General features: G+C 60.6%; 46 protein-coding genes and 2 pseudogenes (1 of these 48 running past the window's edge). 22 read left to right on the forward strand and 26 right to left on the reverse strand.

Annotated elements, in window-relative coordinates; all coding sequences use genetic code 11:
- Nucleotides 1-4,695 carry the 3' portion of an NAD-glutamate dehydrogenase gene (locus AB4P90_RS13355; protein ID WP_102666842.1) on the forward strand. The gene continues 174 nt to the left of window position 1, outside the view, so the window shows 4,695 of its 4,869 coding nt (coding positions 175-4,869); its start codon lies beyond the left edge, outside the window; its stop codon occupies nt 4,693-4,695.
- A 122-nt stretch (nt 4,696-4,817) separates the two neighbouring features.
- Here the strand turns inward: AB4P90_RS13355 and AB4P90_RS13360 are convergent, their stop codons facing one another.
- The 3 genes from AB4P90_RS13360 to AB4P90_RS13370 form a co-directional block, all read right to left on the reverse strand.
- Complete coding sequence (locus AB4P90_RS13360) at nt 4,818-5,504, reverse strand: GntR family transcriptional regulator (RefSeq protein WP_014718316.1); 687 nt, start codon at nt 5,502-5,504, stop codon at nt 4,818-4,820.
- Between the two features lie 16 nt (nt 5,505-5,520).
- The gene (locus AB4P90_RS13365) at nt 5,521-6,222 is read right to left on the reverse strand and encodes a FadR/GntR family transcriptional regulator (RefSeq protein WP_014718317.1); all 702 of its coding nucleotides are present in this window, start codon (nt 6,220-6,222) and stop codon (nt 5,521-5,523) included.
- A gap of 158 nt (nt 6,223-6,380) precedes the next feature.
- The gene (locus AB4P90_RS13370; protein ID WP_169855370.1) at nt 6,381-7,706 is read right to left on the reverse strand and encodes a C4-dicarboxylate transporter DctA; all 1,326 of its coding nucleotides are present in this window, start codon (nt 7,704-7,706) and stop codon (nt 6,381-6,383) included.
- Between the two features lie 215 nt (nt 7,707-7,921).
- Here AB4P90_RS13370 and AB4P90_RS13375 point away from each other — a divergent pair, with 215 nt between their 5' ends.
- Complete coding sequence (locus tag AB4P90_RS13375) at nt 7,922-8,551, forward strand: DNA-3-methyladenine glycosylase I (protein ID WP_395605973.1); 630 nt, start codon at nt 7,922-7,924, stop codon at nt 8,549-8,551.
- 127 nt (nt 8,552-8,678) lie between these two features.
- On the opposite strand, the gene AB4P90_RS13380 is transcribed toward AB4P90_RS13375, so the two are convergent.
- Together AB4P90_RS13380 and AB4P90_RS13385 are read right to left on the reverse strand one after the other, a co-directional pair.
- Nucleotides 8,679-9,080: a cupin domain-containing protein gene (locus tag AB4P90_RS13380; protein ID WP_395605974.1), complete on the reverse strand. Its 402-nt coding sequence runs from the start codon at nt 9,078-9,080 to the stop codon at nt 8,679-8,681.
- Between the two features lie 84 nt (nt 9,081-9,164).
- Nucleotides 9,165-10,598, reverse strand: a complete 1,434-nt coding sequence (locus tag AB4P90_RS13385; RefSeq protein WP_014718321.1) for a PLP-dependent aminotransferase family protein — start codon at nt 10,596-10,598, stop codon at nt 9,165-9,167.
- A 161-nt stretch (nt 10,599-10,759) separates the two neighbouring features.
- Between AB4P90_RS13385 and AB4P90_RS13390 the strand changes: the two genes are divergently transcribed.
- Together AB4P90_RS13390 and AB4P90_RS13395 are read left to right on the forward strand one after the other, a co-directional pair.
- Nucleotides 10,760-14,128 (forward strand): calcium-binding protein, encoded by a 3,369-nt coding sequence (locus tag AB4P90_RS13390; protein WP_395605975.1) that lies wholly within the window; start codon nt 10,760-10,762, stop codon nt 14,126-14,128.
- A 24-nt stretch (nt 14,129-14,152) separates the two neighbouring features.
- The gene (locus tag AB4P90_RS13395) at nt 14,153-15,883 is read left to right on the forward strand and encodes a hypothetical protein (protein ID WP_395605976.1); all 1,731 of its coding nucleotides are present in this window, start codon (nt 14,153-14,155) and stop codon (nt 15,881-15,883) included.
- Nucleotides 15,884-15,934: 51 nt separating this feature from the next.
- On the opposite strand, the gene AB4P90_RS13400 is transcribed toward AB4P90_RS13395, so the two are convergent.
- From AB4P90_RS13400 to AB4P90_RS13420, 5 genes and pseudogenes are all read right to left on the reverse strand, one after another.
- On the reverse strand, nt 15,935-16,702 hold the full coding sequence (locus AB4P90_RS13400; RefSeq protein ID WP_014718324.1) for an SDR family oxidoreductase: 768 nt from the start codon (nt 16,700-16,702) through the stop codon (nt 15,935-15,937).
- Nucleotides 16,703-16,723: 21 nt separating this feature from the next.
- On the reverse strand, nt 16,724-17,791 hold the full coding sequence (locus tag AB4P90_RS13405) for a phosphotransferase family protein (RefSeq protein ID WP_395605977.1): 1,068 nt from the start codon (nt 17,789-17,791) through the stop codon (nt 16,724-16,726).
- Between the two features lie 129 nt (nt 17,792-17,920).
- Nucleotides 17,921-18,874: a 2-hydroxyacid dehydrogenase gene (locus AB4P90_RS13410; protein ID WP_014718326.1), complete on the reverse strand. Its 954-nt coding sequence runs from the start codon at nt 18,872-18,874 to the stop codon at nt 17,921-17,923.
- 148 nt (nt 18,875-19,022) lie between these two features.
- Nucleotides 19,023-19,436, reverse strand: coding sequence for a hypothetical protein (locus AB4P90_RS13415; protein ID WP_019820183.1), 414 nt, complete (start codon nt 19,434-19,436; stop codon nt 19,023-19,025).
- A 90-nt stretch (nt 19,437-19,526) separates the two neighbouring features.
- Nucleotides 19,527-19,939 (reverse strand): annotated as a pseudogene (locus tag AB4P90_RS13420) (DUF4822 domain-containing protein).
- 415 nt (nt 19,940-20,354) lie between these two features.
- On the opposite strand from AB4P90_RS13420, the gene AB4P90_RS13425 reads away from it, so the two are divergent.
- Nucleotides 20,355-21,632, forward strand: a complete 1,278-nt coding sequence (locus tag AB4P90_RS13425) for a serine/threonine transporter (RefSeq protein WP_014718329.1) — start codon at nt 20,355-20,357, stop codon at nt 21,630-21,632.
- A gap of 52 nt (nt 21,633-21,684) precedes the next feature.
- On the opposite strand, the gene AB4P90_RS13430 is transcribed toward AB4P90_RS13425, so the two are convergent.
- The 5 genes from AB4P90_RS13430 to acnB form a co-directional block, all read right to left on the reverse strand.
- Nucleotides 21,685-22,263 (reverse strand): acyl-homoserine-lactone synthase, encoded by a 579-nt coding sequence (locus tag AB4P90_RS13430; protein ID WP_014718330.1) that lies wholly within the window; start codon nt 22,261-22,263, stop codon nt 21,685-21,687.
- Nucleotides 22,264-22,291: 28 nt separating this feature from the next.
- Nucleotides 22,292-23,017 (reverse strand): autoinducer binding domain-containing protein, encoded by a 726-nt coding sequence (locus AB4P90_RS13435; protein ID WP_032902143.1) that lies wholly within the window; start codon nt 23,015-23,017, stop codon nt 22,292-22,294.
- A gap of 117 nt (nt 23,018-23,134) precedes the next feature.
- On the reverse strand, nt 23,135-24,406 hold the full coding sequence (locus tag AB4P90_RS13440) for a glycosyltransferase (protein ID WP_014718332.1): 1,272 nt from the start codon (nt 24,404-24,406) through the stop codon (nt 23,135-23,137).
- Between the two features lie 25 nt (nt 24,407-24,431).
- On the reverse strand, nt 24,432-25,325 hold the full coding sequence (locus tag AB4P90_RS13445; protein ID WP_073453281.1) for an alpha/beta fold hydrolase: 894 nt from the start codon (nt 25,323-25,325) through the stop codon (nt 24,432-24,434).
- 364 nt (nt 25,326-25,689) lie between these two features.
- On the reverse strand, nt 25,690-28,299 hold the full coding sequence (acnB, locus tag AB4P90_RS13450) for a bifunctional aconitate hydratase 2/2-methylisocitrate dehydratase (protein ID WP_003190828.1): 2,610 nt from the start codon (nt 28,297-28,299) through the stop codon (nt 25,690-25,692).
- A 395-nt stretch (nt 28,300-28,694) separates the two neighbouring features.
- On the opposite strand from acnB, the gene AB4P90_RS13455 reads away from it, so the two are divergent.
- On the forward strand, nt 28,695-29,162 hold the full coding sequence (locus AB4P90_RS13455) for a DUF1289 domain-containing protein (protein WP_003190830.1): 468 nt from the start codon (nt 28,695-28,697) through the stop codon (nt 29,160-29,162).
- A 134-nt stretch (nt 29,163-29,296) separates the two neighbouring features.
- On the opposite strand, the gene AB4P90_RS13460 is transcribed toward AB4P90_RS13455, so the two are convergent.
- On the reverse strand, nt 29,297-30,160 hold the full coding sequence (locus AB4P90_RS13460; protein ID WP_395605978.1) for a universal stress protein: 864 nt from the start codon (nt 30,158-30,160) through the stop codon (nt 29,297-29,299).
- Between the two features lie 149 nt (nt 30,161-30,309).
- On the opposite strand from AB4P90_RS13460, the gene AB4P90_RS13465 reads away from it, so the two are divergent.
- A complete protein-coding gene (locus AB4P90_RS13465) occupies nt 30,310-30,912 on the forward strand; it encodes a tRNA-(ms[2]io[6]A)-hydroxylase (RefSeq protein WP_014718337.1) in 603 nt (200 codons plus the stop codon).
- Here AB4P90_RS13465 and AB4P90_RS13470 read toward each other — a convergent pair.
- Nucleotides 30,868-32,067, reverse strand: coding sequence for an MFS transporter (locus AB4P90_RS13470; protein WP_395605979.1), 1,200 nt, complete (start codon nt 32,065-32,067; stop codon nt 30,868-30,870). The two genes, AB4P90_RS13465 and AB4P90_RS13470, sit on opposite strands and share 45 nt — an antisense overlap.
- 157 nt (nt 32,068-32,224) lie before the next feature.
- Between AB4P90_RS13470 and AB4P90_RS13475 the strand changes: the two genes are divergently transcribed.
- Nucleotides 32,225-32,932 (forward strand): response regulator, encoded by a 708-nt coding sequence (locus tag AB4P90_RS13475; RefSeq protein WP_014718339.1) that lies wholly within the window; start codon nt 32,225-32,227, stop codon nt 32,930-32,932.
- Nucleotides 32,933-34,210 carry an ATP-binding protein gene (locus tag AB4P90_RS13480; RefSeq protein WP_014718340.1) on the forward strand — a complete coding sequence of 426 codons (1,278 nt, stop codon included), beginning with the start codon at nt 32,933-32,935 and terminating at the stop codon, nt 34,208-34,210. It begins immediately after the preceding gene.
- Nucleotides 34,211-34,347: 137 nt separating this feature from the next.
- Here AB4P90_RS13480 and AB4P90_RS13485 read toward each other — a convergent pair whose 3' ends face one another.
- The 3 genes from AB4P90_RS13485 to AB4P90_RS13495 all read right to left on the reverse strand — a co-directional run bounded on the left by AB4P90_RS13485 (nt 34,348) and on the right by AB4P90_RS13495 (nt 37,995).
- Nucleotides 34,348-35,139: a MipA/OmpV family protein gene (locus AB4P90_RS13485; protein ID WP_032902151.1), complete on the reverse strand. Its 792-nt coding sequence runs from the start codon at nt 35,137-35,139 to the stop codon at nt 34,348-34,350.
- A gap of 16 nt (nt 35,140-35,155) precedes the next feature.
- Nucleotides 35,156-36,979, reverse strand: a complete 1,824-nt coding sequence (locus AB4P90_RS13490; RefSeq protein WP_395605980.1) for a serine hydrolase domain-containing protein — start codon at nt 36,977-36,979, stop codon at nt 35,156-35,158.
- Nucleotides 36,980-37,095: 116 nt separating this feature from the next.
- A complete protein-coding gene (locus tag AB4P90_RS13495) occupies nt 37,096-37,995 on the reverse strand; it encodes a LysR family transcriptional regulator (protein WP_014718343.1) in 900 nt (299 codons plus the stop codon).
- Nucleotides 37,996-38,239: 244 nt separating this feature from the next.
- On the opposite strand from AB4P90_RS13495, the gene AB4P90_RS13500 reads away from it, so the two are divergent.
- From AB4P90_RS13500 to dctM, 8 genes are all read left to right on the forward strand, one after another.
- The gene (locus AB4P90_RS13500; RefSeq protein WP_395605981.1) at nt 38,240-39,058 is read left to right on the forward strand and encodes a MaoC family dehydratase N-terminal domain-containing protein; all 819 of its coding nucleotides are present in this window, start codon (nt 38,240-38,242) and stop codon (nt 39,056-39,058) included.
- Nucleotides 39,059-39,086: 28 nt separating this feature from the next.
- Complete coding sequence (locus AB4P90_RS13505; RefSeq protein WP_038450022.1) at nt 39,087-40,250, forward strand: acyl-CoA dehydrogenase family protein; 1,164 nt, start codon at nt 39,087-39,089, stop codon at nt 40,248-40,250.
- A 10-nt stretch (nt 40,251-40,260) separates the two neighbouring features.
- Nucleotides 40,261-41,610, forward strand: coding sequence for an MmgE/PrpD family protein (locus AB4P90_RS13510; protein WP_103452314.1), 1,350 nt, complete (start codon nt 40,261-40,263; stop codon nt 41,608-41,610).
- Nucleotides 41,611-41,620: 10 nt separating this feature from the next.
- Nucleotides 41,621-42,814, forward strand: coding sequence for a CaiB/BaiF CoA-transferase family protein (locus AB4P90_RS13515; protein WP_073453285.1), 1,194 nt, complete (start codon nt 41,621-41,623; stop codon nt 42,812-42,814).
- A gap of 14 nt (nt 42,815-42,828) precedes the next feature.
- Nucleotides 42,829-43,644 (forward strand): CoA ester lyase, encoded by an 816-nt coding sequence (locus tag AB4P90_RS13520; protein ID WP_014718348.1) that lies wholly within the window; start codon nt 42,829-42,831, stop codon nt 43,642-43,644.
- Nucleotides 43,645-43,862: 218 nt separating this feature from the next.
- Complete coding sequence (dctP, locus tag AB4P90_RS13525; protein ID WP_014718349.1) at nt 43,863-44,846, forward strand: C4-dicarboxylate TRAP substrate-binding protein DctP; 984 nt, start codon at nt 43,863-43,865, stop codon at nt 44,844-44,846.
- A gap of 201 nt (nt 44,847-45,047) precedes the next feature.
- Nucleotides 45,048-45,680, forward strand: a complete 633-nt coding sequence (locus AB4P90_RS13530) for a TRAP transporter small permease (RefSeq protein ID WP_122301295.1) — start codon at nt 45,048-45,050, stop codon at nt 45,678-45,680.
- Nucleotides 45,680-46,960 carry a C4-dicarboxylate TRAP transporter large permease protein DctM gene (gene dctM, locus AB4P90_RS13535; RefSeq protein WP_395605982.1) on the forward strand — a complete coding sequence of 427 codons (1,281 nt, stop codon included), beginning with the start codon at nt 45,680-45,682 and terminating at the stop codon, nt 46,958-46,960. Before AB4P90_RS13530 ends, dctM begins: the two co-directional genes overlap by 1 nt.
- Nucleotides 46,961-47,007: 47 nt before the next feature.
- Here dctM and AB4P90_RS13540 read toward each other — a convergent pair whose 3' ends face one another.
- The gene (locus AB4P90_RS13540; RefSeq protein ID WP_395605983.1) at nt 47,008-48,642 is read right to left on the reverse strand and encodes a methyl-accepting chemotaxis protein; all 1,635 of its coding nucleotides are present in this window, start codon (nt 48,640-48,642) and stop codon (nt 47,008-47,010) included.
- 226 nt (nt 48,643-48,868) lie between these two features.
- Here AB4P90_RS13540 and AB4P90_RS13545 point away from each other — a divergent pair, with 226 nt between their 5' ends.
- The gene (locus AB4P90_RS13545) at nt 48,869-49,699 is read left to right on the forward strand and encodes an undecaprenyl-diphosphate phosphatase (RefSeq protein ID WP_014718352.1); all 831 of its coding nucleotides are present in this window, start codon (nt 48,869-48,871) and stop codon (nt 49,697-49,699) included.
- On the forward strand, nt 49,696-50,079 hold the full coding sequence (locus AB4P90_RS13550; RefSeq protein ID WP_014718353.1) for a DUF1294 domain-containing protein: 384 nt from the start codon (nt 49,696-49,698) through the stop codon (nt 50,077-50,079). Before AB4P90_RS13545 ends, AB4P90_RS13550 begins: the two co-directional genes overlap by 4 nt.
- Here the strand turns inward: AB4P90_RS13550 and AB4P90_RS13555 are convergent.
- Together AB4P90_RS13555 and AB4P90_RS13560 are read right to left on the reverse strand one after the other, a co-directional pair.
- Complete coding sequence (locus AB4P90_RS13555; RefSeq protein WP_054895937.1) at nt 50,068-50,424, reverse strand: MmcQ/YjbR family DNA-binding protein; 357 nt, start codon at nt 50,422-50,424, stop codon at nt 50,068-50,070. The genes AB4P90_RS13550 and AB4P90_RS13555 overlap by 12 nt on opposite strands.
- Nucleotides 50,421-51,329, reverse strand: coding sequence for a LysR substrate-binding domain-containing protein (locus tag AB4P90_RS13560; RefSeq protein WP_014718355.1), 909 nt, complete (start codon nt 51,327-51,329; stop codon nt 50,421-50,423). Before AB4P90_RS13560 ends, AB4P90_RS13555 begins: the two co-directional genes overlap by 4 nt.
- 125 nt (nt 51,330-51,454) lie before the next feature.
- Here AB4P90_RS13560 and AB4P90_RS13565 point away from each other — a divergent pair, with 125 nt between their 5' ends.
- Both AB4P90_RS13565 and AB4P90_RS13570 read left to right on the forward strand, forming a co-directional pair.
- Nucleotides 51,455-52,066, forward strand: coding sequence for an FMN-dependent NADH-azoreductase (locus tag AB4P90_RS13565; protein WP_003191051.1), 612 nt, complete (start codon nt 51,455-51,457; stop codon nt 52,064-52,066).
- Nucleotides 52,067-52,257: 191 nt separating this feature from the next.
- Nucleotides 52,258-53,295: a dienelactone hydrolase gene (locus AB4P90_RS13570; RefSeq protein WP_032874017.1), complete on the forward strand. Its 1,038-nt coding sequence runs from the start codon at nt 52,258-52,260 to the stop codon at nt 53,293-53,295.
- Here AB4P90_RS13570 and AB4P90_RS13575 read toward each other — a convergent pair.
- The 3 genes and pseudogenes from AB4P90_RS13575 to AB4P90_RS13585 all read right to left on the reverse strand — a co-directional run.
- A complete protein-coding gene (locus AB4P90_RS13575; RefSeq protein WP_019820141.1) occupies nt 53,289-54,461 on the reverse strand; it encodes an MFS transporter in 1,173 nt (390 codons plus the stop codon). The genes AB4P90_RS13570 and AB4P90_RS13575 overlap by 7 nt on opposite strands.
- Nucleotides 54,462-54,881: 420 nt before the next feature.
- The gene (locus AB4P90_RS13580) at nt 54,882-56,468 is read right to left on the reverse strand and encodes an ABC-F family ATPase (protein WP_003191057.1); all 1,587 of its coding nucleotides are present in this window, start codon (nt 56,466-56,468) and stop codon (nt 54,882-54,884) included.
- 20 nt (nt 56,469-56,488) lie between these two features.
- A pseudogene (locus AB4P90_RS13585) lies at nt 56,489-56,719 on the reverse strand (site-specific integrase); the annotation flags it as partial.
- 244 nt (nt 56,720-56,963) lie between these two features.
- Here AB4P90_RS13585 and AB4P90_RS13590 point away from each other — a divergent pair.
- Nucleotides 56,964-57,617 (forward strand): HAD family hydrolase, encoded by a 654-nt coding sequence (locus AB4P90_RS13590; protein ID WP_395605984.1) that lies wholly within the window; start codon nt 56,964-56,966, stop codon nt 57,615-57,617.
- Nucleotides 57,618-57,671: the final 54 nt, after the last annotated feature.

The following is a 57,671-nucleotide window of genomic DNA, read 5'->3' on the forward strand; positions in this document are numbered from 1 at the left end:
TGCACCCTGTCTGCCTGGCGCCTGCTTGAGCGCTTTGATCACACCCAACCGCAAGTGCGGGTCTACAACCCCGATTATGAGCGTCATGGCTGGCAATCGACCCACACTGCGGTCGAAGTGCTGCACCATGACCTGCCGTTTCTGGTCGATTCGGTACGCACCGAACTGAACCGCCGTGGCTACAGCATCCATACCTTGCAAACCACCGTGCTCAGCGTGCGTCGTGGCAACAAGGGCGAGCTGCTGGAAATCCTGCCCAAGGGCACCCAGGGCGACGGCATCCTGCAAGAATCGCTGATGTACCTGGAGATCGACCGCTGCGCCAATGCCGCCGAACTGAACGTGCTGAGCAAAGAGCTTGAGCAGGTACTGGGCGAAGTGCGCGTAGCCGTGGCCGATTTCGAACCGATGAAAGCCAAGGTCCAGGACCTGCTCGCCGGTATCGACGCCAGCGCGTTCGCCATCGACGGCGAAGAAAAAGCCGAGATCAAGAACTTCCTCGAATGGCTGGTGGGCAACCACTTCACCTTCCTGGGCTACGAAGAGTTCGTGGTACGTGACGAGGCGGACGGCGGTCATATCGAATATGACGCCAGCTCCTTCCTCGGTCTGACCAAGCTGCTGCGCGCCGGCCTCACCGCCGAAGACCTGCGCATCGAAGACTACGCCGTGGCCTACCTGCGCGAGCCGACCGTACTGTCGTTCGCCAAGGCCGCCCACCCAAGCCGCGTGCACCGTCCGGCTTACCCGGACTACGTGTCGATCCGTGAGATCAGCGCCGACGGCAAGGTCATCAAGGAACACCGTTTCATGGGCCTGTACACCTCCTCGGTGTACGGCGAAAGCGTGCGGGTGATCCCTTACATCCGCCGCAAGGTCGCGGAAATCGAACGTCGTTCGGGCTTCCAGGCCAAGGCGCACCTGGGTAAAGAACTTGCCCAGGTGGTGGAAGTATTGCCCCGTGACGACCTGTTCCAGACTCCAGTCGACGAGCTGTTCAGCACCGTGATGTCCATCGTGCAGATCCAGGAACGCAACAAGATCCGCGTGTTCCTGCGCAAAGACCCCTACGGTCGTTTCTGCTACTGCCTGGCGTACGTGCCACGCGACATCTACTCCACCGAAGTGCGCCAGAAGATCCAGCAAGTGCTGATGGACCGTCTGAAAGCCTCGGACTGCGAGTTCTGGACCTTCTTCTCCGAGTCCGTCCTTGCCCGTGTGCAACTGATTCTGCGAGTTGACCCGAAGAACCGCCTGGACATCGACCCGCTGCAACTGGAAAAAGAAGTGGTGCAGGCCTGCCGCAGCTGGCAGGACGACTACGCCAGTCTGGTCGTGGAAAGCTTCGGCGAAGCCCAGGGCACCAACGTGCTGGCGGATTTCCCTAAGGGCTTCCCGGCCGGCTACCGCGAGCGTTTCGCTGCGCATTCGGCTGTGGTCGACATGCAGCACCTCAACAGCCTGACCGAAGCCAACCCGCTGGTGATGAGCTTCTATCAGCCGCTGGGCCAGGTCTCCGGTCAGCGTGAGCTGCATTGCAAGCTCTACCACGCTGACACCCCGCTGGCGCTGTCCGACGTACTGCCGATCCTGGAAAACCTCGGCCTGCGCGTGCTGGGCGAGTTTCCGTATCGCCTGCGCCATGCCAATGGCCGTGAGTTCTGGATTCATGATTTTGCGTTCATCGCCGCCGAAGGCGTGAACCTGGATATCCAGCAGCTCAACGACACCCTGCAGGATGCGTTCGTGCACATCGTGCATGGCGATGCCGAGAACGATGCGTTCAACCGCCTGGTCCTCACCGCCGGCCTGCCATGGCGCGACGTGGCGCTGCTGCGTGCCTATGCCCGTTACCTGAAGCAGATTCGCCTGGGCTTCGACCTGGGTTACATCGCCAGCACCCTGAACAACCACACCGACATCGCCCGCGAGTTGACCCGGCTGTTCAAGACCCGCTTCTACCTGGCGCGCAAGCTCACTGCCGACGACCTGGAAGACAAGCAGCAACGCCTGGAACAAGCGATTCTCACGGCTCTGGACGACGTTCAGGTGCTCAACGAAGACCGCATCCTGCGTCGCTACCTGGACCTGATCAAGGCCACCCTGCGCACCAACTTCTACCAGACCGATGCCAACGGCCAGAACAAGTCGTACTTCAGCTTCAAGTTCGACCCGCGTGCCATCCCCGAGCTGCCCAAGCCAGTGCCGAAGTTTGAAATCTTCGTGTACTCGCCACGGGTCGAGGGCGTGCACCTGCGCTTCGGCAACGTCGCTCGTGGCGGCCTGCGCTGGTCTGACCGTGAAGAAGACTTCCGCACCGAAGTGCTTGGCCTGGTAAAAGCCCAGCAAGTGAAGAACTCGGTAATCGTGCCGGTGGGCGCCAAGGGCGGCTTCCTGCCGCGTCGCCTGCCATTGGGCGGCAGCCGGGACGAGATCGCGGCCGAAGGCATCGCCTGCTACCGCATCTTCATCTCCGGCCTGTTGGACATCACCGACAACCTGAAAGACGGCGCCCTGGTGCCGCCGGCCAACGTCGTGCGTCATGACGACGATGACCCGTACCTGGTGGTAGCGGCGGACAAGGGCACTGCAACCTTCTCCGACATCGCCAACGGCATTGCCATCGACTACGGCTTCTGGCTGGGCGATGCGTTCGCCTCCGGTGGTTCGGCTGGTTACGACCACAAGAAAATGGGCATCACCGCCAAGGGCGCATGGGTAGGTGTACAGCGTCACTTCCGTGAGCGCGGCATCAACGTGCAGGAAGACAGCATCACTGTGGTAGGCGTCGGCGATATGGCCGGTGACGTGTTCGGTAACGGCTTGTTGATGTCGGACAAACTGCAACTGGTCGCAGCCTTCAACCATCTGCATATCTTCGTCGACCCGAACCCGAACCCGGCCACCAGCTTCGTCGAGCGCAAGCGTTTGTTCGAACTGCCGCGTTCGGCCTGGACCGACTACGACACCAGCATCATGTCCGAAGGTGGCGGTATCTTCTCGCGCAGCGCGAAAAGCATTGCCATCTCGCCACAGATGAAAGAACGCTTCGACATCCAGGCCGATAAGCTGACCCCGACCGAACTGCTCAACGCCTTGCTCAAGGCGCCGGTGGACCTGTTGTGGAACGGCGGTATCGGTACCTACGTCAAGGCCAGCACCGAAAGCCATGCCGACGTGGGCGACAAGGCCAACGACGCGCTGCGCGTGAACGGCAACGAACTGCGCTGCAAGGTGGTGGGCGAGGGCGGCAACCTGGGCATGACCCAACTGGGCCGTGTGGAATTCGGCCTCAATGGCGGCGGTTCCAACACCGACTTCATCGACAACGCCGGTGGCGTGGATTGCTCCGACCACGAAGTGAACATCAAGATCCTGCTCAACGAAGTGGTGCAGGCCGGTGACATGACCGACAAGCAGCGCAACCAGTTGCTGGCGAGCATGACCGACGAAGTTGGCAACCTGGTGTTGGGCAACAACTACAAGCAGACCCAGGCCCTGTCCCTGGCTGCGCGCAAGGCTTACGAGCGTGCTGCCGAGTACAAGCGCCTGATGAGCGACCTGGAAGGCCGTGGCAAGCTGGACCGTGCCATCGAGTACCTGCCGACCGAGGAACAGCTTACTGAACGCGCCTCTGCCGGCAAGGGCCTGACCCGCCCGGAACTGTCGGTACTGATCTCGTACAGCAAGATCGACCTCAAGGAAGCGTTGCTCAAGTCGCTGGTACCGGATGACGAGTACCTGACCCGTGACATGGAGACCGCGTTCCCACCGAGCCTGGTGGCCAAGTTCGGCGAAGCCATGCGTCGCCATCGTCTGAAGCGCGAGATCGTCAGCACCCAGATCGCCAACGACCTGGTCAACCACATGGGCATCACCTTCGTGCAGCGACTCAAAGAGTCGACCGGTATGAGCCCAGCGAACGTGGCGGGCGCGTATGTGATCGTGCGGGACATCTTCCATCTCCCGCACTGGTTCCGTCAGATTGAAGCCCTGGACCACCAGGTTTCCGCTGACGTGCAACTGGAGCTCATGGATGAACTGATGCGCCTGGGCCGTCGTGCTACGCGCTGGTTCTTGCGCAGCCGTCGCAACGAGCAAGACGCCGGGCGCGACACCGCGCACTTCGGTCCGCACCTGGCGGCGCTGGGCCTCAAGCTCGACGAACTGCTGGAAGGCCCGACCCGCGAAGGCTGGCAGAACCGCTACCAGGCCTATACCCAGGCCGGCGTACCAGAGTTGTTGGCGCGCATGGTTGCAGGCACTACCCACCTGTACACCTTGCTGCCGATCATCGAAGCCGCCGACGTGACCGGGCATGACGCCGCCGAAGTGGCCAAGGCCTACTTCGCCGTCGGCAGCGCCCTGGACCTGCCTTGGTACCTGCAGCAAATCAGCGATCTGCCAGTGGCCAACAACTGGCAAGCCCAGGCCCGCGAAGCCTTCCGCGACGACGTGGACTGGCAGCAACGGGCGATCACCATTTCGGTCCTGCAAATGGCCGATGCGCCACAAGACATGGAAGCCCGCGTGGCCCTGTGGCTTGAGCAGCATCAGGACATGGCGGATCGCTGGCGTGCCATGATGGTGGAAATTCGTGCCGCAGTGGGCACGGACTACGCCATGTACGCGGTGGCCAACCGTGAGTTGCTGGACCTGGCGTTGAGCGGTCAGTCGGTGGTGCAACCGGCTTGATGCCTCGCTAAACCAAAGGCCCCCGTATCGTGAGATGCGGGGGCTTTTTGTTTGATCTGGAATGCGATCAATGTGGGAGCAGGCAATCTAGCTCCCACAGTTTTAACTTCATTCACTTGGCGTCAGTGGTGTTTGAGTAGTCGGGTTTCCAGGTGATCCAGGTGCTGGGTCATCAGGGCGACGGCCGTGTGAGCGTCGCGCTGTTCCACGGCATCCACAATCGCCACATGCTCCTGCCACGCGCAATAGGTGCAGGCTTTTACTTCAAATTGCGCAATGATCAACGACGTCAACGGCACCAGGCTGTTGAGAAACTGCGCCAACGGCGCATTGCCTGCCATGTGCGCCAGTTGCAGATGAAACTCTCCCGAAAACCGGATCGCCGGCCCCCGTTGGTCACGCTCAATGGCGTCGCGCTCCTGTGCAATCAGCTCGCGCAGTTGGCGAATCTGCATCGCTGTGGCTTGGGCGCAGGCCAGTTGCACCACGGTCATTTCGGTGAGACGCCGTGCTTCCAGAATCTGCCGTGTGTGCTGGGCATCCGGCGCGGCGACCTGGGCGCGCTGGTTGGGGCGCAGGATGACCACTTGCTGATGGGACAGCTTGGCGAGCACTCGGCGAATCACGCTGCGGCTCACGCCAAAGAGTTCGCCCAGGCCTTCTTCGGTGAAGCGGCTGGCGGGCGCAATGCGTTGCTCAAGAATGGCGTCGAACAAGCGTGGGTAGATATCGTCCACCGAGGGCTTTTTTTCGGGCGTCCAGCGTAGGGACGTGAGGGTAGAGTCGCGTTGCAGGGCGTGAGCGTTCATGGCCGGTCTCCGAAAATCAACTGCCCAGATGGTCGTCCGGGATATTCAAGCGAATGCCCATGCGCAGGCCTTCCTGCAGGATGTGCCGACGCATTTCGGCACTGGCCAGGGCGCTGTTCTTGTTGCGGATGGCGCGTACCACGGCTTCGTTCTCTTGCAAGCGTTCGGCCAGGTGTTCAGGCGAGTTGCGCAGTACCTGGGCGCTTTGTTTGAGCGCGGTGCTAGTTTGCTGCACCACGTTCTGGAAGATCGGGTTGGAGGTCAGGGCGAACAATTCTTCATGGAAGTCGATATAGGCGTTCATGCCGGCTTCGGCATCGCCGGCATCGAGGGCCTCGCGCATGTCCATCAGGGTCAGGCGCAGTTGGCCGATTTCCTTGCTGCTGATGGACTGGGCCACCAGGCCGACGATGAAGGGTTCGAGGGTGTAGCGCAGTTGCAGGATGTCCTCGAGGCTGGCATCGGCCACGGCGTCGCTCGATTGCGGCTCGCTGACGCTGGTTTCCAGCACGACCACGCCTTTGCCGGGCATGGAGCGCACCAGGCCGAGGGTCTCCAGCACGATTACCGCTTCGCGCAGGCTCGGGCGGCTGATACCTAGCTGTTCGGCCAGTTCGCGTTGACCGGGCAGCATTTCACCGCGGCGCCACTGGCCTCGCGCCAAGGCGGCGCGCAGTTTTTCTACCACTGAATTGACGACGGTTGAGGTGCTGATCACGTCGAAGGCTCCTTGATGTTGCTCATACAGTATTCAGTCTGGCGAAGGTCCAAAGTGAGAGCTGGCTTGCCTGCGATGACTGAGTGTCAGGCACTACAGTTGACGCTGACCCACCGCTATCGCAGGCAAGCCAGCTCCCACATTGGATGGGTGTTGTCCTAGAACTCCTGATGCGCCGGCAGTACCGGCTTCTTGGCCTGGAAGGCATAGCCTTGCTGGCCGTCGAGCACCTTGTTGGCGCGCTGGATATCAATGTCTTTTTCCCAGCGTGCAATCGCCACGGTGGCCACGCAATTGCCGATCAGGTTGGTCAGCGCACGGCCGATGCCCATGAACCAGTCCACGGCCAGCACCAACACCAGGCCGACCACCGGAATCGCCGGAATCGCTGTGAGCGTTGCCGCCAGAATCACCAATGCCGAGCCTGGAATGCCATGGGCGCCCTTGGAGGTGATCAACGATACCAGGAGGATGGTCAGCAAGTCGGTCATCGACAGCGGTGTGCCGGTGGCGTTGGCGATAAACACGATAGCCAGGGTCAGGTAGATGGAAAAACCGTCGAGGTTGAACGAATAGCCGGTGGGAATCACCAGGCCCACGGTGGAGCTGCCGATGCCCAGGTGTTCCAGTTTACGCATGATCTGCGGCAACACCGCGTCGGACGACGCGGTGCCCATCACGATCAGCAGTTCTTCGCGCAGGTACTTGAGCAGCGGCAACATGCGCAGGCCCGACAGGCGCATCACCAGCCCGAGGATCACCGCCACAAAGGCAAAACAGGTCAGGTAGAAAAGCCCCACCAGGCTGCCCAGGTGTTGCAGTGAATCGAGGCCATAGGTGCTGGTGGTGAACGCGATGGCACCGAATACGCCAATCGGCGCCAGGCGCACGATCATGCCCATGATGCGGAAGATCACATGGCTCAATTCGTTGATCAGTCGCGAAATCCCGCTGGCCGCTTCGCCCACCAGGTTCAGCGCGCTGCCGAACAACACCGAAAACAACAGCACTTGCAGCACGTTATTATCGGCAAAGGCGCCGACTACCGAGTTGGGGATCAACTCCATCAGAAACTGGCTGGTGCCGCGGATGTGCTGGCCCTTGTCCGCCAGTTCATTCAAACCGGCGGAAGAGAGTTGCTCCAGGTGAATATTGGCGCCGCTGCCGATGCCGGTGCTGAAGGCCATGATCAGGCCGAGCACCAGGGCGACGGTGGTCAGCATCTCAAAATAGATCACCGACTTGAGGCCGATGCGTCCGACCTTCTTTAAGTCGCCCGCGCCGGAAATACCGCTGACCACCACGCAGAACACGATCAGGCCGATCAGCATTTTGATCAGCTTGATAAAGCCGTCACCCAAGGGTTTGAGTTGCGAGGAGAATTCGGGGAGGGCCAGGCCGCAGGCGATGCCGAGCATCAGGCCAATCACGACTTGCAGGAAAATCGAACGCGAGCACCATCTGAGCATGGGAGGGATCTCTATTCGGTGCCCTGGTGGTTCCAGGGCTTAATTGTTGTGGTCTTACCGGTAAGTCCAGTGCGGGGCCAGTCTACGCTCGGTTTTTTTCAAATCACAAGTAAATATTTGGCGGTTGGCAGGTCCCGGTCTGACCAGTTGGTCGGCAAGTACGATGCTTGAGCGGTTGGCGGGGATTAATTTTTTTTGCGTATCATCGCCTTGGGCATACGAGGTGATGGATGGATCAATCAGGGCTGACAACCGACGAAGCAGGGCGCATGTATTGCGCCTGGCGCACTGCAGCGCCTGCTTACCTGCATTACCACGACCACGAGTGGGGTGTGCCGGTGGCGGATGACATCGCGTTGTACGAGAAGATCTGCCTGGAGGGCTTTCAGGCGGGGATGGCGTGGATCACCATCCTGCGCAAGCGCGAAAACTTTCGACAGGTGTTCGAGGGTTTTGATTTTCGCCGGGTGGCGCAGTACGGCGAGACGGACATCGAGCGGTTGATGAGCGAGCCGGGCATCGTGCGCAATCGGGCGAAAATCATCTCGGCCATCAACAACGCACGCCGGGCCTGTGAACTGGTGGAGGAGACCGGTTCGCTGGCGCGCTGGCTGTGGGCGTTCGAACCCGGCGCGCAAGAGCGGCCGGCAGTGGTGGACATGGCTTACTGGACGGCCAATCCGACCTCAGCGGCTTCGGTGCGCTTGTCCAAGGCCCTGAAGAAACGCGGCTGGACCTTCGTCGGCCCGACCACGATGTATGCGTTGATGCAGGCGATGGGAATGGTCAATGATCATCTGGAGGGTTGTGAGTGCCGCCAGCGCATTGAACACCAGCGCAACCTGTTCAAACGTCCCTGACCAGATACGGTTAAAACTGTGGGAGCTGGCTTGCCTGCGATAACGGTGGGCCAGTAAAAGATGAGCTGGCGGGTCCACCGCTATCGCAGGCAAGCCAGCTCCCACATGGGTTTTGTGGTGTTGCTGATTACTTGGGAAGCGGGGTGAGTACCTCAGCTTTGTCATCCAGCACCATCACCACCAGCAGCTTGGCCGGTTGGGTCTGGCTGGCATTGCTTGACTCAAAATGCCGCGAGCCGGCCGGCTCGTAGAACGATTGCCCGGCTTTGTAGGTGATCGCCTTTTCATCATTGACCCGCGAGGTGATCTCGCCTTCGAGCACATAAGCCACGGCGGTGCCGGTGTGGCTGTGGGGCACGGTGGCCTGGCCGGGGGCATAGTCCACGGTGAGCATGATGGTTTTCTTGCCCGTCACGTTGGTCAAGGCGTGCTCTTGCAGCACCTTGAGCGTTTCCTTGTTGTAGACCGGGTCGTGGGCAAATGCACTGAGGGAGGCGAGCATCAGGGTGGCAGCGAATAAGCGTTTCATGATGAGGGTTCCATCGGGTGAAAGACCGCTTCACCCTACGCCGCCGGGGGCTTGCCACCAATGACCAATGCGGCGGAAAACTGCCTAGCCAATCTGCAGGAGAATATCGCGGACCTTGTCCAGCGCCGGGTCGATATCCAGAGTCTCGATGGCGCCGAACCCCAGAATCAGCCCCGAGCGCACCGGCTTGTCGTGAAAAAACACGTCCAAGGGGTATAAACCCACCTCGACCTGACGCGCCCGTTCCATCAGCAATGGAATATTCACCGGCACCTTGCACAGGGCCGCCAGGTGAAAGCCCGCCACCGTCGGTACTGCCTCGAACCACGGCGACAGATCGCCCGCCAGACGCTGCAGGATGCGTTCGCGACGCCCCGCATAGACCCCGTGACAGCGGCGAATATGCTTGAGCAGGTAGCCTTCGCTGATGAACTTGGCCAGTGCCCACTGCGGCAAGGTAGCGCTGTGCTGGTCGGTCAATTGCTTGGCCTTGAGCACCGCACCATAAATGGCCGGCGGCAGCACCGCGTAGCCCAGGCGCAACTCCGGCGACAGGGTTTTGGAAAAGGTGCCGACGTAGGTGACCACGCCGCGGGTATCCATGCTTTGCAGGGAGTCGGTGGGGCGGCCTTCGTAGCGGAATTCGCTGTCGTAATCGTCTTCGATGATGATCGCGCCGAGCGCGATGGCGCGGTCCAGCAGGGCTTCGCGCCGCGCCTGGCTCATGGGCATGCCGAGGGGGAATTGGTGGGACGGCGTCACATAGATCAGGCGCGTGCCATCCGGGATCTGGTCGACCTGCAGGCCCTGTTCGTCGACGGCAACACTGGCGACGCGGGCGCCCATCGCGACGAACAATTGGCGTGCGGGGCTGTAGCCGGGGTCTTCCATCGCGACCAGGCTGCCGGGTTCAAGCACCACGCGGGCAAGCAGGTCCAGCGCCTGCTGTGCGCCGTTGGTGACTACGATATCGCGGGCGCCGCATTTGACCCCACGGGAAAACGCGATATGCCCGGCGATGGCATCGCGCAGGGCGGGCACGCCTTCTGGCTGGCTGTAAAAACCACTGTTTTGGGCGATGCGACGCAACGCATCCTGGGTGCAACGCCGCCATTCATCCTGTGGGAATTGGTGGCGTGTCGTCGCGCCACCGATAAATTCGTAGCGCAGGATCTCCTCGCGGGCGGGGTGGCCCATGGGTGAGGGCAGTGCCGCCCATTTGCCCAGGTTGGCGGCACACGCCAGGTCGGTGGCGGTTTGCACGCGGTCGGGCTGTGGCGCCCAGGCATTGACGAAAGTACCGCGGCCGATCTTGCCAATCAGCAGGCCCTCGTAGGTCAAGGTGGCGTAGGTGTCCGACACGGTCTTGCGCGAGATGCCCAGTTGTTCGGCGAGCAGTCGGCTGGGGGGCAGCTGTGCGCCTGCCGACAGCCGCCCGGTGGCGATGGCTTCGCGCAACTGCTGGTAGAGCTGTTCGGCCAGGTCCTTGCGGCCATTGATTACCACGTGCAGTTCCATGTTTCATCCCAAGGCTTCACTCCGCGCCAAGATTACTCGCTTGCGCTATGGGCTCAAACTATCTGTGCGTCAATTGCCGGTACGCATAAGCATCTACCGTTGCCTGGGTCCTGTTGGCCGCCACTATCCCTGTTTACGTCGTGGCATAGGGAGGCGGACGCATGGCGACAATCGAAACACCTGCGAAAAAAAGGCAAGCAGCATTGCTTGCCCTGGATCAGAGCCTGGGGCCATTGGTTGTGGGCGAGCTGACTGTCCAGCGTAGAGACCTTGCCGCCATGGGGGCCTACATGGCGGGAAAACCGGTAAAGGCCCATCACCTGGCAGTACGCGAAGCAGACCAGACGCTGCTTGATGCGATCCGATTCTCGGCATCCAGACTGCATCGGTGTCTGCGCAGGAATGACTCGGTCAGTGACAACAGTGCCGCACTGTTATTCGAGTTCGCGGCATTGCGTTCGGTACAGGCACCACCTCTGCTGTTGGCGAAGCCGGGAGACGAACATCCTGGTGCAGTCGGCAAGCTCGATAACCTGTTGCGTTCAGTACAGAAAACCAATCTCAACCAAGCGGCGCAGTTGGAGGGAATGCCTCGCTGGGTCGAGCCGAAGAAAAGCCGAAGCCTGGCGGTCATGGGCGCGGGGCTTGCAGCTTACGGGTATTACAGCGCAATCAGCGCCTTGGCCGAGGCGATCAAAACCGGCGACATCAATAGGTCGGTGGTCACCGGCGCTGAGTTATTGGCCAACCTCACAGGGGCTGCACTGGAGCTGGCGCTGGAAAAACTCGGCAGACGGCTGCTGGAAAACGGTCGCAAGGTATTTGCAGGTTTCAGCACCAGTTGCCTTGGCCAGGCCCTGCGACGGGGGGCCAGCCTGTTTGCGTTGGTGCTGACGTTGCCCTTTGATTATCTCAATGCCAAGGAGTCGTTCGCCAAGGCAGCCAAGAGTACCGGCAAGGAAGCCATGGACCATTACGTCAATGCCGGCTTCAGTATTGTGAGCGCCAGCGTGGCTGTGGCCCTGAGTGCCGCTGCGTTGGCCGGGTTCAGCGTGGCCGGCCCGCTGGGCATTGCCGCCGCTGCCGTACTGATCTTTGGCACGCAACTCTATGCTGCGGTTCGTCAGGTGGATGACATTGATGATTACATCGAACTGAGTATCTTCGAGCGCCTGCACGCGGGCTGGTTGGCCTTTCAAGGCAAGGAGCAGGAGAGGGCCATACGCGATCGGTACGTCGTGGCCCGGATGGAACAACAGTATGCGCAGCAACTGGAGGAGCAGGCCGATGCCTGGCTTAAAGGCGCGCTCAAAGGCACCGTGCAGGCGGTGGTCAATGGCGGGTTTGAGGTGCGGTTGAGGCCAGTCCGCCATTGGAAGCGCCGCTGGAACGAGGCCGAGGGTGAAGATCCGTACATCGATACCACAGAGCCCACGGTGATTGACCAAGATGATGAAGTCGATGCGTCCAATACCCCGGTTGACCGTCTGCCGGGTGCGGTGTATGACAGTACTGCCGTGGATGCGGCTGTGCTCTGGCAACTGGGGGGAGGTAATGACAAGGTCAAAGGTTCGACTGGCAACCCGAACATTTTCCGCTTCGGTGAAGGCCACAAGCAGCTCACCGGGGGCGCCAGGAACGACCTGTTCAGGTATGACATGCCGACGGCCATACTGGACGAAACCGATGCGAATAGCCCGGCCAGCGAGCTGCGTGGCGAGGAGGGCAGCGATACGCTTTACCTGGCTAACTCGACAATTTATGAGGACGGGACGGCAGGTTATGCCATCGACCTGCAGGCGGGCACTGTGGTGCGGCGCAAGGATATCGACAAGTCGCCGCCTTATCCTTCGATCAGCCTGGACTCGATAGAAAATATCTACACCCCAACCGGGCTTGCCAACCATCTCAAGGGTTCAGCACAGGCCAATACCCTGGTCGCCGCCGGTCACAACGATCGGATCGAAGCCGCAGAGGGCAACGATACAGTGATTGTGCTGGGCGCTGGCGCCTGGGTGGACGGTGGGGCGGGCAAAGACCGTTATGTGATTGCCAGCAACCCTGGCGCGGTGACATTGCATGAGCAGGACTGGGCCGAGGGCTCTGTGATTGAGATGCGCTGGCCGTTGGCGTCTATCAGCAGTTGGCGTATCCAGGGCTGTGCGCTGGTCATCGTGGCGTGGAGGGGCGTGGACGGCGAACTGCCGGAGCAAGTCATCAAGCTTGAGCCGCTCTATACGTCCAGTGATGAGCAGCGCCGCTTGAACAAGCACAACCTGCTGTTTCTCACGGAGGACGGCTATACGCTTGAGCCGATCCTTGAACCGGTGTTGATGGGCAGCGAGGACACTAACGTCACCGTTGCCGTGAGAGCGGGCGGCCAGGACGTCAGCCTGGACAAGGTGTTGGGCGCTGGCACGTTCGTGGTGCCCCATGGGCGTTCTACGCGTGGGTTCGTCGAACGCGGGCCAGGTGCAAAGGTGCTCGATGTTCGCCTCAAGGGCGACACCACCGCGTGCGTGCTGTACGTGGACTATTCGTCGCGGGAGATTCTCCAGGCCTTGGCCCACTACCGCGTGACCCTGCGCAGGAGTGGACACTTCGATTCGCTGACCTACAGCGACGTGAGATTGACCATCAGGTTCATCGACGGCAGCCAATTGGTCCTCGCCCACTATGCCAGCGATCGTTCTTCGGCGCGCACCAACGTGACCTCAAACATCATCGCGGTGGCCTTGACGCTGGACTGCCGATTCGTGCTGGTCATGAATGACGGCGTCTCATACCGCGTGCAGGCGGCCCAGCAATCCTATATCCAAGACCGTGCCTCGCCCGGGTTCAAGACCTTCGACGGCAGCTCTGCCTTGATAGAAAAGCCCGGCGTGCACGGGTTTTTTCGACCGCACAGCGCCAAGGGCATCTGGTTGCAATCGGTGCAACAGAAAGTCGTTATTCCTGTACCGCCCCATTACCAGAGGCCTTATGCGCTGATGGGGCGCTCATCGACCTACGAGGTCGTGCCCAGCGCAGGCTCAACGATTGCCCTGTCCACGCCGGGGGCGTTGGCCAAAACGGCGGACGCGTCGTTCTGGCGGATCAATACCGCCGGTCTTGGCGAGTTGATTGAGCGGGCGCATATCGCCCTGATCAACGACACGCTGACCGTTGGCAGCGTGACAGTGTTGCTGCCTCCCGTGACAGACCCTTCGATACCGCTGGAACAGGTCAGCGTACACACCCTGCAGGGCGAGCAGTACGACATTCGCCAGGACCTGGGCGCGATCTGCCTCGTGCAACTGGATGCTTGCCGTTATTCGAGCATCGATGAGGTACTGGGTGCGCTGCGCCGTTCTCGCCAGTGGACGACCGTGATGGTGCGTCAGTTGCGTATCGTCGGCCTTGAGCTGGAGGACGGTACGGTGTCAGGTATTCATTACGATGCAGGTCGCGATTGCTGGGGAGCGGACGCTGATCCCCAGCGCACTGTGACGTCTGCGCAACTGCGGTTTATCGGTGCCGATTCAGTTTGATAGATCATTGAAAAGGGATTTTTTATGCAGCAAAAACCTCAATCACCCAGGACCGCGCATGTATCACCCTCACGTATCGGCTTGGGTGCCGACACCGTCATGGTCAGGGACTATGGCCGTCAGGTTCCTTCCCTTCAACCTGTGAATCAAGGCGTGCAGCGCACCGGGCACGGCGACGCGCTTGGGGTCGCGCACATAAGTGCGCTGGATCTGCCTGGGCCGCTGCCGCCGCAGGCAGTGTGGGTAACGGGCGATGCGCTTGGGCCCGCAAATGCCGAGGGTGTTCGTCAGGCTGCCGGCCGCAGTTACATTGATCTGGATACCGGGCAGACAGTGCAAGTGGACTATCACCCGGCCAGCGGCACTTATCACCCGCGCTTGGCTCATCAACTGGCGGCCAGCCCATCTGCTGTCAGCAGAGTGGGGGGCACTTGGACCTGGACCGGCGTGACGACGGCGGCTCATGCCAGTGCACCGGTGTCGATGCCGATGGCCGCCCCCGTGCCGCGGGATCCACGGTTGGATCTGCAGCTTTACGATGCACGAGGTGGGGGCGCAACGACGGGGCCGGCTATCCAGGGGAAAAGACAGTACGTCATGGGCGGGCAGAGCTACTACGGCGATGCCCGGTTCTCGTTGGCGTTCTTCAAAGCGGGCGATAACAAACTTTACGTACCTGACGCGCGTGGGGTGTGGCAGCAAAGCGGGGCCATCACCGAAGACGGCATCATTCAGATCTCTGGTGACTCAATCGCCAGCTATCTGGAGGTGGGGGGCGTAGTGGTTCGCGTCGATCTTGATAGCACGAGAAATAAATACCAGATGATTCCCAATGCACACAGCCATGCGCCGGGTGTTTACCTGGATACCGGTGGCAGCCGTGCTTCGTGGGTGCCCGAGATGCGCTTGGGCAGCATCGGCGCCATCATTCGCGCGGCCCGCAAGGTTCTGGGCTACACCACTGTTACCAGTGATATGAGCCAGGGCGTGATGTCGACGCAGGACAGGCAAACGTACTGCTACATGCGCCAGTATGCGCGGCAGATGATTGCATTCGATAACCCGGCTATCCGCAATGCACCCGCGCACCTGCAAGATCGCAAGATTGATACGCACATCTGGACCCATGGTTATCCCTATGGTCGGCTGTTACAGGGGATACAGGCCAAGGCCGACGGCCTCGCCCTACCCATGGGCATTGTGCAGTTTGATCCGTTTCAAGGCATGGCCACCGTTGCGGTACGCCGTGAGGGCTCGTTCAATGTCGACGCAGTGGCCGCCAACGACCAGTTTCATTATCCCCATCGGCAAAGGCGCGCGGATGAAATAGCGTTGTTTGATCATTGGAAGACGCTGAGTATTCAGGATGCAAAGGGCCGTGGGCTTGCCAATGAGAAGATGTACCGCGCACTACTGGTCAATGATGGCTATCAAATCATCCCTGGTGGAACCTACGGTGGCGGTCAAAACGGTTTCGATCTGGTGTTCAAAGGGCCCGCGGGCGATGTCTACGTGCTTGAGGTCAAGCATGCCAAACCGCGCAATGTCAGCATGCAGAGGGTCTATGAGCATTTCCAGATGGAGGATGGCTGGGTTAGACGCGTGTTGAAGAAGTTGGACCGCAGTGATCCAGGGGCCCGGCAACAGGTAGCGGATGCGCTGGACCGTCAGCGGCTGTTCAAGGTGATTGGCGCGACCCTGCCAGACGGCAAACTGGTGCTATTCAAGATCGATATGAGCGGCGTGCGAGTCTGAGTCTGATGGCAGACGGCTCAGCCCCGTCTGCCACCGATGGCGCCTGGGGCGTCAGGACAAGAAACCACCGTCCACATTCAGCGAAACCCCAGTGGTATAGCTCGACGCATCACTGGCCAGGTACAGCACCGCGCCAGCCATTTCGCTGGGGTCGGCCACGCGCTTGAGCGGGATCTGGGCCAGGGCCATTTTCAGGATGGAATCATTCTTGACCAGCGCCGAGGCAAACTTGGTATCGGTCAGGCCCGGCAGCAGCGCGTTGCAACGGATTCCAAAGGCCGCACATTCCTTGGCAAACACCTTGGTCATGTTGATTACGGCGGCCTTGGTCACCGAGTAGATGCCCTGGAACACGCCGGGCGAGATGCCGTTGATCGAGGCCACGTTGATGATGCTGCCGCCGCCGTTCTCGCGCATCAGCTTGCCGGCTTCCACCGACATGAAGAAGTAACCACGGATATTCACGTCAACGGTCTTCTGGAATGCGCCCAGGTCGGTGTCCAGTACATTACAGAACTGCGGGTTGGTGGCGGCGTTGTTGACCAGGATATCCAGGCGGCCGAACTGTTCACGAATGCCGGCGAACACCTGGGTGATCTGTTCCATTTCACCAATATGGCAGGCAATGGCCGTGGCTTTGCCGCCCTCGGCGATGATCGCATCGGCCACGTGCTGGCAACCCTCCAGCTTACGGCTGGAGACAATCACATGGGCGCCTTGCTGGGCCAGCAACTTGGCGATGGCTTCACCGATGCCACGGCTGGCGCCGGAAACAAACGCAATCTTGCCATCGAGGTCGAACAGGTTGGTCTTGGACATGAGGGTTCCTTGTAGTTGCACTCAGAGCGCTGATTTGCCGATGACATTCAGGCTCATCTGCTCCAGCAGTTTGTTCATGTGGATGAACTGCGCGAAGCGTTTGTCCTGGGTCTGGCCATGGAAGAAGCGGTAGTAGATCTGCTGCACAATCCCGGCCAGGCGGAACAGGCCGTAGGTGTAATAGAAATCGAAATTGTCGATCTGGATGCCGGAGCGCTTGGCGTAGTAGTCGACAAACTGGCGGCGGGTGAGCATACCGGGGGCGTTGCTCGGCTGGCGGCGCATCAGTTGCACCGGCGCCGGGTCCGCAGCCTCGATCCAGTAGGCGAGGGTGTTGCCCAGGTCCATCAACGGGTCGCCCAGGGTGGTCAGCTCCCAGTCCAGCACGCCGATGATCTGCATCGGGTTGTGCGGGTCGAGGATCACGTTGTCGAAGCGGTAGTCGTTGTGCACGATGCTGGAGGTGGAGTGATCGGCTGGCATCTTGTCGTCGAGCCAGGCGCGTACCGCCTCCCATTTTGGCGCATCGGGCGTCAGGGCTTTTTCATAGCGCTCGCCCCAGCCGCGAATCTGCCGCGCCACGTAGCCTTCGGGCTTGCCCAGGTCGGCCAGGCCGCAGGCGCGGTAGTCGACCTGGTGCAGTTCGACGAATTTGTCGATAAAGCTCTTGCACAAGGCCTCGGTGCGGGTGGCGTCCAGGCCCAGCTCAGCCGGCAGGTCGGAGCGCAGGATGATGCCGTTGACGCGCTCCATCACATAGAACTCGGCGCCGATCACCGATTCATCGGTGCAGTGCACATAAGCCTTGGGGCAGTACGGAAAGCCATCTTTGAGCTGGTTGAGAATGCGGTATTCGCGGCCCATGTCGTGGGCAGACTTGGCCTTGTGACCAAACGGCGGGCGACGCAGAACAAATTCCTGGTCGGGGTATTCCAGCAGGTAAGTCAGGTTCGACGCGCCACCAGGGAACTGGCTGATTTTGACGGTACCGCTCAGGCCCGGAATATGAGCTTTGAGGTAGGGATCGATCAGGCTGGCATCAAGTTCTTCGCCTGGGCGAATCTGGGTCGATTGGTCGTTCAGCGCCATGCTTATCCCTTCTGCTTATTCTAAAGGCCTTGGACTATTTCCTAATCTAATGCGCACAGCCGCCCAGCGACAAGGCCGGGGCGGCTTAATAGGTTAGCGTGTTGAAGGGTGATCAGCGTGCCTGATCGGTCATTTTGCAGGCGCTGGCAAGGCCACCGGTGTAAGCACGGGGCGGCCGGCAAAGTATTCCACCAGGTTATCAGCGACGCGCTGCACCGTGTCATGGGCCGCTTCCGGGGACAGGCCGGCCACGTGGGACGTCAGCACGGTATTGCTCAGGCGCTTGAGGGCATCGGGCACTGCAGGCTCATCGTCAAACACGTCCAGCGCGGCGCCGCCGATGCGGCGCTGCTCCAGCGCGGCGACCAGGTCGGCGGTCACCACTACGCTGCCGCGGCCAATGTTCACCAGATAGCCATTGGGCCCCAACGCATCCAGCGCATGTTTATCGATCAGATGGCGAGTGCCGGCCCCACCGGGCGTGGCCAGGATCAGGAAGTCCGAAGTGCGCGCCAGTTCGACGGCCGTTGAGCAGTAGGTGTAATCCACGTCATCGCGAGGTTGGCGGTTGTGATAGCTCACTTCCATGCCAAACCCGAGGGCGGCGCGCTTGGCGATTTCCATGCCCACGGCCCCCAGCCCGAGAATGCCCAGTTGTTTGCCGGCCAGGGAAGGGCGCATGACCTTCGGCCACTCGCTGCGGCGAACAGCGGCGTCGGTCTGAGGAATCCCGCGCACCAGTGACAACAGCAACGCCATGGCGTGATCAGCCACCGAGGGTGCGTTCACGCCGGCACCGTTAGTCACCACTATCCCGCGGTTGCTTGCCGCTTGCAGGTCCACATGTTCGTAGCCGGCGCCAATCACGCAGATGATCTCCAGTAATGGCAACGCGGCGATCTCTTCGGCATACAGCCCAAGCGGCCCGCGGGTCAGCACGGCCTGAATCTGCCCCCCATGGGTCTTGATTGCTTGGGCGCGTTCAGTAGGCGTCGGCGCCAGGATCACATGAAAGTCGTTGCTCTCGATGATTTGCAGGTATTCGTTGATGGTTTCAACCAGGACCAGAACAGTGGTGGGCATCGCAAGGCTCTTCCTGAAGGGTTTGAGAGCATGAGTATGCGCCGAACCTACCCGTTATTGCGCTGACCTCCTGCAAGATTTCCGGATACGTCAAACCTGGCTGCGCAACCCAAACCCGCGCACCCAGGCTCCTTCGCTGTCGCGCCAGCTACTGAGTAGTTCCCGGTTGCCGTGCCTGGGCCCGCTCTCTTTGTGCGATCGGCATGAAATCGTAGGTCGGGAAGAATTCTGTCTTGTAGACACCCCACGCCGTGTTCTCGATGGCCAGGTTGACTTGAGCCAGGCGAGACGCCGGTAAACGCAGCACGATGACTTGCCCGATGCCCATGGTGATATTCCAACTGACGACTTCGACACCTTCCGGCGGGAAGGCCTTGTGAAATTCCTGCTTGGCCAGTTGGGCTTTCAATTCGCCCAGCGGGCGTGATTGATCGTGTTTAAGAAACACGGTCAACATGACGGTGTTATCGGACGTGGCGGCGATGCTTTTGGTGGGCAGTGTCGTGTTGGCCTGTACCGTGGTTGCGCTGGGCAACAGTACGGCTACCAGCAGTGCAGGCATGAATAGATATCTGAATGAAGCGTATGGATTCATCACAAGTGCCTCGTTTGTTATTGGTTTTTTATGGCTGGATATAAATAGGGTGTTTAACTAGTTTGACATCTGAGTCTTTATTGGCCCCGTGTAAGGCGCATGTACCACATAGACTCTAACGGGAGGGTTGGTCGCTACCATGTCGCGAGGGACTTCACGAGAATAGGTGAATTCGGTGTTGTCCAATTTTTCCAGCCTTCTGACGATGGTGCGATGCGGGCCAAGGTCGGGCACCAGGATGTGGGTCTGCTTGTCGCCAGTGACCAGGAAATAACCGCCCCCACCACGCCGGGGTATTTGGCCTTGACGTCGTTTTCTGGCTCGCCCTCTATATACACCTTGGTGGTCAGCCATTGAGGCGAAGAGGCCAGGGCACGAACATCAGCCTCAACCGATTTCGCGTAACTTGACGGCGCGCCTAATAAACCCGCGAAAAACAGGCCGGTAAAAGCAAGGGTGAATCTTCGCATTATCAAACTCCTTACTGGTTGGTTAAGTGTTGTTATCGTCTTTGTCGGTCAGTGCGCGAAGATATTAGTGTGCGAATTTGCGCGTGCTCAATAGCTATGTATGGTCCTGTAACAGTTGAGGGGTTGTATGACTAAGAATATGATTTTGAAGCGGGCTGCTTCCGAACTTGTTGTCGGACTCTTCTCGCAATAGGTGGCCTATTAAAACTTAGACGTAATGTTTGTACGACGTTTCAGCCATCCAAAACCTTCACGGGGGCGGCCACTTGACCAGCTGCTCCGCCTAACCATTCCTCAGCTAAGTCTTTGCTTCTCCAAGAGAATCCCGGACAATCCGGCCCTTGTTTCGGCCAGGGCGCTGCCTGTCAGGTTTTTCTGACTCGTGCTGGCCGTGTGAATGCGGAGATCCCACCGGATGAATGATCAGGCCAATAGCGTCGACGAACGCTATGCAACGACACCTGCAACGCTCACAAGCTGGAGCCGCCAGGACACTACCTGGATGCTCGGGCTATTCGGTACCGCCATTGGCGCCGGTACTTTGTTCCTGCCTATCAACGCGGGCCTGGGGGGCTTCTGGCCGCTGGTGATCCTGGCGTTGCTGGCCTTCCCGATGACGTTCTTTGCCCATCGTGGGCTGACCCGTTTCGTGCTGTCCGGCCGTGAAGGTTCCGACATTACCGACGTGGTTGAAGAGCATTTCGGTATCAAGGCCGGTGCACTGATCACCTTGTTGTACTTCTTTGCGATCTTCCCGATCCTGCTGATCTACAGCGTGGCGCTGACCAATACCGTCAGCAGCTTCATGGAGCACCAGCTGCATATCCTGCCGCCGCCCCGGGCCATCCTGGCGTTTGTGTTGATCTTGGGTCTGCTGGCCGTGGTGCGTTGCGGTGAGCAAGTGATCGTCAAGGCCATGAGCTTGATGGTGTACCCGTTTATTGTGGCCTTGCTGTTCCTGGCGGTGTACCTGGTACCGCACTGGAATGGCGGCATTCTCAGCACCGCCAGCGAAGTGCCGGCACCCTCGGCGCTGCTCAACACGCTGTGGCTGGCGATTCCGGTGATGGTGTTCTCGTTCAACCATTCACCGATCATCTCGGCCTTCGCGGTGGACCAGAAGCGCCAGTACGGCGCACACGCCGACGAGCGCAGCTCGCAGATCCTGTCCCGCGCGCACTTGCTGATGGTGGCGATGGTGCTGTTCTTCGTGTTCAGTTGCGTGCTGACCCTGTCGCCCGCGCAGTTGGCCGAAGCGAAAGCGCAGAACCTGTCGATCCTGTCGTACCTGGCCAACCACTTCGATAACCCGACGATTGCCTTTGCCGCACCGTTGATTGCGTTCGTGGCGATTGCCAAGTCGTTCCTGGGCCACTACATCGGCGCCAGCGAGGGCCTCAAGGGCCTGGTGGTCAAGACTGGCCGCCGCCCGGCACCCAAGACCCTGGACCGCATGACCGCCGCCTTCATGTTGGTGGTGTGCTGGATCGTCGCCACGCTCAACCCGAGCATTCTTGGCATGATCGAGACCCTGGGCGGGCCGATCATCGCGTCGATATTGTTCCTGATGCCGATGTACGCGATCCGCAAGGTCCCGGCCATGGCCAAGTACCGGGGGCAGGCCTCGAATGTGTTCGTGACGCTGGTCGGTCTGGTGGCCATTTCCTCACTGATTTACTCGCTGATTCCCTGAGGCGTTCGCAGCCGATGCCCCGGCTTTAAGCACAGGTGGGGATCACCCATCGCTAGGCAACGGCCGACTCTGCGTGTAACGCGATTTGGCCGTTTTTCTGCCAGGCCGGAAAACTCAGCGCTACCACATGGTCTTTATTCACGCGTTGCGGAGAACCGAGGCGGCTCAACTGCACGCCATGCCTGAGAAAATAACGTTCTAGCGCGGGTGTGGTCACCGCCACTACCCGATTGGCGCCCTGGCTCCAGGCATGGTTCAGGCTGTTCCACCAGACGCGCATCGGTAAGGTGCCTTCCTCCAGCGCGCGCGCGGCAAAACGCGACACCTCCCAGGTGTCGCTGCTTCGCGGGGTTGGCTGGTCGCACAGAAAACCGAACACTTGCGCCAGCAGATAAGGTTGCGTGGTCGGCAAGAGCCGCGCGCAACCGCAGACTTGGTGCTCGGCATCCAGGGCGAGGATATGACGAGCATCCGCGTGGTCGAACTGGTCGAATTCGCGTTGGGGCCGGGCGTGCGTGGAATCCAGTTGCCAGCCCAATTGCTGGATGAAAACTTCGTGTCGGTAGCGGCCCAGGTCGTCCTCAAGCGTTGCAGACAGTTCATGGTGACGACGGGTGATGATGCTGATCATTGGACGTCCTTATCGCAATTGTCGGGCCCTAGATAAGGCCCTGTGCAGCGGCGTAGGCTGCCGCCAGTGTTTTGTTGCCAGCCCCGAATTTCTTCTGAATGGCTTTGAGGTGAAAGTTTACGGTGTTGACGGAAATAGTGAGGATCAGCGCAATTTCTCCTGAACTCTTGCCGTCGGCGGTCCACTGCAGGATCTCCCGCTCACGCCGGCTCAGGCAGACCGATTGGTGGGCGCGTTCGCTATCACCCAGGTCTGTCAGGCGCAGTGTCACCCGTTCAAGGATGCAGCGCAGGCGCACTTGAATCTCGTTGTTTTCAGCCTGCGAAATAATGTCTTGGCGCCGAGCCACGGACAGTACCCGCAGTGAACGGTCGTGGCTTCGAATCGGCAGTGTGGCGCCGATGCACAAGCCCCAGTCCCGAGCTTCCTGCCACAGCGTGCGGCTGTTATCAAACAGTGCGTCGTTCCATACCACCATCTCGGTAGAGCGCAAGCCACTAAGGATTGACGGATCGACAGCCGCGTAGTTTTGCTTCTCGTAATGTGCCAGCCAGCTTGCGGGGTAGGACCCGCATATCTCGGTTCTGGGGCGTGTAAAAGGGGTCAGGTGACGTACGCCATAGGCGTAGTACTCGAACCCCAGTTGCAACACTTCACGCTCCAGAAGCGCTAACACTTGAGTCTCATCCTGTTGCTTGCACATCTCGATGCGTAAGCAATCCCACCAACGAATGAGGTCGTTTTCCTTCTCCATGGACAGTCGCCTCGATTACTGCATTCTTGGCAATCTAGCCCACAAGCTATTTCTGTCAAACTTTGCCGAGGCTTCCCGACCGCTCTGGCACGGTGCTTACACTTGGACGTTCGTGGTTTATGAGGCCTGGCGCAGGCGAGGCATTGAATGCCGCGCGTGGCACTGCTCAATGGCGTTGACCGCTGTTTCACAAGAGGCAGCGTCGCAGGGCATCAGGCTGCTCGCTCGACGACAGGCCGTTTGCAGCCGGCTGTCGTGCAAGAGCGTTGTGATCGCATCGTCCAGGTCCTGTTTGTTTAACGGTAGGGCAAGGCGTATGCCGCATCCCATGCGCACCAGGCGTTCGGCGTTATCGAACTGGTCATGAGCGATAGGCAGCACAATCTGCGCAATGCCGGCCGCCAGCGCCTGGCTCATGGCGCCAATGCCGCCGGGGTGGACCAGACCGGCCGCGTGGGGCAACAGCGAACTCATCGGCAAAAACGGGCGCTGTATCACGGTGGGCGGCAGGTCCGTGAAGAGCGGTCGGTCACCGGTCAGAAAAATGCCGCGGGCACCGACCCTGTGCAGCGCTGCCAGGGCGAAACGATAAAACTGCTGGTCAAAGTGCTCAGTGGAGCCTTGAGTGAAGACAATAGGGGGCGCTCCGGCAACCAGAAAGGCTCGTGTGGGCTCATCGAGCCCAGGGGCGCCACCGTCGAACAGAGGGAAACCGGCCATGTGCAAAGGCTGTGGCCAGTCTTTCTGTGCGGGGGCGAACCATTCGGGGAACAGGCATATCACCCCTTGGGGCGCATGCATCCATTGACTGAAGATGTTCTTCACCACGCCTGGTAGCCCATGTTTGTGGCGTAGTGCGTTGATTTGGGGAGCACAGGTACGGTCCAGGCTCAGGTATTCGATCCCGCGCCAGAGCAGCTTGCGCAGAGTCAATGGCAAGCGCCGCGACACATTGAAGGTGGGGTGCACGGGTGGCAAATGTGCAGAAAGCAACGTGGATGGCGACACTTGGACGGACAGATAAGGGATGCCGTATTTTTCATGGGCGATACGTGCACCCAAGGCCCATAGTGAGCCGACAACCACCGTATCGTCGGTATTGTGAGTGGTTACATAGTCGTAGACGGGTTCCAGCAGGCCGGCGATGGCTTGCCACAATACGGCGAATGAGGTCTTCGGGTCCCACAATAGGGGATCGCCCATGGCGGCGCTGTAGGTCGCCTCATCGCATAACGGCACGAAGTTCAGCCCCTGCGCCTCAATGGCGCGCTGAAACGTCGGCATGCTGCACAAGGTGACCTGATGACCGCGCACAGTCAGGGCAGCTCCCAGGCCGATAAAGGGAAAAACGTCACCGGCCGAGCCGATGGCAACCATGATTACTCGCATCATCCACGTCCTTGTTGAAAAGTATTTAGGCAAAGCTCAGCCGCGCTCGTTGAGCCGACTGCTCGCAAAACGCCCCTGGCTGGGCATCGCATGCCCTCAGCAAATGCCCGAGCAACGCGCGGTGCACGCCGTTGGCCGCGGCCTTGGACTCCAGGTCCAGAAAATGTCCGCTGCTCTGGGCAATGGAGAAGCTGCAATCGCGGATGTACTGCTTGAAGGACTGCACGTCCATGGCGCTGGTGTATTCGTCCCAGGCGCCATTCAGGAAGTGCACATGACTGTCAATGTTCGAGAGTTGCGGCAAGTAGGCCCCTTCATTGAGCTTGAGTGCCTGTTCGATATGGAAGCGCGCTTGATGCTGCTCGGCGTTGATCAACTGCGCCATATGCTGTTGATTGGCGGTCTTGAGTCGAGCCGGGAGATGCTTGCCCAGCGTCTGGTTGAGCAAATGGCCGATCCCTGCGTTGTCATCCCGGGCCATGAGTGCCTGCGCCCCGCTGACGTAATCGAGCATCGGCGCGTTGAGGCCAGGCGCAAACGACATCACCACTGAGCTTTCAACGCTGTCTGGATTTTTGGCAAGTGCCAGCAGGGTGGACAGGCCACCCCAGGACACGGAAACCAAATGGTGAATGTTGAAGCGCTCGATCAATGCCAGCAGGATCTGGACTTCGTCGTCCTTGGTCACCAAGCACCGGTCAGGGTTGTGAGCGCGGGAGTTTCCAGCGAACGGCAAGTCAAACAGCACCACGTTGAAGTGTTCGGCCAGGCATTTACTGGTACGGGCAAAGGCCGACGTCGTCGCCATGGCGCCGTTGACCAACAGGACGTTCTTTCTATCAGGCGCATCGCCGATGTGTTCCACCGACACCGAATAATGCTTGAAGATTTTCTTGATCACATATTGGCTACGCGACATAACACACCTCCAGTCAGCACAAAAAACAGGCGAGAGCGCCCCTGGCACCGGGCTTGGGTGTCGAGGGCAGGGTTTGTTTTTTTTATTAAGGGGTACGGCTTACAGCGCGAAGTACATCCAGAGCTGGTGGGTTCCGTGATACAGGCGTCAGGGTGTAGAGAGTTTTAGCCTTCAAGGCGTAGAGGGACAACTACCTGATCTGGTAGGTCGTCGTGCAAAGGTTGTCGGCGGCCAGTACTTTTCAGTCTGATACAACTCTTTAAGGGGGAGCGGGAGCCTGGATTGACATCCGTTACCCTTTTGGCGCACGCAAAAAAACGCCGCGTACCTTGCGATACGCGGCGCCTTTCACATCAACACACCGTTAGGCTTGAATCACCGGGATGTTGGCGCTTGCTGCGATCTTGCGGAACTCAGCGATCTGGTCGAAGTTCAGGTAGCGGTAGACGTCACTGGCCATGGTGTCCAGTTTCGCTGCGTAGCCCATGTACTCTTCGACGGTTGGCAGGCGACCCAGAGTGGAGGCGACTGCCGCCAGCTCAGCCGATGCCAGGTAGACGTTTGCACCATCACCCAGGCGGTTCGGGAAGTTACGGGTCGAGGTCGACACGACGGTGGAGTTCGGCTCAACGCGTGCCTGGTTACCCATGCACAGCGAGCAGCCTGGCATTTCCATACGTGCGCCAGCCTTGCCGTAGATGCCGTAGTAGCCTTCTTCGGTCAGTTGGTGCGCGTCCATCTTGGTCGGCGGCGACAGCCACAGACGGGTAGGCAGCTGGCCCTTGACCTGCTCCAGCAGCTTACCGGCAGCGCGGAAGTGGCCGATGTTGGTCATGCACGAACCGATGAACACTTCGTCGATCTTCTCGCCAGCGACGCTGGACAGCAGACGGGCGTCGTCCGGGTCGTTTGGCGCGCAGAGGATCGGCTCGTTGATTTCCGACAGATCGATTTCGATGATTTCGGCGTATTCGGCGTCGGCATCGGCTTCCATCAACTCCGGGTTGGCAACCCAGGCTTCCATCGCTTGGGCGCGACGTTCCAGGGTGCGTGCATCGCCGTAGCCTTCGCCGATCATCCAGCGCAGCAGGGTGATGTTGGAGTTCAGGTACTCGGTGACGGACTCTTTGGACAGCTTGATGGTGCAACCGGCAGCCGAACGTTCAGCCGAGGCGTCGGACAGCTCGAAAGCCTGTTCCAGCGTCAGGTCGTTCAGGCCTTCGATTTCCAGGATGCGGCCAGAGAAGGCGTTCTTCTTGCCTTTCTTCTCTACGGTCAGCAGGCCAGCCTGGATCGCGTAGTAAGGAATGGCATGCACCAGGTCACGCAGGGTGATGCCAGGTTTCATCTTGCCTTTGAAGCGGACCAGAATCGATTCCGGCATGTCCAGCGGCATTACGCCGGTGGCGGCGGCAAACGCGACCAGGCCAGAACCGGCTGGGAACGAGATGCCCATCGGGAAACGGGTGTGGGAGTCACCACCGGTACCGACGGTGTCCGGCAGCAGCATGCGGTTCAGCCAACTGTGGATGATGCCGTCGCCTGGACGCAGCGATACACCGCCACGGGTCATGATGAAGTCAGGCAGGGTGTGGTGGGTGGTCACGTCGATCGGCTTGGGGTAAGCCGCGGTGTGGCAGAAGGACTGCATCACCAGGTCGGTCGAGAAGCCCAGGCACGCCAGGTCTTTGAGTTCATCACGGGTCATTGGGCCGGTGGTGTCCTGGGACCCCACGGTGGTCATCTTCGGCTCGCAGTAGGTGCCTGGACGAACGCCTTTGCCTTCTGGCAGGCCACAGGCCTTGCCGACCATTTTCTGCGCCAGGGTGAAGCCCTTGCCGGTGTCGACAGGCGCTTCAGGCAGCTTGAACAGGTCGGTCGGGCCAAGGCCCAGCTCAGCGCGTGCCTTGTCGGTCAGGCCACGGCCGATGATCAGCGGGATACGGCCGCCGGCGCGAACTTCGTCCAACAGCACCGGGGTCTTCATTTCGAAGGTGGTCAGGACTTCGTCGGTGCCGTGCTTGCAGACTTTGCCAGCATGCGGGTACAGGTCGATCACGTCGCCCATGTTCATGTTGGTAACGTCGAATTCGATTGGCAGTGCGCCAGCATCTTCCATGGTGTTGTAGAAGATCGGAGCGATCTTGCTGCCGAAGCAGAAACCGCCAGCACGCTTGTTCGGCACGTAAGGCACGTCGTCACCGAAGAACCACAATACCGAGTTGGTTGCCGATTTACGCGACGAACCGGTACCGACCACGTCACCGACGTAGGCGATCGGGAAGCCTTGGCCGCGCATCTCTTCGATCTGCTTCATCGGGCCGGTCTTGCCTTGCTCGTCCGGCACGATGCCTTCACGCGCCATTTTCAGCATGGCCAGGGCGTGCAGCGGGATGTCAGGACGGGACCAGGCATCAGGCGCAGGCGACAGGTCGTCGGTGTTGGTTTCGCCGGTGACCTTGAAGACGCGCAGGCTGATCTTGTCGGCCAGGGTAGGGCGGTTGCGGAACCACTCGCCGTCAGCCCAGGACTGGATCACGCCTTTGGCGTGCTCGTTGCCGTTGCGGGCTTTTTCGGCGACGTCGTGGAACGCATCGAACATCAGCAGGGTGTGCTTGAGTTGGGCGGCCGCGACGGGCGCCAGTTCGGCGTCGTCCAGCAGCTCGACCAACGTCACGATGTTGTAGCCGCCTTGCATGGTGCCGAGCAGTTCAACAGCGCGTTTCTTGTCGATCAGGGGGGAAGTGGCTTCGCCCTTGGCCAGGGCAGACAGGAAACCGGCCTTGACGTAAGCGGCTTCGTCAACGCCTGGTGGAATGCGGTTGGTGATCAGGTCAACGAGGAATTCTTCTTCGCCAGCCGGAGGATTTTTCAGCAGCTCGACCAGGCCTGCGGTTTGTTCGGCGTTAAGCGGCTGGGGAACGATACCCAGTGCGGCACGCTCTTCGATATGTTTGCGGTAGGCTTCAAGCACAGTTATTACCCTCATCAGTGGTCCCACGGGACGCTCATCCAGAAATGAACGGCACGCATGCGCTCGGGGGCTTTTTGGGCCGCAAAGCCAGCGCTGCCGCCATTTCTTACAGAAGCTGCTTTCAAAGTTTTACGCCTGCAGAACGGAGCTGATGAGGGTTGGCGCGGGCTCTGACCTACCGGGTCGAACCTGCGCCAACACCGTTCTGAAGGAACGACTGTGCTCGTGACGCTTTGAAAACAGCTTCCAGCGGATTATTGGCGCCTTACAAGGCCGGGTGATTCTACGGCAAAAAAAATCTAAAGGTAAGTTGCCTACTCAAGTTTGCTGGGTGATCAACCTTAGACAAAGGGCTAACATGGCGCACTGTTTCGCTGATTTGCGTGTTGCTGCCCATGCCCAACCAAACCATCAAGACCCCCTGCGTCGGCCTGTGCTCTACGGTCTACGGCGATCTCGTGTGCCGTGGATGCAAGCGCTTTCACCATGAAGTGATCCAGTGGAACGGCTATAACGAAGAAGAAAAGCGTGCGGTCTGGCTCAGGCTTGAGCAGCTGTTGGTGCAGGTCATGGCCGGCAAAGTGGAGGTTTTCGACCCCAAGACACTGCGCGGGCAGTTGGAGCAACGCAAGATTCGCTTTGTGCCACACCAGTCCGAGTATTGTTGGGCCTACCAGTTGATCGCCCGTGGGGCCCGGGTGATCAATAACCTGGAGGCGTACGGCATGGTGCTGTTGCCGGAGTTTCGCGACTGGGCGCTGCCTGAACTGCGCGATGCCATTGATCGCGAGTTCTTTATCTTGTCCGAGGCGCATTACCAGCGCTATATCGCGCCTGGGTTCTTGAAAGATGCGCTGGGTTAATTGACTGGCGAGGTCAATGTGGGAGCTGGCTTGCCTGCGATAGCGGTGTATCAGGAGCAAATGCGCCAGCTGACCCACCGCAATCGCAGGCAAGCCAGCTCCCACATTTGATCCACTTTGCCTGAAGGTCGGTGTCAGGGCTTGGTCGCCAGCTCTTGCAGATGGTCCATGAGTGTCTGCGGTTTAAGCACCAGCACATCGCTTTGCACCGCATCCAGCACCACCTCCGCCGTATTGCCGATCAACGCGCCGGAAATCCCCGTGCGTGCCACCGTGCCGATAATGGTCACCGCCGCCTGCAAGCGATGGGCAATATGGGGGATCAGCACATCGGCGGGGCCTTCCTCGATATGCAGCTGCCTGTCGTCCACGTCGAACTCGGCCTGGAAGGCCTTGCATTGCTCGCGATAGCGCGCCTCGATGGTTTCCTTGAGCTGAAAGGTCGGGTCTGCCGCCGACAGCATGGGCGAGGGGTGAGCACTGATCACATGCAACTGCGCTTTGGCGAGGCTGGCGATATCAAAGCCATGGTCGATGATCGAATTATGCAGCGAGCGGTGTTCGCCGTCGGCGTTGCCCACATCGATGGCCGCCAGGATCACGCCGCCTGCCCAAGGGGTGGCGGTCTTGACCAGCAACACCGGCGTCGGGCAATAGCGCAGCAACTTCCAGTCCGCCGGGGTCAGCAGGGCTTTTTTCAGTGGGTTGTCGGGGAAGTGCTGTTTGATCACCAGGCCACAGCCTTCGGCTTGCTGCACATCGATGATGGTTTCATGCAGGCTGTCGTTCCAGGCCTGCTCGGTGGTGACGCTGTAGCCGTCTTCTTTCAAGCCTTCCTTGAGCAGGCTCAGCAGCGCCGAATGCTCGTGCTTCTTGTCACAGACCAGCAAGTGCAGGTGCGCGTCGGTCACTTTGGCAATCAGCTTGGCACGCTTGAGGGCCAGGCTTTCCGAATGCTCGGGTTCGATGACCACCAGGATGCTGCGGATGGCTTGCATGGTCGGGATCTCCAAAAGGGCGGGCGTTGGATAACTATAGTTGCTGGCCGGCAGCCGTCATGTTGATACACATCAAGGCCGGTGGCTGGTGGTCTGCGACGGGGTCGGTATAATCGGCGCCCTTTTGTGATCCTTTGCCCGTGAGCCCGATGAACCTGCCCGAAATCCATGAATTCCTCGGCTGCCGCACCCCCGATGCCTGGGTCCAGGCCGCGTTGGCCGATCAGGAAACCCTGCTGATCGACCACAAGAACTGCGAATTCAAAGCCGCCAGCACCGCCTTGAGCCTGATGGCCAAGTACTACGGCCACGTTGACCTGATCAACATGATGTCGCGCCTAGCCCGCGAAGAGTTGGTGCACCACGAGCAGGTCATGCGCCTGATGAAAAAGCGCAAGGTCGAACTGCGTCAACTGCACGCCGGCCGTTATGCCTCGGGTTTGCGCAAGGTGGTGCGCAGCCATGAGCCGGTCAAGCTGGTAGACACCCTGGTGGTGGGCGCCTTTATCGAAGCGCGCAGTTGCGAGCGTTTCGAAGCGCTGGTGCCGCATTTGGACGAAGAACTCGGCAAGTTCTACTTCGGCTTGCTCAAAAGCGAGGCGCGGCACTTCCAGGGTTACTTGAAGCTGGCTTACCAGTACGGCGACGCCAAGGACATCGCCCAGGTGATCGACCGGGTGCGAGCCACCGAGCAGGACCTGATCGAATCACCCGACGTCGAGTTCCGCTTTCACAGTGGCGTGCCAGCCTGAGGCCACGGCCACACCGATCAAGGCGGTGATCCCCGCCAGCAGCAGGATCACCGTTGGCGTGCCAAAGGGTGCTGCCAGCACGGCAATCATCAAGCCCGCCAAGGGCTGGGCCAGGTTGTTGAGCAAGGTCATCACACCGACTGTCTTGCCGAAGTCCTGCACCGGAATCACCCGTTGTCGGGTGCTGCGCAGGTACACGTTGAACATCTTGTCAAAGCCGGTCAGCAGCAGGAACCCCACCGCGTAGGCCCACACGCCGGGGCTGAGCGCTGTGATCAGCGCGCCGACGGTGATCATCGAGTACGACAACCCGCCCAGTACCTTCAGCTTCAGTGATGAATGCGCCAGGTAGAACAGAATCGCGATGGTCACCAGCGCCCCGGCGGCTTGCAGCAGGGCATAGGTGTCTTTGCCCGCTGCGTAGTGGCCGGTGACCATGGCAGCCGAGGTGGCCAGCGTCACGCCGACTATCAGGTTCACGCCGACCGCCAGGACGATGATGCGTTTCAACTCCACCCGGTTGAGGATGTGGCCAAAAGCGGTGCGCAGGGGTTGCAGCCAGTTACCCGGCTGTTGTTCATGGATGTGCAGGTCCACCGTGGTGTGGCGCTGCCAGATCAGCATCGCCAGGTCCGCCAGCACAAACAGCACGGCGACCCCCAGCACCACCCAAGGCCACGCCCAGACTTCCAGCATCAGCGCCGCCACCAATGGCCCGAGCACCAGCCCGCTCTGGTCGGCGATCTGCGAATAGGACAAGGTCTTGGCGTAGGTGTAATGCTCGAAGATATGCGGCATCACCACTTCCCGCGCCATGATGCCCTGGGTGGTCAACACGCCGCATACCGCGGACAGCATGACCAGCCAATGGATACCGTCGAACAGCCCATACAGCGCCATCGCCACCACGCAGGCCACGGCCCGATACACCTGGCTGATATGCAGGATACGCACCGGTGAAAACCTGTCGCACAATGCCCCGCACACCGGAAAAGCCAGGTAGCGCGGCAGTGACTCGACAAAAAACGCCAGCCCCGCCCACGACACGCTTTGAGTGGTCTGGAATACGATCAGGGGCACGATAAACAGCAAAACCTGGTCGGCCAGCCGTGAAAGGAACAGCGAAATGAAGAACGCCAGGTAATCCTTGCGCATAGAACTCCCTGTCAATGGCGTTAAAAAGTGCAGGCTATTTGTTAAAAACTCTTAAAAGCATGAAGCTTCGTCGCTGTGGACTGGTCAGCCACATCTGTCGGCCAGCTTGCCACCTATAATGGCCCCATTTCAATCCGCGCATCCACACTGAGAACTTATGGAAAACCTGGGTCTGGGCAAGGTCTTGCTCGTTGAGGACGATGAAAAGCTGGCAGGGCTGGTCTCGCATTTTCTGTCGCAGCATGGTTTCGAGGTACGGGTGGTGTACCGGGGTGATGAAGCCTTGGCGGCGTTCCTGGATTTCAAGCCGAAGATCGTCGTGCTCGATCTGATGCTGCCGGGTCAGAGCGGGCTGCATGTCTGCCGCGAGATTCGCAACGTGTCGGACACGCCCATCGTGATCCTCACCGCCAAGGAAGATGACCTGGACCATATCCTTGGCCTTGAGTCCGGTGCTGACGACTACGTGATCAAGCCGATCAAACCGCCGGTGTTGTTGGCGCGCCTGCGTGCGCTGCAGCGCCGTCAAGTGCCCGAGCCCACCGTGCGCGGTGCCCTGGAATTTGGCCGCTTGTCGATTGATCGCAGTTGCCGGGTGGTCCGCCTGGGCGGCGAGACCATTGACCTCACCACCATGGAATTCGAGTTGCTGTGGTTGCTGGCCAGCAGCGCGGGCAAGATTCTCTCTCGCGACGACATCCTCAACCGCATGCGCGGCATCGCTTTTGACGGCCTGAACCGCAGCGTAGACGTGTACATCAGCAAACTGCGCGGCAAGCTCAATGACAACCCCCGCGAGCCGGTGTGCATCAAGACCATCTGGGGCAAGGGCTACCTGTTCAATCCGTTCGCGTGGGAGGTGTAGATGCTGCGCTTGTATCTGCGCCTCTATCTGATTCTCGCGCTCGGTCTGGCCGGGTCGATCTGGTTGGTCAACTACGGCCTGGACGCCTACATGCCCGAGTCCAACGAAACCTATAACCGTGAAGCCCTGCGCGGCCCGGCCTGGGCCCTGGTGGAGCAACTGCGCCCCGTGCAGGCAGAGGCACGCCAGGCACGCCTGGACGAGCTGCAACCGCATTACGGCTTGCGGCTCAAATTGGTGCAGCGCGACACCCAGGATTTGAGCGAACGGGAACAGAAACTCCTGGCGGCTGACCAGGTGGTGGTGCGCGAAGACTTCATGAAATTTCTCGCGCCTATCGACGACGGCCCGCAACTGCTCGAAATCAGATTGCCGGAAGAACCCAAGTGGTTATACCTGTGGGCCTATGGCTTCCTGGGCGTGAGCCTGGCCATCGTCCTGTATTTCTGGGTGCGTCCACACTGGCGCGACCTGGAGCACATCCGCCTGGCAGCGCAACGTTTCGGTGACAATGACCTGGGCTCGCGCATCTTGCTGCCGAGTCGCTCCACCGTGCGCTCACTGGCCGGGCACTTCAACCAGATGGCCGAGCGCATCGAAGGTTTGATCGCCAACCAGCGCGAACTCACCAACGCGGTCTCCCACGAATTGCGCACGCCGATTGCGCGGCTGTCATTCGAGCTGGACCAGCTCAGGCAGCAGAGTGACCCACGGCAAAGCCGAGCGTTGATCAACGACATGTACGCCGACCTCGGTGAACTGGAAGAAATGGTCTCCGAGCTGTTGACCTATGCCAGCCTTGAGCCAGGCGCTACCCAGGTCACCCGCGAGCAAATCGAGGCCCACAGTTGGCTCGACAGTGTGATCGGCAGCGTGGCCCTGGAGGCCGAAGCAGAAGGGGTGCAGTTGTCGTTGCGCACCTGCGAGGTGGACGTTATCCAGATCGAGCCACGCTTTATGGCGCGGGCCGTGATCAACCTGCTGCGCAACGCGATTCGTTATGCCGATCGTCGCGTGGAAGTGTCGCTGGTCAAGTTTGGCAGCGGTTACGAAGTGCGGGTCAACGACGATGGGCCGGGGGTACCGCTGGAGGGTCGCACCAAGATATTCGAACCCTTCCTGCGCCTTGACGCCAGCCGCGACCGCCGCACAGGCGGATTTGGCCTGGGCCTGGCGCTGGTCAAGCGTGTCAGCCAGTGGCATGGCGGGCAGGTGGAAGTGCAGGATTCGGAGTGGGGCGGGGCGTCGTTTCGAATGACGTGGGCCTATGCAGAGTAAGAGGGCTTGCCCCCATGCCATCCTGTAGGAGCGAGCTTGCTCGCGAAGAACCTCAACGATAACGCGTGTTTTCTGGATAAACGCGGCGCCTGCGAGTTTTTCGCGAGCAAGCTCGCTCCTACAGAGGGCAAGTCAGATCAGAAGGTGTACTGCAGCTCCCCCAACACCGACGCCTGCAGCCGCTGCTCCACAATCGGGCTCTTGCCTGCTTCATTCGCCAGGTATTGCACATCGAGCAAGGTCGAGAACTGCGTGTGCTCGTTGATCGGCACGCTCCATGAGAGGTTCATGCCATTGCTGATATTGCCGGCACTTGCCTTGTATTCCTTGAAGCGGCTGCGGGTGGCCTGGTCGGCAGTCACGCCGTACCAGGTTTGCAGGTAGTTGCGGTCACCGAAGTGGCTGTTGATGGCGGCATCGACGGAGCCGTAGCGGCCTTCATAGAGATGGGTACCCAGGCTCAACTCCAGGTGGGTAAAAGCCTTGCCGGTTTCCTTGTGTTTATCTTCTTCAAGCGCATGTTCCAGGGTGGCGCCGATGATCACACCGCCGAGGTTGTAGGCGGTACTTACCCCCAATTGCGGACGTGACTTGATCTCGCCCATGCCTTTGAGGCGTTTGGAGCCGGCATGCATGCTTTCATTTTTATCCTTGCGCGAATCGCTTGCGCCAACGTATGCGCTGAAGCTCAGGGCATCACCTTCGTAACCCCAGCCCAAGCCCGTATCAGTGTCGAGGAAGACGCCCCAAGGGCTGATGATTTTGCCGCCGAGCACAGGCGCCGTCATACGTTCGTCGCTGCCACTGTAGCGGGGTGCGTTGGCCATGCCGGCCTTGAGGCTGTATTGCCAGTCTTCGGCAAGCGCCGTATCGGCGGCGGCGAGCAGGCACAGTGAGGTCAATGACAGGCACAGGTTTTTTGAGTGCATCAGGGTGTTTTCCTGGTTAGAGGTTCAAGGGTGTGTGGGGTGAATGGGTGCGTTTGAACGAGTAGCCCGAAGCACTCAGGCCGTTGACCTGGCGGCTGACCGTATCGCCCAGGCCGTAGCCGTTGCCGGCCAGCACCGCATGGGCGTTGTCGATGGGCAGCAGGATGTAGTCGGTCAGCGGCTCGCCGTGCAATTGGCCGCGAATCACCAGGAAACCGTCCTCCTGGCGCACGCTGATGCCACTCAATGGCGCGTCGGGTTCATGGCTGCTGAGCACCTGGTAGGTGCCGACCGTGTTGGCCCACGCGGCGGACAAGGGCGGCGGCTCGATGCGCTCGCCGATGGCAATGCGTTGGCCGTGGCTGCGGGCGGTGAGCATTTGGCGGCCTTGTACCGTGAGGACATCCAGCTGCACGCGGCCCAAATCGCCGAGGTCCTTGCGCCAGAACCCCAGTATCTTTTTCTGCGCCCGCAGCCAGCCTTGCTCATCACGCAATAGCTGGAAATCGTAGCCGGCCAGTTCACCGCTCAAACGGGCATGCTCATCTCTGATGCGGAACACGCCCCAGGCGGTCGCGTAGAAGCCGGCCAGGCGCTTGCGATCCACCGCCGCCGGTACGTGGCGCAGCTTGAGGCCGTGGCTGGGGGCCTGGCAGTCGTCGGCGCATACGGGCTTGCCGGTCTGAGCCTGGAGCATCAGGCGCAGACTGTCGGTGGTCAGCGACACCACCATGTCTTCGGCGTTGCTGTCGTTGGCCATGATGACCACGGCCAGTTGCTGATCCGGTAGCAGGGTCAACTGGGCCACGAAGTCGTCGCCGCCACCGCTGTGCTGGTAGGTGCGCACACCGGGGCCGATGGGCTCGTCACCACAGGGCGCCAAGAACCAGCCCAAGCCCATCTGGCAGTCGAAATCCAAGGCGTTGCCGGTGTTTTGCTGGGTAAACATGGCATCGATAGAAGCGCTGCCGAGGATCTGACGGCCCTTGTAGGTGCCCTTGGCAAACAGCATGCGCACGTAGCGGCTGAGGTCTTTGGGGCTGGTCCACAGGCCACCGGCGGCGAGGTCACGCACCTGGGGGTCGGTGCTGGCCTTGCCATCCTCGTAGCCGTGGGCGCGATAGCTCATTTGCGCACCGGTACCCAGGAAACTGGACTGGTTCATTCGCAAGGGTGTGAGCAGGCTGCTTTGTAACTGGGCTTCGAAGCTTTTGCCGCCGCTGCGCTCAATGGCGGCGCCCACCAAGGCATAGCCAAGGTTGGAATACGCCACCTGGGAACCCGGCAGGCTGCTCAGCCACACACCCGACACACGCATCGGCATCTGCCCCATGGCATAGGTGCTGCGCAGGTCGCGCAGGTGCTCGCTGGGCAAGCCGGATTGATGGCTGAGCAAGCGCCGCAAGGTGATCGCTCGATCCGCCTCGGCCTGGTCGCTGTGAAAGCGGGAGCGTACGTAGAACTCACGCAGGGTCTGCTGGATCGGCGCATCCAGCGCCAGGTGTTGCTGCTCCACCAGTTGCAGCGCCGCCGTGGCGGTCAGCAGCTTGGAGATGCCACCGGCGCGAAACGCGGTATTGGGCGTGACCGGCACCCCCAGGTCTTTGTCAGCCAAGCCAAAGCCGCGGGCCCAGATCAGCTCCTGGCCATTGACCAGGGCAATCGACAATCCCGCCACATTGTCCCGCGCCATCTCCTGGGGAATGCGGGTTTGCAGGTAGCGGATGATTGCGCCGTAATCACCTTTTTGAATCGGCGGCGGGGCAGGCGGTTGCGAGTGGCAACCGATACTGCCCAACAGGCAACCCAATAGCGGAATACCGCGCAGTCTGCGAAACATCAAGAGCACCCGAATGATGATTTGGATGCTGGAATGCTAGGGCGGCGGGTGCTGAGAATCTTTGAGTGCTTTGTCGGGAAACTGTCAAAGACTGTTAACGGCCGCTTATAAAAACATCAGGATTTGCCCAGGGGGGCAGGCATCAACGTGGCGATCAGGGCGCGTATGGTCCCCGGCAGCGCTTCCAGCTCGCGTACCAGGATGCTGCGCTCGCGAATCGCCCAGGGCTCGTCCAGTTTCACCGTCACCAGCTGCATGGTGCGGCTGTGACGCAGGGCGGCGGACTCTGGAATGATGCCAATGCCCACGCCGGCCTCGACCATCCGGCAGATCGCCTCGAAGCTCGAGACCTGGATACGCAGCGACAATTGCTTGCCCAGACGCTCGACGTGTTCACGCAGGAAACTCAACAGCGTGCTGCCTTCATGCAGGCCGATATGCTGATACGCCAGGGTCTGCTCGAGGGTGACCGAAGGCAGTTCGGCCAAGGCATGCCCGACGGGCACCATCAGCACCAGTTCATCGGTGCTGAAATGCAACACTTGCAGGCCGGAGGCTTCCACGGGGCCGGCGATGATACCCATGTCACTGGTGCCATCGAGCACCCCGCGCACGATGTCTCGTGACAGGCGTTCCTGCAGGTCGACGGTGACGCCCGGGCGCTGTGACAGAAAGCCTGCCAGGACTTCCGGCAAAAACTCGGTGACCGCCGTGGTGTTGGCGAAGATACGAATATGCCCGGCCGAATCCACGCCGTATTGGGTGAACTCGCTTTTGAGGTAATCCACCTGGCGCATGATCAACCGCGCATGGTGTAACAGGCGCTCGCCTGCCGGAGTGATTTCCACGCCCCGGCTGTCGCGGTACAACAGGCGCGTGTCGAGCTGTCCTTCCAGGGCCTTGATCCGCGCACTGGCGGCAGCCGGCGACAGGAAGGCGCGCTTGGCACCCTGAGTGAGGCTGGGGGATTCGGCGATATGGATAAACAGGCGCAGGTCGGCGAGATCGAAGTGCATGATGGCTCCGGGATGAGCACGGGTTCCTGTGGGAGCTGGCTTGCCTGCGATGGCGGTGTGTCAGTAACGGAAATGCTCACTGACACACCGCCATCGCAGGCAAGCCAGCTCCCACATTGCATCGCGGTGTGGCTGTAAGCGTTCAGCATAACCGAACGCTGGTTTATTGAAATGCAAATTCTCAGAACGGGCTGGCCCTTGCATGATCCACGGCAGACACCCACTGCCTGAGGACCTGCACCCGATGAGCACCACTGATTGGATCGGCCGAAGTGAGACCGCCTACGACCACCTGAGCCATAACCTGCTCAAGCGCATCGCCGCCACATTAGGTGAAGAGGTGCCTGCCGACGGCGATGCTGTGCCTGCGTTGTGGCAATGGTGCTTTTTCCAGGACCCGCTGCCGGAGGTGGCGTTGGGCAGCGACGGCCACCCGGCACGCGGCGGGTTTCTGCCGCCGGCCGATAACCGCAATCGCATGTGGGCCGGTGGGCGTCTTGAATTTCTGCACCCACTGCGGGCTGGCGAGGCGGCTACGCGCGTGTCGACCATCACCCAGGTCGAAGAAAAGACCGGGCGCACCGGCTCACTGCTATTTGTCACCGTGCGTCATGACTACTCCCAGGAAGGGCGCCTGGCCATCCGCGAGGAGCAGGACATCGTCTACCGCGAACCCACGCCACCCAAGCCTGGCAGCGGCGACGCGCTGGTCCGGGGCGAATGGACAGAGGCCGTCGAGCCGACGCCGACCCTGTTGTTCCGCTACAGCGCCGTCACGTTCAACGGCCACCGCGTCCACTACGACTACCCCTATGTCACCGGCACCGAAGGCTATGCCGGCCTGGTGGTGCATGGCCCGCTGATCGCCACCTTGAACCTGCGTGCGTTCTGCCGAGCGCACCCTGAGGCGACCTTGCGCCGCTTTGCCTATCGCGGCGTGCGCCCACTGATTGCGCCACAGCCTTTTGAGGTCGGCGGGCGCATCACCGCCACCGGCGTCGCAGAACTCTGGGCTGGCGACACTGAAGGCCTGGCGCAGACCGCCCAAGTGCATTTCGAATAACCCGATAACAACAGGCGGAGAGCCGTAAATGAATGCCCATGACAACGAAGAACTCAATGCGATCCGCGACGGCGTGCGCGCCTTGTGCGCCGAGTTCGATGCCGCTTACTGGCGCAAGATCGATGAAGAAAAAGGCTTCCCCGAAGCCTTCGTCAAGGCCCTGACCGATGCTGGCTGGCTGTCGGCAATGATCCCCGAGGAATACGGCGGTTCCGGCCTGGGCCTGGCCGAAGCCTCGGTGATCCTTGAGGAAGTCAACCGCTGCGGCGGCAACTCGGGCACCGTGCACGGCCAGATGTACAACATGTTCACCCTGCTGCGTCATGGCAGCGAGGCGCAAAAACGTTACTACCTGCCCAAGCTGGCCAGCGGTGAATTGCGCTTGCAGTCGATGGCCGTCACCGAACCCACTACCGGCACCGACACCACCAAGATCAAGACCACGGCGATCAAGCGCGGCGACAAGTACGTGATCAACGGCCAGAAAGTCTGGATCTCACGGGTACAGCATTCCGACCTGATGATTCTGCTGGCACGCACCACGCCCTTGGCCGACGTAAAGAAAAAATCCGAAGGCATGTCGATCTTCCTGGTGGACCTGCGCCAGGCCATCGGTAACGGCCTGACCGTGCAGCCCATCGCCAATATGGTCAACCATGAGACCAACGAGCTGTTCTTCGACAACCTGGAGCTGCCCTTGGACAGCCTGATTGGCGAGGAGGGCAAGGGCTTCAAATACATCCTTGATGGCCTGAATGCCGAGCGCACGCTGATTGCCGCCGAGTGCATCGGTGACGGCCGCTGGTTCATCGAAAAGGCCAGCGCCTATGCCCGCGACCGTGTGGTGTTTGGCCGGCCCATCGGGCAGAACCAGGGCGTGCAGTTCCCGATTGCCGAGGCGCATATCGAGATCGAAGCGGCCGACCTGATGCGCTGGCGTGCCTGCGAGGAATACGACAGCGGCAAGAACGCCGGGGCCAGTGCCAACATGGCCAAGTACCTGGCGGCCAAGGCGTCCTGGGAAGCGGCCAATGCCTGCCTGCAAACCCACGGCGGCTTCGGCTTTGCCTGCGAGTACGACGTGGAGCGCAAATTCCGCGAGACCCGCCTGTACCAGGTGGCGCCGATCTCCACCAACCTGATCCTGTCCTACGTGGCCGAGCATTTGCTCGAACTGCCACGCAGCTTCTGAGGGCCTGAGCATGAGCCCTACCCAAGCCCTTTGCCGGTTCCTGGCCGAGCTGACGTACTCACAATTGCCCGAGCCCGTGCTGGCGCGCACCGAAGAACTGTACCTGGATTGGCTCGCATCCGCCTTGGCCAGCCAAGGCGCGCACCCGATCCCCCTGTTTGAACGCTACGCGCAGAAGATGGGCCCGAGCAGCGGCCCGGCCCAGGTGATCGTCAACGGCACCGGCACCAGCGCGTATTTTGCCGCACTGGTCAACGCCGCTTCCTCACATCTGGTAGAGCAGGATGACCTGCACAACAGCTCCGTGCTGCACCCGGCCACCGTGGTGTTTCCCGCTGCATTGGCGGCTGCCCAGGACCTCGGCAAGTCTGGCCGTGAGCTGTTGCTGGCTTCTGTAGCCGGCTATGAGGCCGGGATTCGCATCGGTGAGTTCATGGGCCGCTCCCACTACCGCATCTTCCACACCACGGCCACGGTCGGCACCCTGGCGGCGGCGGTCGCGGTGGGCAAGTTGCTCGACTTCAACGAAGAACAATTCATCAACCTGCTCGGCAGCGCCGGCACCCAGGCTGCCGGGCTGTGGGAGTTTCTGCGCGATGCCGCCGACTCCAAGCAACTGCACACGGCCAAGGCGGCGGCGGACGGCTTGCTGGCGGCTTACCTTACGGCCGATGGGCTGACCGGCGCGCGCAATATCCTTGAAGGTGAGCAAGGTTTGGCGGCCGGTATGTCCAGTGATGCCCAACCGGGCAAATTGTCTTCCGAGCTGGGCAGCCGTTGGGCGCTGGTGGAAACCTCGTTCAAATTCCACGCCTCCTGTCGCCACACCCATCCTGCTGCCGATGCGCTGCTGGACGTGATGCAGCGTGAAGGCCTGAGCGCTGCGCAGATCTCCCAGGTGCAAACCCACGTGCACCAAGGCGCCATTGACGTACTCGGCCGAGTGACGGTGCCGACCACCGTGCACCAGGCCAAATTTTCCATGGGCACGGTGCTTGGGCTGATCGCTGTGCATGGCAAAGCCGGTTTGCCTGAATTCCATGAGCTGGCGTTGACCGATCCTGCGGTCGCGGCGTTTCGCGACAAGGTCTGCATGAGCCTGGACCCCGAAGTCGACAACGCCTACCCGCAACGCTGGCTGGGCCGCGTTACCGTCACCACCACCGATGGCCGCACGCTGCACGGTGCCATTGATGAACCCAAGGGCGACCCGGGCAACACCCTGAGCCGTGCCGAGCTGGCGGACAAGTTCCAGCGCCTGGCCGACTTCAGTGGCGCCCGCACCCCGGCCCAGGCCAACCGCCTGATCGAGCAGGTGTGGAACCTGCGAACTACCGAGTCCATGGCCCATTGGCTTTGAGGGATTTGTCATGACTGAACAACGACCGCTGGACGGCATCACCGTCGTCAGCCTGGAACACGCGATTGCCGCGCCGTTCTGTACGCGCCAACTGGCCGACCTCGGTGCCCGGGTCATCAAGGTAGAGCGCCCCGGCACCGGCGATTTCGCCCGTGGCTATGACGAGCGGGTGCGTGGCCTGGCGTCACATTTCGTCTGGACCAACCGCTCCAAGGAAAGCCTGACCCTGGACCTCAAGCAGGACGAGGCGGGCGCCATTCTGGATGCGCTGCTGGCCGATGCCGATGTGCTGGTGCAGAACCTTGCCCCCGGCGCGGCGGCGCGCATGGGCTTATCGTTCGAGGCGCTGCACGTACGTTTTCCACGCCTGATCGTCTGCGATATTTCCGGCTATGGCGAAGGCGGGCCCTACGAGAAAAAGAAAGCCTACGACCTGCTGATCCAGAGCGAGGGCGGCTTCCTCTCGGTGACCGGAGGCCCAGAAGAAGAACAGATGGCCAAGGCCGGTTGCTCCATCGCGGATATCTCCGCCGGCATGTACGCCTACAGCGGCATTCTGTCGGCGCTGCTGCTACGCGGCAAAACCGGCCAGGGCAGCCGCATCGATGTAAGCATGCTCGAAAGCCTGGTGGAGTGGATGGGCTACCCGATGTATTACGCCTTCGACGGCGCGGCGCCGCCACCGCGTGCGGGTGCCGCGCATTCGACGATTTACCCCTACGGGCCGTTTCCCACCGGGGGCGGCGGCACCGTGATGCTCGGCTTGCAGAACGAGCGCGAATGGGCGGCGTTCTGCGACAAAGTGCTGCTCACCCCGGCGCTGGCCATGGACGAACGCTTCAGCGCCAATTTCAAGCGCTCGGCCAACCGCGAGGTGCTGCGCCAGATCATCGTGGAGCGCTTTGCCCAACTGGGCGTCGAGGCGGTGATCCAGCGCCTGGAAGACGCGCAAATTGCCAGCGCCCGGGTCAACGATATGCAAGGCGTGTGGGACCACCCGCAACTCAAGGCCCGCGACAGCTGGCGCGACGTCGACAGCCCGGCGGGGCCGTTGCCGTCGCTGCTGCCACCGGCCCGTAACGCCGCGTTTACCCCGCGCATGGACGGCGTGCCAGCGCTGGGGCAACACAGCCAAGGCATCCTCGATCAGCTGGGTTACTCCGTTGAGGCCATTAACAGCCTGCGCGAGCGCGGCGTTATCTAATCAGGAATCAAGTGATGCCAAAGCCTTTAGTACGTTCTGCGCTGTTTGTGCCGGGCAGCCGCCCGGAGCGGTTTGCCAAGGCCCTGGCCAGCGGCGCCGACGCAGTGATTGTGGATTTTGAAGACGCGGTGGAAGAACCGCTCAAGCGTCAGGCCCGGGATAATCTGGGGGCATTCCTGTGCGCCCATCCCGAGGCCCAAGTGTGGGTGCGCATCAACGCGCCGCAACATGCCGAACATTTTGAGGACGTGGCCTTCTGCAAGGCCCATGCAAATGTCGCCGGGGTATTGCTGCCCAAGGTCGAAAGCGCGGCCCAGGTGGCTGTGGTGGCCGCTACCGGCAAGGCTATCTGGCCGATTATCGAAAGCGCACGCGGTTTGCTGGCACTGGCGCAGATTGCCCAGGCGCCCCAGGTAGAGCGCCTGTCGTTCGGTGGCTTGGACCTGGCGCTGGACCTGAACCTGAGCAGTCACTCCCGTGCCGCCGAATTGGCCCTCGACCAGGCGCGCCTGGCGTTGATCGTGCATTCGCGCGCCGCGGGCCTGGCGGCGCCGCTGGACGGCGTGCACCCGGCCATCGACGACCCAGAAGGCCTGCACCGTTCGATCCGGCACGCCTATGAGATGGGTTTTGCCGGGGCGTTGTGCATTCATCCCAAGCAAGTGGCGGTGATCCATGCCGCGCTGGCGCCGAGCGCTGAAGAGCTGGCCTGGGCCAGGCGGGTGGTGGAGGCGGGTGCTGATGGGGCAGGGGCTTATCAGATTGATGGGCAGATGGTGGATGCGCCGGTACTGCTGCGCGCGCAACGGCTGCTGGCCGCGCAACTGTAACTGACAAAACCGGGAACGAAGTGTGGGAGCTGGCTTGCCTGCGATAGCGGCAGAACAGTCAATGTCTGTGTTGCCTGACACCCCGCTATCGCAGGCAAGCCAGCTCCCACACTGGGCGCGTTCGGCCAGGCCGAACGCAGGTATCTAAAATTCGAAATTCACGACACGCGTTACATCAGGCACCTTGCCTTAAACACAACAATAAGAAGGTGATTCCCATGCTCAAGCTTTCCCGGGCGCTGCTGTGCGCCGCCACCTTGTTTACCGCTGGCCTGGCCCAGGCGGCAGACCCGATTGTGATCAAGTTCGCCCACGTGGTCGCCGAAAACACCCCCAAAGGCCAGGGCGCGCTGCTGTTCAAAAAACTTGCTGAAGAGCGCCTGCCCGGCAAGGTCAAGGTTGAGGTGTACCCGAACTCGTCGCTGTTTGGCGATGGCAAGGAAATGGAAGCATTGCTGTTGGGTGACGTGCAAATGCTGGCGCCGTCCCTGGCCAAATTCGAGCACTACACCAAGCAAGTGCAGATCTACGACCTGCCGTTCCTGTTCAACGACCTGGCCGCCGTCGACCGTTTCCAGGCCGCTCAGGGCAAGCAACTGCTGACCTCGATGCAGGATAAGAACATCCTCGGCCTGGCCTATTGGCACAACGGCCTCAAGCAACTCTCCGCCAACAAGGCCCTGCATGAACCCAAGGACGCCCGTGGCCTGAAGTTCCGCGTGCAGGCTTCCAGTGTGCTCGAAGAACAGTTCAAGGCGATCCGCGCCAACCCGCGCAAGATGAGCTTTGCCGAGGTTTACCAGGGCCTGCAGACCGGTACCGTGAATGGCACCGAGAATACCTGGTCGAACTATGAAAGCCAGAAGGTCAATGAAGTGCAGAAGTACTTCACCGAGTCCAACCATGGCCTGATCGACTACATGGTGATCACCAACGCGAAGTTCTGGAATGGCCTGGCGCCGGATGTGCGCAGCACCCTGGAACAGATCATGGCCGAGGTCACCGTGGAGGTGAACAAGCAGGCCGAAGCGCTAAACCAGTCGGCCAAGCAGAAGATCGTCGACGCCAAGACCAGCGAAATCATCGAACTGACCCCCGAGCAACGTGCGCTGTGGCGCGAAGCCATGCGCCCGGTGTGGCAGAAGTTCGAGGGCGAGATTGGGGCTGACCTGATCAAGGCGGCGGACGCTTCCAACCAGTAAACCTCTGTGGGAGCGGGCTTGCCCGCGACTGATCGTTCCCACGCTCCGCGTGGTAATGCATCCCGTGACGCTCCGCGTCGCCTTACGCACGGCGTGATACAGGACGTGGAACGTCCGGGGCGGCATTACCACGCGGAGCGTGGGAACGATCTAGCAGGTTGACCTGGCTTTTTACCTAACTCTGCCTCGCGAGGTTTTGCCATGCAAACGCTAAGGCGCGTCTGGGAGCACCTGGAGGAAGGCTTCATTGCTTTCCTGCTGGCCGCCATGACCCTGGTGACATTCGTCTACGTCATGCTCAACAACGTCTACACCCTGTTTTTTGCCCTGGCCGACAAATGGGCCTGGAGCAGCGCCTTCTTCAATGCCCTGGGCGACGGCACCATGGCCTGGGCCCAAGAGATGACCTGGAGTGTGGCGCTGACCAAGGCCATGTTCGGCTGGTTGATTTTCTTCGGCATTTCCTACGGCGTGCGCACCGCTGGCCACCTGGGCGTGGACGCGCTGGTGCGGCTGACCCGGCGCCCGGTGCAACGCCTGCTCGGCATGCTCGCCTGCCTGTGCTGCCTGGCCTATGCCGGGCTGTTCATGGTGGCCAGCTACAAGTGGGTGAGTGCGGTGATGACCGCGCATATTGGCGCCGAAGACCTCGACCAGTTCGGCATCGATGTCGGCGACATCGTGGTGATCGTGCCCATTGGCTTTGCCTTGGTCTTGCTCCGCTACCTGGAAATTTTCTACCGCATCTTTACCCACCGCCAGGTCGGGTTGGGCCTGGCCGACGAGGCCGGCGAGGCCAGCAAGTTGGCCGGCAGCCATGAGGAGCGTCACTGATGGCCGTGCTCTGTCTGTTTCTCCTGTTGTTCGTGTTCATGTTTCTGGGCGTGCCAATTGCGATTGCCCTGGGGTTGTCCGGTGCGGTGTCGATCCTGATGTTCAGCCAGGACTCTGTGAGTTCCCTGGCGATCAAACTGTTTGAAACCAGCGACGCCTATACCTTTCTGGCGATTCCGTTTTTCCTGTTATCCGGCGCCTTCATGACCACCGGCGGCGTGGCCCAGCGGCTGATCGACTTTGCCAACGCCTGTGTCGGGCATATCCGCGGTGGCCTGGCGATTGCGGCGGTGCTGGCGTGCATGCTGTTTGCGGCGCTGTCCGGCTCATCACCGGCCACGGTGGCAGCGGTGGGCTCGATTGCCGTGGCGGGCATGGTGCGTTCCGGTTACCCCAAGGAGTTTGGGGCGGGCATCATCTGCAACGCCGGGACCTTGGGCATTCTGATTCCGCCGTCGATTGTGATGGTGGTGTATTCGGCGGCGACCGAAACCTCAGTAGGCAAATTGTTCATGGCCGGGGTGATTCCGGGCTTGCTGCTGGGCCTGATGTTGATGGTCGCGATCTACATCGTCGCCCGTATCAAGAAGCTGCCGGCGCAACCCCGGGCGACATTCCGTGAGTGGCTGAGTTGTGCACGCCGAGCGTTCTGGGGGCTGTTGCTGCTGGTGATCATCCTCGGCGGCATTTACAGCGGCATGTTCACCCCGACCGAAGCGGCGGCAGTGGCAGCCGTGTATTCAGCATTCGTCGCGCTGTTCGTCTACAAGGACATGAAGCTGCGCGACTGCCCCAAGGTGCTGCTGGAGTCGGGGCGCTTGTCGATCATGCTGATGTTCATCATCGCCAACGCCATGCTGTTTGCCCACGTGCTGACCACCGAACAGATCCCCCAGCAAATTACCGCGTGGGTAATCTCGGAAGGGCTGACGCCGATTGGCTTTTTGATCATGGTCAACGTGGTGCTGCTGATTGCCGGCAGCTTTATGGAGCCTTTGGCCATTGTGCTGATCCTGGCGCCGATCTTTTTCCCGATTGCGATGAAGCTCGGGATTGACCCGATTCATCTGGGGATTGTGATGGTGGTGAACATGGAAATCGGCCTGGTGCACCCGCCGGTGGGGCTGAACCTGTTCGTGACCTCGGCGGTGACGGGGCTGACTCTAGGGCAGACCATTCGCGCCGCGATGCCGTGGCTGATGATTCTGTTGGTGTTCCTGATCATGGTCACCTACCTGCCGTTCATTTCCCTCGCGCTGCCGCAGTGGCTGGGGATGTGAGGCCGCTAGACGGTGGGAGAGGGCAGCCCTCCCACCGCTGAGGGATGTCAAACCTTGAACTGACGCAAAAGCCCATCAAGCTGTTCACTCAAGCCACGCAACTGTGCACTCGCCACGCTCGATTGCTCCGCTGCCAGCGCGGTGGTGTGGGACAGCCCGGCCGCTTGGGTGACGTTCTGGTTGATGTCTTCCACCACGTGGGCCTGTTGCAGGGTGGCGCTGGCAATCGAGGCGTTCAGGCCGTTGAGGTTGTGCAGCGCCTGGCCGATGGCGGTGAGGCTTGCGCCCGCCTGGCCGGCTTGTTCAATGGTCAGTTGCGAGGCGCTGTGGCTGTCGCTGATGACCTTGACCGCCGCTTCGGAGTGGCCTTGCAGGCGCTCGATCATCACCTGGATCTCGGCGGTGGATTTCTGCGTGCGCTGGGCCAGCAGGCGCACCTCATCGGCGACCACCGCAAACCCGCGGCCTTGCTCGCCCGCACGGGCGGCTTCGATGGCGGCGTTGAGGGCGAGCAGGTTGGTCTGGTCGGCGATGGAGCGGATCACCTCCAGTACCCCGCCGATCTGCGTGCTCTCGCTGGAGAGCGTGCGGATCACCTCCACGGCCTGGCTGATAGTGGTGGAGAGCTGGTCGATCTGCTGCAAGCTGCCGTCGATATTGACCTGGCCCTGCTGTGCCTGGGCCTGTGCATCGCGCATTTCGCTGGCGGCGTGCTCGGCATTCTTGGCCACGTCCTGCACGCCGTAGGTGACTTCGTTGATGGCGGTGGCCACCAGTTCCATCTGCTGGGACTGCTGCTGGCTGCGGTCGTGGGCCTGGCTGGCGTTGTGGCCCAGCTCGCTGGACGACTGGCCCAGCGCGTTCGCGCACACCTGCAACTGGCCGACCACCTGGCGCAGCTTGGCGGTGAAGCTATTGAAGTGCTGGGCCAGTTGCGTCAATTCGTCACGGCCGTGGGTATCGAGGCTGTGGGTCAGGTCACTTTCGCCACTGGCAATATTGCCCATGGCATTCACCGCGGCCTGCAACGGCTGCACGATGCTGCGGGCAATCAGCACCACCAGCACGGCCATCATCAGCGCAATGCCCAGGCCAATGGCCGAGGCTTTCCACACCTGGCCCCTGAATTCGGCCTGCACATCGTCCACGTAGACCCCGGAGCCGATAATCCAGCCCCAGGGTTCGAACAGTTGGATGTACGAGGTTTTCTCTACCGGCGCTTCGGCGCCGGGCTTCGGCCAGCGGTAGTTGACGATGCCGGCGCCCTTGGCCTTGGCCAGGTTCACGAATTCGTTGAACACGGCGAAACCGTCCGGGTCGCGAATCGCCGAAAGGTTCTGGCCGTCGAGCTTGGGGTTGGCCGCGTGCATGATCATCACGGGGGTGAGGTCGTTGATCCAGAAGTAGTCATCGTGGTCATAACGCAGCCCGCGCACCGCGCTCAAGGCCTGTTGTTGCGCGGCGTCGCGGGTCAGTACGCCGGTTTTTTCCAGGCTCTGGTAATAGCTGAGTACGCCACTGGCGGTCTGCACCACGTGCTGGGTTTGCTGGCGCTTGGCCTGGTAGAGGTCGCCGTGGATCTGGTTGAGCATTAACAGCCCCAAGGCCAGCAGCATCAACACGGCGACTATCAGGATCAGCCAAAGGCGGCGGCTGATCGACATGCTGCGCAAACTGTTCATCGTCCTGTCACTCCCTGCTCTTTATAATTGTGGTGCTGCTTCGAGATTTCCGGCGTGTCTGATAGGCTTTCGGCCCGGAATCGAAAAACCTGAGTACTGCCTGATTTTTCACGGAATTTTTGCAGACCGGCGTTGAGAATCAACTGCGGGCGCTTGTGTGCGCTCGTCGTCAGTGAACTTAAAAAAGACTAAGAGGCATGCCACGCGCATGACCTTTGGAGACAGCATGGATTTTTGGACCGCCATACAGGCATTGATTCTCGGCATCGTCGAGGGGCTTACGGAGTTCTTGCCGATCTCCAGCACTGGCCACCAGATCATCGTCGCCGACCTGATCAATTTTGGCGGCGAGCGTTTCGAAGCCTTCAACATCATCATCCAGCTGGGCGCGATCCTGGCGGTAGTCTGGGAGTTTCGGCGCAAGATCTTTGACGTGGTCATCGGCCTGCCGACCCAGCCCAAGGCCCGGCGCTTTACCGTCAACCTGATCATCGCCGTGTTGCCGGCGGTGGTATTGGGGGTGATTTTTGCCGACCTGATCAAGCACTACCTGTTTAACCCGATCACTGTAGCGACTGCCCTGGTAGTGGGTGGCGTGATCATGTTGTGGGCCGAGCGCCGCCAACATGCAGTGCGGGCTGAAACCGTCGACGACATCACCTGGAAAGACGCCCTCAAGGTCGGCCTGGCCCAGTGCCTGGCGATGATCCCGGGCACTTCGCGCTCCGGTGCAACGATCATCGGCGGCCTGTTGTTCGGCCTGTCGCGCAAGACGGCCACCGAATTTTCATTCTTCCTGGCCATGCCGACCATGGTTGGGGCGGCGGTGTACTCGGGTTACAAGTACCGCGATCTGTTCCAGCCGGCGGATTTTCCAGTGTTCGCCATTGGTTTTGTCACCTCGTTCATCTTCGCGATGATTGCGGTCAAGGGCTTGCTCAAATTCATCGCCAGCCACAGCTACGCGGTGTTTGCCTGGTACCGGATTGCCTTTGGCCTGGTCATCCTGGCGACCTGGCAGTTCGGCTGGATCGACTGGACTGCGGTCAAGCCATGACTATCCAGCACCCACGCCTGAAGGCGCTGATCTTTGTACTGCTGTGTGCCGCGCCGCTGCTGGGCTCGGCCTTGCTATGGTATCGCGGCGAAACGGCGATTCCGTTGATGGCCTACGGCGTGGTCAGTGTGGTGGCGTTCTTTCTTTATTGGAGCGACAAGCGCAAGGCGCAGACCGAAGGCTGGCGCACCCCGGAAAACATCCTGCATGCGGTGGAGCTGGCGGGCGGTTGGCCGGGGGCGTTGATTGCCCAGCAGGTGTTCCGGCACAAGACGCGCAAGGTGTCTTACCAGGTGCTGTTCTGGGTGATTGTGCTGTTGCACCAGGTGTTCTGGCTGGACCAGCTGTTTCTTGGCGGCACCTTGCTGTCAATCCTCTAGCCGCAAGCCAATCTGTGTGCGCTTGGGCAGCTTGCTCACCACCAACTGGTGGGAGCGCTGCAACAAGCCACGCAGTTCCTCTGCGCCCAAAGGGTAGGGCGTGTTCATGATGACCCACTGCGCCCTCGCCAGGTAAGGCGCCGGGTGAATGCCCGGGCGGTCGACGTGACCCAGGAACAGTTCTTTGTCGACCTTGAAGGCCAGCGACTCACCGCGCAGGTTCTGCAAGGCGAACATCTTGTTGCCAGCAACCGAGAACACCCGCACGCCGCCCCATTTATAGTCTTCCCGTGCGCCTGGCAGGCTCAGGCAAAAACGTGCGACTTGTTCTTCCGTCATGCTCATAACAGCCGATCTCCACAGCCTTTGAAGCCTTCTTCCAGGTAGTCGATCCAGGCCCGGATGGCCGGCAGCACGCCGCGCCGGTGCGGGTAGACCGCTTGCAGCCAGCCGCCTGGTAATGACCATTGCGGCAGCAGTTGCACCAGGCGGCCGCTGGCCAGTTCTTCTTCGCAGTACATCATTGGCAGCACCGTAAAACCCACGCCCATCATTGCGCTGGCCTTGCGCACGATAAAGTCTTCGATGCCCAGGCGCGCCTCCATCACTAGCTCGTGCATGTTGCCCTGGGGGTCGATGATGCGTTGGTGCACCATTCGGTCCGCCTCGAGTGCGCCAAGGATTGGCAACTGCTTGAGGTCTTCCAGGGTTTCGACCCGCCGCTCACGCATGAAAACGGGGCTGGCCACCAGCACGGTATGCGCCTGGCGCAGGCGTTTGGTGACCAGTAACGGGTCTTCGTCGCCCAGTTCGCGTACGCGCAGCGCTACATCAATGCCTTCGGCTACCAGGTCGACGCGGCGATTCACCAGGGTCATGTCCAACTGCACCAACGGGTGCGCGGCCAGAAAACCGGCTACCAGCTCTGGCAGAATCTGCTGGGCCAGCCCCACCGGGCAACTGACCCGCAAGCGCCCCCGTGGCTCGCTGGACATGCTGGCCACGGCCTCGTCGGCCATTTCCGCCTCCAACAGCATGGCTTGGCAGTGGCGCAAGTAGCGCTCGCCCACGGCGGTGAGCGTCAGTTGTCGGGTGGTGCGTTGCAGCAGGCGTGCACCCAGGCGGTCTTCCAGCTCGGCAATGCGCCGTGAAAGCCTGGATTTGGGAATGCCGAGTAGCCGGCCAGCCGCAGCAAAACCGCCGGCTTCGACGACTTTGGCGAAATAGTAGAGGTCGTTGAGGTCTTGCATGGTGGGCCTATTGTCCTGTCAGTGGGACAAACTATCGCATTTCAGGCGGCTTATCGACCATTGGTTTCATGCGTAGCATCACCACCATCTGATCGCCACTGTCGATCCCACCTCGGAGATCCATCATGAAACTCTTGCACATCGATTCCAGCATCCTCGGCGACAACTCGGCCTCCCGTCAGCTCAGCGCCGGTGTGGTCAAGGCATGGCAAGCCGCCCAGCCGGGCGTGGAAGTGACTTACCGTGACCTCGCCAGCGAAGGCATCAACCATTTCTCCGGCGCTACCCTGGGCGCCTTGGGCACTGCCGCTGAACTGCGTGATGCGGCGCAAAAGCACGAGGCTGAACTGAGTGCATCGTCCCTGGCTGAGTTCCTCGCCGCCGATGCCGTGGTCGTCGGTGCGCCGATGTACAACTTCACCATCCCCACCCAGTTGAAAGCCTGGATCGACCGCATCGCGGTGGCCGGCCAGACCTTCCGCTACACCGAAGCCGGCCCTGAAGGCCTGTGCGGCAACAAGAAAGTCATTATTGTTTCCACCGCCGGTGGCCTGCATGCCGACCAGGCCTCGGGCGCTGCTCACGAAGGCTACTTGAAGCTGCTGTTCGGTTTCCTCGGCATCACCGACATCGAGATCGTGCGCGCTGAAGGCCTGGCCTACGGTGACGAAGTGCGCAGCAAAGCCATGAGCGACGCCAACGTGCGCATCAACGAGCAACTGTTCGCCGCTGCGTAAGGCTTATGTAAATGTGCCCTGTCCTCGGTTTCATTCTGAAACCGAGCGCCTAAACTCTGTATTCTGATCGCCTGAACGCGAGCGGAGTACGGAGTTTTTTCGTTGTGGCCCAGGTTATGCAGACATCCATTCGATACCCTGGACTTTTTATTCGACAGGCCGGTTCTTATGCAGCAAAGGTGGACATCCCCATGATGCGTCTTTGTGCTGTTTTGGTTCTTTCGCTGTTGGGCGGCGTGGTTTCAGTGCACGCCGCACCGGCACCGCACCCCCATTGGAGTGTGGGGTTTCATCGCATGAGTTTTCTCGACCCGCTGGATGCGCAGCCGATGAAAGCCATCGCCTTCTATCCCTCTACCGATGCCGAGCGCACTACCGCGCTGGGCGCCTACCATGTGGCGGCCAGCGAAGATGCCAAGGTGGCGATCGGGCGTTTTCCGATGTTGATGTTGTCCCACGGCAATACCGGCACGCCGCTGGCCCTGCATGACCTGGCCACCGCCTTGGCGCGCAAGGGGTTTGTGGTGGTGGCGGTTCTGCATCCTGGCGACAACTATAAGGACCACAGCCGCCTGGGCACCGTGAGTAATCTGTATGGCCGGCCGATCCAGATCTCTCAGGCGATCACCGCCGCCTTGGCCGAGCCGATGCTGTCGCCCTTTGTGGATATTGATCAGATCGGCGTCATCGGTTATTCAGCCGGTGGCGAAACGGCATTGATCCTGGCGGGCGCCAAGCCGGATTTCGAACGCCTGCGCCGCTACTGCCAAGAGCGCCCCGAAGACCGCGACGCGTGCACCACCAAGGGCGAGTTGGTGGTCGATCGCGACGACTTGCAACCCCAGGCTGACCCGCGTATCCATGCTTTGATGCTGATGGCGCCGCTGAGCTTGATGTTCGGCCGCCACACTCTGGCGGATGTGCATGTGCCGGTGCTGCTCTACAGTGGCGATGGCGACCAGTTGGTGGCAGTGGACAAAAACGCCGCCGCCCTGGCGCGCAAACTGCCAGAGCCGCCGGACTTCAAGCTGTTGGCCGGGGCAGGGCACTTTGTATTCATGGCCCCGTGCGACAGTGATCAGCTGGCGACAATGCCAGGCATCTGCACCGATGCCGATGGTGTCGACCGTGAAGGGATTCACCGCGATATGGTCTCCGAGGCCGGGCGCTTTTTCAGTCGCACCCTCGGTGAGGCAACGCGTGCCGGCCTGCAGACGGCTGATCAGTAGGCGCGGCGCCTGAGCAGTACGGTCAGGCCGAGCGCGCTGACCGACAGCAACGCGGCGCAGAAGAATATCCAGCCGTAGCCAAGATTCAACGCCACGGCGCCCATCAACGGCCCGGCGATCGCCAGGGCCAGGTCGAAAAACACCGCATACGCACTCAGCCCCGCGCCGCGGCTGCTGTCCGGCACTTGCTTGATAGCTTCCACGCCGAGCGCCGGGTAAACCAGCGATAAACCAAAACCGGTCAACCCGGCGCCGATCAAGGCCACGCCGGTAGACGGTGCCAGCCACAACAGCGTCAGGCCCAGGGTTTCAATGAGCATGCAGGCGATGGCGGCGGTGAACCCGCCAAACCGGCTGATGGCTGAGATAAACACCAGGCGCGAGAGAATAAAGCACACACCAAATACCGTCAGGCAATACGCCGCACCGGCCCAGCCACGATTCAGGTAATACAGGGTGATAAAGGTCGTCAGCGTGCCGTAGCCAATCGAGGCCAGGCACAGGCTGGCGCCGAACGGCGCGATACGTCCAAACACAGCCCAGAACGGCAGCCGTTCGCCGCGTACCACCGGCACCGAGGGTTTATTGCGGATCAGCACCAGGCCCAACGCCGCCAGCACCGCCAGGGCAAGGCCGAGGCTGGCGTAGCCATAATCAGCCACCATCACCACGCCAAGTGGCGCACCAATGGCAATGGCGCCATAGGAGGCGATGCCATTCCAGGAAATCGAGCGTGCGGTGTGTTCGGCGCCCACTGCGCCCATGCACCAACTGATGGTCCCCACGCCAATCAGGCCCTGGGCCACCCCGAGCAACAGGCGACCGGCGATCAGAATACCCAGGCTCAAGCTCGGCAGGCTGTCCAGCAGCGTGGCGATAAAGGTCAGCACACCGCTGATCAGAATACCGGCCAGGCCCAGCACGATCGCGCGTTTGGTGCCGACGTTATCCGACATTCGCCCGGCCATCGGGCGGCTGAGCAGCGTGGCGAGGTACTGCGAACCGATGGTCACCCCGGCCACCACGGCGCTGAAGCCCAGTTGCTCGTGCACATAGCCTGGAATCACCGCTATCGGCAGGCCGATGCAGATAAAGGCTATGAAGGTGTAGAACACGATGGAAACGATCTGCAGGGTGATCGACAGGGAGGAGGGGGCGGCAGGCATGAATACTCAATCGCTGGCGGGCGGTGAAGCATCATGGCATATCCTGCACGACAGTAGGAGCGAGGGGACGCCTACAGAGGCCCCTGGGGGAGCGCGCTTGCCCGCGAAGGTGGTGTGTCAGTCACTGAATCTGTAGCTGAACTACCGCTATCGCAGGCAAGCCAGCTCCCACACGGGTTATGTATTGCCTATAAAATCAGCGCCTGGCACCGATTCCCTGTGGGAGCGGGCTTGCCCGCGAAGGCTGCCTGTCAGTCACTGCATCTTTAACTGAACCACCGCTATCGCGGGCAAGCCAGCTCCCACACTGGTTATGCATGGCCCATAAAATCAGCGTCCGGCACAGTGCGGATGCAAAAAGCCCTGTCACAGGGACAGGGCTTTTTCTTGCAGCTTGTAGCTTGCAGCTCAGTGCTGCTCTTAGAACACCACACCCTGGCTACGCAGGTAGTCGTCATAGGTGCCGCTGAAGTCGATCACGCCGCTAGGGCTCAACTCGATAATGCGGGTGGCCAGGGACGATACGAACTCACGGTCGTGGCTGACGAAGATCAGCGTGCCCGGGTAGTTCTCCAGCGCCAGGTTCAGCGCTTCGATGGATTCCATGTCCAGGTGGTTGGTCGGTTCGTCCATGATCAACACGTTCGGCTTTTGCAGGATCAGCTTGCCGAACAGCATGCGACCTTGTTCACCACCGGAGATCACTTTGACCGACTTCTGGATCTCGTCATTGGAGAACAACATACGGCCCAGGGTGCCGCGAATCATTTGCTCGCCTTGGGTCCATTGGCCCATCCAGTCGAACAGGCTCACGTCGTCTTCGAAGTCGTGGGCGTGGTCCTGGGCGTAGTAGCCCAGCTCGGCGGCGTCGGTCCACTTGATGCTACCGGCGTCCGGGGTCAGTTCGTTGACCAGGGTGCGCAGCAGGGTGGTCTTGCCGATACCGTTGGGGCCGATGATCGCCACGCGCTCGCCGGCTTCAACCTGGAAGCTGAAGTCCTTGAACAACGGCTTGCCGTCGAAACCTTTGGCCATTTTTTCGACCATGACCGCCTGGCGGTGCAGCTTTTTGTTCTGCTCGAAACGGATGAACGGGCTCACACGGCTCGACGGCTTGACTTCGGCCAGCTGGATCTTGTCGATCGCCTTGGCACGGGAGGTCGCCTGCTTGGCTTTCGAGGCGTTGGCCGAGAAGCGGCTGACGAAGGATTGCAGTTCGGAAATCTGCGCTTTCTTCTTGGCGTTGTCCGACAGCAATTGCTCGCGGGACTGGGTCGCCACGGTCATGTACTCGTCGTAGTTGCCCGGGAACAGGCGCAGCTCGCCGTAGTCCAGGTCAGCCATGTGGGTGCACACGCTGTTCAGGAAGTGACGGTCGTGAGAGATGATGATCATCAGGCTGGAGCGCTGGGTCAGGATGTTTTCCAGCCAGCGGATGGTGTTGATGTCCAAGTGGTTGGTCGGTTCGTCGAGCAACAGCACTTCCGGGTCGGAGAACAGCGCCTGGGCCAGCAGTACGCGCAGCTTCCAGCCGGGGGACACTTCACTCATCGGGCCGAAGTGCTGTTCCAGGGGAATACCCAGGCCCAGCAGCAGCTCGCCGGCGCGGGATTCGGCGGTGTAGCCGTCCATCTCGGCGAACTCGGTTTCCAGCTCGGCCACGGCCATGCCGTCTTCTTCACTCATTTCCGGCAGCGAGTAGATACGGTCGCGCTCGGCCTTGACCTTCCACAGCTCCTCGTGGCCCATGATCACGGTGTCGAGCACGGTGAATTCTTCATAGGCGAACTGGTCCTGGCGCAGTTTACCCAGGCGCACATTCGGCTCGAGCATGACCTGGCCGCCGGACGGGTCGAGGTCGCCACCGAGGATTTTCATGAAGGTCGACTTGCCGCAACCGTTGGCACCGATCAAACCATAGCGGTTGCCGGCGCCGAACTTGACCGAGACGTTCTCGAAGAGCGGCTTGGCGCCGAACTGCATGGTGATGTTAGCTGTGGAGATCAATTACTTTACCTATCAATAGCTTAGGGTGCGCTTATTTGAACTGGGACCAATTTGGGACCAATCTGGAGCTTTTGCATTTCGCTCCAATCCGAGCTTGAGTTGATCCAGCGCGCATAAGTCGAGAGCAGCATCCGCACACTACGGCCGAGCTGCTGGGAGATGAAGGCGGGGTTCATGCCAGACATAATGCACATTGTCGCATAGGTGTGACGACAGTTGTACGGTGGACGACGACGGATGTTCAGCACCTCCCGTGTCACGACTGCTGGAGAGCCGGTGACCGGAGCGGCGACCATTGCAGTGTAAGTAACGGTGCCACCCTCAGCCACCGTTTCGCAAGCGGTCAGCTTGATGATGGTTGTGTCGATGGTATCGGTAACGTTGGTCACTGCCGGAGCAGTGCTGGCATCAGGCTTTTTTGCGGCGCTGTTGCGTAATGCTTTGGCCAGGCAGCACACTATGTAAAGGAAGCGTTTGAGATTCGGGGAGAGATAGGTGCCACGGTTCAGTTTTTCGACGGTCGTTGTTTTTGATTGGGACGGGACCATTTTCGATACGGATTTTCTCACTGATCTGGCGATAGAAACCGTGCTCGCACGCCACGATCCGGAAGAGCTTCACCGGCTGATGCCTGTTTTCTACACAAGTCATCGTCATACCTCCCCACTGAAGTCACTGCGCTTGCAGCCTCAGGGGCGGGAAGCAATCATTAAGGAGATAGCCGCGCAATTACATGCTCTAGAGCGCCGTGCTTGTGCTTTTGAAGGGGGGCGTGAACTAGTTCAACATCTAAAGGAGCTTGGTGTACCTCTGGCTATTCTGACTCGACGAGATCGAGTCTCGCTTTGCGCTCAGTTGAAGCGTGCCGGACTGCATGATGTTTTTGATGTGCTGCTCTGTCGTGGTGAGGTGGCTTCCAAGCCTGACCCGGCAGGCCTTCTGCTGATTCGACAAACGCTGGCTGTAGCTCACGTCGTAATGGTAGGCAACTCCATGGATGACCTACTATGTGCGCAAAGATCAGGAGCAGAGTTTGTTGCGGTCAATCTGTGCAAACGAGTAAGGGAACCTCAGATCGACGAAAAATCGAGCTGTGTTCTGTCGGACTATGATGCAGTACGGCGTGCGGTGCTGGAGCGACTTCATTAATATGGGCTACAACCGTTCGCCAGGAGCACTGCTCATTTTTTAGGCGATTGTAGA

This window comes from Pseudomonas sp. B16120, from assembly GCF_044218845.1.
GTDB lineage: Bacteria > Pseudomonadota > Gammaproteobacteria > Pseudomonadales > Pseudomonadaceae > Aquipseudomonas > Aquipseudomonas paracarnis.

Excerpts from the sequence above, each read along its gene's own strand:
- AB4P90_RS13360 (WP_014718316.1), bottom strand. The coding sequence starts at position 5,504 with ATGAACGCTCACGCCCTGCAACGCGACTCTACCCTCACGTCCCTACGC.
- AB4P90_RS13375 (WP_395605973.1), top strand. The coding sequence starts at position 7,922 with ATGGATCAATCAGGGCTGACAACCGACGAAGCAGGGCGCATGTATTGC.
- AB4P90_RS13380 (WP_395605974.1), bottom strand. The coding sequence starts at position 9,080 with ATGAAACGCTTATTCGCTGCCACCCTGATGCTCGCCTCCCTCAGTGCA.
- AB4P90_RS13385 (WP_014718321.1), bottom strand. The coding sequence starts at position 10,598 with ATGGAACTGCACGTGGTAATCAATGGCCGCAAGGACCTGGCCGAACAG.
- AB4P90_RS13390 (WP_395605975.1), top strand. The coding sequence starts at position 10,760 with ATGGCGACAATCGAAACACCTGCGAAAAAAAGGCAAGCAGCATTGCTT.
- AB4P90_RS13395 (WP_395605976.1), top strand. The coding sequence starts at position 14,153 with ATGCAGCAAAAACCTCAATCACCCAGGACCGCGCATGTATCACCCTCA.
- AB4P90_RS13400 (WP_014718324.1), bottom strand. The coding sequence starts at position 16,702 with ATGTCCAAGACCAACCTGTTCGACCTCGATGGCAAGATTGCGTTTGTT.
- AB4P90_RS13405 (WP_395605977.1), bottom strand. The coding sequence starts at position 17,791 with ATGGCGCTGAACGACCAATCGACCCAGATTCGCCCAGGCGAAGAACTT.
- AB4P90_RS13410 (WP_014718326.1), bottom strand. The coding sequence starts at position 18,874 with ATGCCCACCACTGTTCTGGTCCTGGTTGAAACCATCAACGAATACCTG.
- AB4P90_RS13415 (WP_019820183.1), bottom strand. The coding sequence starts at position 19,436 with ATGCCTGCACTGCTGGTAGCCGTACTGTTGCCCAGCGCAACCACGGTA.
- AB4P90_RS13425 (WP_014718329.1), top strand. The coding sequence starts at position 20,355 with ATGAATGATCAGGCCAATAGCGTCGACGAACGCTATGCAACGACACCT.
- AB4P90_RS13430 (WP_014718330.1), bottom strand. The coding sequence starts at position 22,263 with ATGATCAGCATCATCACCCGTCGTCACCATGAACTGTCTGCAACGCTT.
- AB4P90_RS13435 (WP_032902143.1), bottom strand. The coding sequence starts at position 23,017 with ATGGAGAAGGAAAACGACCTCATTCGTTGGTGGGATTGCTTACGCATC.
- AB4P90_RS13440 (WP_014718332.1), bottom strand. The coding sequence starts at position 24,406 with ATGCGAGTAATCATGGTTGCCATCGGCTCGGCCGGTGACGTTTTTCCC.
- AB4P90_RS13445 (WP_073453281.1), bottom strand. The coding sequence starts at position 25,325 with ATGTCGCGTAGCCAATATGTGATCAAGAAAATCTTCAAGCATTATTCG.
- AB4P90_RS13455 (WP_003190830.1), top strand. The coding sequence starts at position 28,695 with ATGCCCAACCAAACCATCAAGACCCCCTGCGTCGGCCTGTGCTCTACG.
- AB4P90_RS13460 (WP_395605978.1), bottom strand. The coding sequence starts at position 30,160 with ATGCAAGCCATCCGCAGCATCCTGGTGGTCATCGAACCCGAGCATTCG.
- AB4P90_RS13465 (WP_014718337.1), top strand. The coding sequence starts at position 30,310 with ATGAACCTGCCCGAAATCCATGAATTCCTCGGCTGCCGCACCCCCGAT.
- AB4P90_RS13470 (WP_395605979.1), bottom strand. The coding sequence starts at position 32,067 with ATGCGCAAGGATTACCTGGCGTTCTTCATTTCGCTGTTCCTTTCACGG.
- AB4P90_RS13475 (WP_014718339.1), top strand. The coding sequence starts at position 32,225 with ATGGAAAACCTGGGTCTGGGCAAGGTCTTGCTCGTTGAGGACGATGAA.
- AB4P90_RS13480 (WP_014718340.1), top strand. The coding sequence starts at position 32,933 with ATGCTGCGCTTGTATCTGCGCCTCTATCTGATTCTCGCGCTCGGTCTG.
- AB4P90_RS13485 (WP_032902151.1), bottom strand. The coding sequence starts at position 35,139 with ATGCACTCAAAAAACCTGTGCCTGTCATTGACCTCACTGTGCCTGCTC.
- AB4P90_RS13490 (WP_395605980.1), bottom strand. The coding sequence starts at position 36,979 with ATGTTTCGCAGACTGCGCGGTATTCCGCTATTGGGTTGCCTGTTGGGC.
- AB4P90_RS13495 (WP_014718343.1), bottom strand. The coding sequence starts at position 37,995 with ATGCACTTCGATCTCGCCGACCTGCGCCTGTTTATCCATATCGCCGAA.
- AB4P90_RS13500 (WP_395605981.1), top strand. The coding sequence starts at position 38,240 with ATGAGCACCACTGATTGGATCGGCCGAAGTGAGACCGCCTACGACCAC.
- AB4P90_RS13505 (WP_038450022.1), top strand. The coding sequence starts at position 39,087 with ATGAATGCCCATGACAACGAAGAACTCAATGCGATCCGCGACGGCGTG.
- AB4P90_RS13510 (WP_103452314.1), top strand. The coding sequence starts at position 40,261 with ATGAGCCCTACCCAAGCCCTTTGCCGGTTCCTGGCCGAGCTGACGTAC.
- AB4P90_RS13515 (WP_073453285.1), top strand. The coding sequence starts at position 41,621 with ATGACTGAACAACGACCGCTGGACGGCATCACCGTCGTCAGCCTGGAA.
- AB4P90_RS13520 (WP_014718348.1), top strand. The coding sequence starts at position 42,829 with ATGCCAAAGCCTTTAGTACGTTCTGCGCTGTTTGTGCCGGGCAGCCGC.
- dctP (WP_014718349.1), top strand. The coding sequence starts at position 43,863 with ATGCTCAAGCTTTCCCGGGCGCTGCTGTGCGCCGCCACCTTGTTTACC.
- AB4P90_RS13530 (WP_122301295.1), top strand. The coding sequence starts at position 45,048 with ATGCAAACGCTAAGGCGCGTCTGGGAGCACCTGGAGGAAGGCTTCATT.
- dctM (WP_395605982.1), top strand. The coding sequence starts at position 45,680 with ATGGCCGTGCTCTGTCTGTTTCTCCTGTTGTTCGTGTTCATGTTTCTG.
- AB4P90_RS13540 (WP_395605983.1), bottom strand. The coding sequence starts at position 48,642 with ATGAACAGTTTGCGCAGCATGTCGATCAGCCGCCGCCTTTGGCTGATC.
- AB4P90_RS13545 (WP_014718352.1), top strand. The coding sequence starts at position 48,869 with ATGGATTTTTGGACCGCCATACAGGCATTGATTCTCGGCATCGTCGAG.
- AB4P90_RS13550 (WP_014718353.1), top strand. The coding sequence starts at position 49,696 with ATGACTATCCAGCACCCACGCCTGAAGGCGCTGATCTTTGTACTGCTG.
- AB4P90_RS13555 (WP_054895937.1), bottom strand. The coding sequence starts at position 50,424 with ATGAGCATGACGGAAGAACAAGTCGCACGTTTTTGCCTGAGCCTGCCA.
- AB4P90_RS13560 (WP_014718355.1), bottom strand. The coding sequence starts at position 51,329 with ATGCAAGACCTCAACGACCTCTACTATTTCGCCAAAGTCGTCGAAGCC.
- AB4P90_RS13565 (WP_003191051.1), top strand. The coding sequence starts at position 51,455 with ATGAAACTCTTGCACATCGATTCCAGCATCCTCGGCGACAACTCGGCC.
- AB4P90_RS13570 (WP_032874017.1), top strand. The coding sequence starts at position 52,258 with ATGATGCGTCTTTGTGCTGTTTTGGTTCTTTCGCTGTTGGGCGGCGTG.
- AB4P90_RS13575 (WP_019820141.1), bottom strand. The coding sequence starts at position 54,461 with ATGCCTGCCGCCCCCTCCTCCCTGTCGATCACCCTGCAGATCGTTTCC.